The sequence below is a fragment of the Zoogloea sp. LCSB751 genome (genome assembly GCF_002028455.1).
Taxonomy (GTDB): Bacteria; Pseudomonadota; Gammaproteobacteria; order Burkholderiales; family Rhodocyclaceae; genus Zoogloea.
Genome location: NZ_MWUM01000005.1, coordinates 1 through 57,671, shown reverse-complemented (window position 1 = coordinate 57,671; position 57,671 = coordinate 1). Strand labels below are relative to the sequence as shown.

Below are 57,671 nucleotides of genomic sequence, written 5' to 3'. Positions count from 1 at the left end.
GCCTCGGTGCAGCCGGTGGATGGCCACGGCGCGGGCCTGGAGGGGCGCTTCGTGTGGGTGACCTGCGCCAAGCCCGAAGAACTCGCCAAGTCTGCTTCCCGCCTTGCGCAGGAAGGGCACTTCCAGCGCGTCGAGCAGGAAGGCAAGCTGGTTTATCTGGAAATGCCCGATCCCGCCGCGTTGCCGGCGGTGCGGCCTGAACTCGCCATCGCCAACGCCTTGCGCGTCACCGCTGCCTTCGAGACCAGCGGCGACCCCTTCCAGCAGGTCACCGGCAATTTCGACGGTGCCGGCCTGTCCTTCGGGCCACTGCAGGTCAATCTCAAGACCGGCACGCTGCAGGAACTCTTCAAGCGCTTCGCGGTGCGCGACGAGGCGGCCCTCAAGGCCTGTTTCGGCCCCCTGTGGCCGGAGTGGCAGGCCATGCTCAAGCTGCCCAGCCTGGCCAAGCAGGTGGCCTGGGCCGATGCCCTGTCCCGCGGCGGGCGCAAGACCGACTTCGATCCGGCCTGGAAGGCCGCGCTGCAGGCGGTGGGCCGCGTCCCGGCGTTCTACACCGAGACCCTGCAATACGCCTACGACGTGTATGGTCGCAAGCTCATCGCCGCACTGTCGTGGCTGCACGGCCTCAACCCGATCCGCATCGACAACGTGCGCTGCCTCGCTGCTCTGTACGACCTGTGCGTGCAGCAAGGCAGCCTGGACAAGGCGCGTGACGCCATCCGGGCCCGCGTGGACAAGGAGAAACCCACCGACCAGTTCCAGCTCACCCGTATCGCGGTGGAAGAGCGCGGCAAGACCGCGCTGCCCCCGTGGCGGGCCGACTGCGTCAGCCGCCGCCTGTGCATCCTCGACCGGGAGCCGGTGCCGGTCACCCTCAACGGCAAGTCGGCGGAGCGCGTCAATCCCCAGCTCTACCTGCTGCGCAACGCGCCGGTGAGCCGCATCGAGCAATATCTGCTGTAAGCCAGCGGCGGGCGGCGCTGCTTAGTGGTGGTGGCCGCCGCTGTTGAGGCTCTTGATCACGTCCCGCGTCACCTCGCCGAAGATCAGCACCTTGCCGCCCTGGGCCTTGGCGAAGGCGTCCGCCGCTTCACGGCTGGCGAAGGCCGGCAGGTTGGGATCGTTCATCGGGCCGGTGGCCTTCGAGCCGAGCACGAAGAAAGCCTTCTTCGCATCCACCGGCGTCTTGCGCTCGTAATCCGCCACGTAGATCGCGCCGATGTCCGCCGGCTTGTGCTGCTTGTCGAACAACACCATGTTGTTGAGAAAGCGGAACAGATCCACCGGCGAATCGAAATGGCTGGCGCTCTGGTCGTTGAAGACGATCTGCGCCGCCCACTGGGGCGTGCGCGCCGGATACATGCCGCACACCGGGCAGCGTGCAGCGCGCGGGATCGCCTGGGCGGCGAGATCGACGGCGAAGGCCGGTATAGACAGGGCCAGCGCCAGCAGCGGCGCGGCGAGGCGGGCAGGGAACAAGCGGGAAATCATGTATCAGCTCCTGGGGCTTAGGCGGCGGGCCGGCGTTCGAGCAGCGGATCGGCGAGCACCGCATCGAGCACCGCGCGCAGATTGTCCCACGGGGCCGCGCCGCAAACGGTCAGCGGATCGTGCTGCAGAGTGCCGTCGGCACCATGCATATGGTTCGGCCAGGTGGCCAGATCCTGGTGCACCGGCGCGGTGTCGATGCGCAGTTCCGCCTCGCCCCAGGCCCACGCGATGGCATAGGCGTCGGGGGCGGCGATGCGCGCCTCCATCACCACGCCGTTGTCCAGGCGCAGGATCAGCGCATCCAGCTTGATCTCCGGCGGCGATTCCAGATGGGCGCCGAAGTCCTCTTCCACGCGGGCGGCGAGTTCCAGATGCAGGTTCATTGTTCCTGGGCCTCCTTGACGAGGGCGGCCAGCTCGGCGCGCACCTGGTTGTGCAGCCCGTTGAGGATGCGTACCGAAAGGTAGTGTTCATAGCCCGGATGCTCCGGCAGCGCACCGTCCACGATGCAGGCCAGCGCCTGCTCGGCATCGGCGGCCCCCAGGCGCGCCAGCATGTTGTCGCGGGCGGCGCGCACTTCGTACATCAGGCGCGACACGCGCTGAATCTCCAGGGCCCGCTCGGCGGGAATCTTGTCGTAGAAATTGTCCATCGGCCTACATCCTTTGATCGTGCAACGCGCCGCCATCCAGGCGGGCCATTTCGGGGGTGACCTCGGAGAATGCGAGCACCTTGCCGCCCTCGGCGGCGGCAAACTTCTGCGCCCCCTCGCGGGTGCCGAAGGAAGGCAGCGTCGGGCCCATCGCGGCGCGCTTCTTGGAGCCCACCACGTAGAAGGCCGTCTTGGCGTCGATCCAGGCGCCCTTCGGTTCCTCCCAAGTCGTCTTGTCCAGATCCTGCACGTAGATCGCTGCCACCTTGCGGGCCTGTTCCGGCTTCAGATAGATCGAGAACATCTCCATCGTGTCGCAGAAGAACTCCGGCTCCGGCTGGCCGGCGTAGTGGATCTGCGCCTTGGGCCCGGGATAGTCGCCGAGCAGCATGCCGTCGAGGGCGCAATAGGTGTCCTTGCCGAGCTCGGTCGGGGCGACGCTGTTGTCCATTGTCTTGCCGCAGGCCGTCAGCAGGCCGCAGGCCAGCAGCACGGCGGCCAGGCGCGGCAGGGTGCGGAAGGGGGAGGGGCGTTTCATCGTTCGAATCTCCAGATGGCCACCATCAGCGGGCCGGCGATCCACGCCAGCATCACGCCGCCCAGGGTGGCCGGATGGCTGAGGGCTTCGGGGAACACGGTGGCGAGCCCGTACAGCGTGCGCACCTCGTCCAGGCTGAACACGTTGAGCACGCGGAACACGTCTGCCGGGTTGAGCAGCAGCAGGTAGGGAAAGACCGCGCCGCCGTAGTCGCCGGCGGTGACCACCAGCGCGCCGAGGATCAGCAGGTCAAACACCAGCACGAAGAAGAACCAGGTGCCGATGGCCATGCCCGAGGCCCGCGTGCGGTCGCCGGCGAACACCGACAACATCACCGCCAGGCTCAGGAAGGCGAAGCCGAGCAGGATCGCCGAGGCCATGAAGCCGGCGTAGTGGAACAGCGCGTTGAGGTCCAGCTGCGGCGACAGGATCACCCCCACTGCGCCGAAACCGGCGATGGTGGAGAAGGCCAGCGCGCCGGCCAGCCCCGCGTACTTGCCGAGGATCAGCTCCTTGCGGGTGATCGGCAGCGTCAGCAGCAGGTCCAGCGAGCCCCGTTCCCGCTCGCCGACGATGGCGTCGAAGCCGAGGATCAAGGCGATCAGCGGGATCAGGTAGATCACCAGGCTGACCAGCGAGGCGATGGTCACGTCGATGGAGTGGAAACCCACCGTGCCCTGCTGGGCCGCGCCGAAATAGGCGATGACCAGCGCGAACACCGTGAACACCACAGCCACGGCCAGCACCCAGCGGTTGCGGATGCGGTCCCAGAATTCCTTGCCGGCGACGATGCCGATCTGTCTGAAGTCGATGGAGAACATGGTTCAGGTCCGGTAGCCGAAGAACACGTCCTCGAGGGACGGCTCGCGCACGTGGAGGTCGCGCAGCGTTTCGCCGAGGGTGGCGAGGCGGGCGAGGGCGGGCATCTTGGCTTCGCGGGGCAGGCGGATGTGCAGGCTGTGGCCTGAATCGTCGATGCCGTCGATGGCGATGCCTTCGAGCACCCGCGCCACCTGCTCGCGCAGGCCGGCGCCGCCGGCAATCTCCAGCGTCAGCGGCAGGTTCATCGCCTCGCGCAGGGATTGCACCGTGCCGGTCGCGCGGATCGTGCCGCCTTCCATGATCGCCAGGCGATCCACGCGCTCCTGGATCTCGGCGAGGATGTGCGAGGTCAGCACCATCGTCACCCCCTCGTCGCGCAGCTCCCGCAGGATGCGGTAGAAATCGCGGATCGCACCCGGATCGAGGCCGGTGGTCGGCTCGTCGAGGAACAGCAGGCGCGGCGTGCCGAGCAGGGCCTGGGCAAAGCCGAGGCGCTGGCGCATGCCTTTCGAGTATTCCCGCACACGCCGGCCGGCGGCGTGGCCGAGGCCGACCTTCTCCAGCAGCGCAGCGCATTGCCCGCGCGGCACTGCCTTCAGGTCGGCGAAGAAATACAGGGTCTCGATGCCGGTCAGATTGTCGTAGAGGACGACGTTCTCCGGCAGGTAGCCGATCTTGCGGCGCGTGTCCCGAAAGCGCGGCCCGGTCACGGATTCCCCGTCCAGGCGGATCTCGCCGCGGGTCACAGGGATCAGCCCGAGCATCATCTTGAACAGCGTGCTCTTGCCGGCGCCGTTGTGGCCGATCAGGCCGAACAGCTCGCCGGCGGCGATGGAAAGGTCAACCCCCTTCACCGCCTGAATGGACCCAAAGTCCTTGGTCACGCCGCGGGCTTCAACGATAGTGCTTGCCAAGCCAGTTTCTCCAGTCGGAATGTTCGGGGCGCATGCGCGGATTCTTGTCCACGATGCTGGGGGCGCGCAGCAGCGGAAACTGCTGGGCGATCAGGCGCAAAGTCTGGATGGCCGGGCTGGCGAGCAGCAGCTTGACCATCGGATGTCGCCACGACAGGCGATCCACCATGTCGTTGGCCTCGTAGGGCACGTCGCCGTGGCCATCGCCATTGCGGTCCCAGCCCACGTAGTTGCTCCAGTGGTTGCCCACCTTGCCACCCCAGGGTTCATCCTTGGTGGCCACGTACTTGATCTGCTCCCGGTTGGAGATGAAGTCGTTGCCTTCCACCGTGTTGCGCACCGAGCCCGCCCACAGGTGCACGCCCACCTGGTTATCCACCACCAGGTTGTTGCGCAGGGTGTTGTACTCCGCGTCGTAGATGAAAAAGCCGCGCGCATTGCCGGCCACCACGTTGTTCTCCACGACGGAATCCTGGATCGTCCGCAGCATGATGCCGTGGTCCGAATTGCCCCAGGCCTTGTTGTTGCGCACGGTCAGGTTGCGCACCTCCATCAGGGCCAGGCCGCCGCGGTTGAGGTAGCTCTCGTTGTCCTCCCACAGGTTGTAGTGGGAGTTCATGTAGTGGGTGCCGTAGCGGCTGTGGTGCATCTTGTTGCCACGGAAGACGGCGTTGTTGGTGATGTCCACGTAGATCGCATCGCGCACGAAGCTGATGTGGTTGCCGATGATCTGCGCGCCGGCGCTGTTGTAGAGCTGGATGCCGTTGCCGCGCTGGGCCGAGTCCACGTCCCGTTTGCCGGTGATCAGGTTGTATTCCACCCGCACGTTGCGGGCCTTCTCGATCCACAGCCCGAACAGGGTGTAGCTGAAGTCACAATGGGCCACCCGCGCCCGGTCGGCGCCGGGCTGGATGTACACGCCGGCGTTCTGTGCGCCCAGGTCGGCACCGGAGTTGGCAATGATGAAACCCTCGATGCTCACATCGGTGGCCACTACGCGGATGGTGTCGCCACGGCCCTGGCCATCGAGGGTCGGGCGGCCGTCGCCGATCAGCTTCACCGGCTTTTCGATACGCAGGTTTTCCGCGTAGGTGCCGCGGGCCACGTGCACCGTGTCGCCGGCCGCTGCGCGTGTGAGCGCAGCCTGGATCGACTCGCCCGGCTTCACCAGCCAGTCGGCCCCATGGGCCGCCAGCGCCGGCAGGGCCAGCAGGGCGGCAAGGCCACTGCGGACGACGGAACGAAGGATGAAACGAGAAAGCAGCATGAATGGAAGCAGCTGGCGGGAAGTCACTCTGGCCGCCAGTCTGCGGCGGAATGTCGCAGTCGGCCTTGATGTAGGTAAAGTCGGCGGCCGCGCGACTCACTCCCAGCGTTGCCGGTACGAGAAGGTCGGCAGTTGCCAGCCGCGATGAATGGCCAGCAGGCGCAGGGCGAGGCCGCCGGCAAAGCACAGCGTGGTATTGAGGTCGGGGGGCGCGCCGGCGGTACGCAGGGCGAGGAAGAGCAGGCAGACGGCGAGCGAGACACTGGCGTAGAGCTCACGCCGGAAGACCACGGGCACCTGGTTGCACAGCACGTCGCGCAGGATGCCGCCGAAGATGCCGGTGATCATGCCGGCCATGACCACCACGACCGGCGGGTAGTGCAGGGTCAGGGCCACATTGCAGCCGATCAGCGAGAAGGCCACCAGCCCGAGGGCGTCGAGAACCAGGAAGAGGTGCTTGAGGCGGTGCATCATCGGCGCCAGCAGGGTGGTCAGCAGGCCGGCCGAGATGACCAGATAAACGTATTCCGGGTGCTGGGTCCAGCCCACCGGAAAGCGGCCGAGCACGAGGTCGCGCAGGGTGCCGCCACCCAGCGCGGTGACAAAGGCAATCACGGCAACGCCGAAGATGTCCATGTTGCGGCGCCCGGCGGCAAGGGCGCCGGACATCGCCTCGGCGGCAATGGCGACGAGGTAGATGCTCGTCATCAGGTCGAGTCCGGCGAGGAGTTCGAGGAATGGGGGAGGCGAGGGCAGGGCGAGTTCAGGCATCGGGGAGACTCCGGTCAAGGGCGGGCCCGTTCGATGACGGGCCTGCAGCGCCTCTCCCCCTGTCCTTTTACCTGAGAGTTCCGGCGCCGTGCGGCGCCTGCCCCTTCGGTGAGCCGGGCAGCATGCAGCGCATGCTCCGGCTTCTCTCCAGTCGGCAAACAAATCCTGCGGTACGGTGTGCCTGAGCGATTATGGGAGCTTGCGCCTTCGGCGGAGGCCGTGGGCCTCTCTCTCCAGCAGGATGCGGTCGATTATGGTTTTGCCGGCGGCGCGCTGTCAATCGCGCTGGCTGGCCCGGCGTTCGATGTGGCGACCACCATATTGCCGGCGCTGGCTGGCGGTGCGGGGCAACGCTTCTCCGTGCCCGGCTCCAGCGCCGGCAGCAGCAGCGGCCCCATCGATTTCAGGATCTGCACCGGCAGCGCCGAGGTGAAGTGGTAGCGGGCGGCGTCGGGGCCGATGACGTAGGCGGTCAGCGTACCGAAATGGCGGGGGCCCAAATAGAAGACGAAGGTGGCCGTCCGGTTCAGCGCCACGCCGCGCGTTGCGCCGCGGCCGAGCACGATGCGGTTGTCGCCGGTGCCGGTCTTGCCACCAACCCCCAGCGTACTGCCATCGGCGAGCTTGAAGGCGCCGGCCAGGCGCCGTGCCGTACCACCTTCGACAACCTCGGAGAGCGCGCTGCGCAGCGCGGCGGCCACTTCCGGCGCCATCACCCGCTCGCCCTGTTCGCCGTTGCCGGCAAAGTGGGTTTCGTAGGGCGTGCCGGTAGCAAAGTCCAGCTTGTCGATGCGCCGCGTCGGCAGGCGGACGCCATCGTTCTCGATGATGCCCATCAGCTCGGCCAGCGCTGCCGGACGGTCGCCCGAGCTGCCCAGTGCGGTGGCCAGCGAGGGCACGAGATGGCCGAAGGGGTAGCCGACTCGGGCCCAGCGGCGATGGATGTCGAGGAAGGCCTCGACTTCCAGCATCGTGAAGATGCGTGAATCCTGGGCGCCCTTGAAGCGCGTGCGGAACAGCCAGCGATAGACCGCCTGGCGTTCGGCCGTGCTGGCTTTCACCAACTCGTCCCAGCCGGCTTCCGGCTTGGCCGACAGATAGCCGACCAGCCACAGCTCAAGCGGGTGGACGCGGGCCACGTAAGCGCGGTCGGTCAGGTCATAGGCTTCCGGCGCGTTGCGGGTGTACAGCCGGGTGAGGTGCTCGGCGCTCAGCTTGTCGCCTTCCAGGCGCTGCTTCATGAAAGCGCCGAGGTCGTCCTGCGAGGCCTGCGGCGACAGGTAGCGGAAGACCGCGGCGAGGCGATCCGCACCAGGGCGCAGGCCATCCAGGAAGTCGTCCTGGATCTCGGCGGGCTTCTTGCCGCGGTACTTCAGCCAGAAGCGGCGCAGGAAGACCTGCCCCTCCTTGTCGGCGAAGCGGGCCAGGTAGTCCGCGCGGCGCGGGTCGTCGGCCTGCTGCAGCAGCTGCGCGGTACTGCCGGAAATCTGGTACATGGCGTGGCGCACCACGTCACGCATCAGCCGCACGAAGGGCAGGTTGATCGAGCCCTGCAGGGCCTCGCGCACGGTGGGCACGCGGCCGTCGTCTTCCTTGCGGAAGTTGTTGAAGGTGTGCACGCCGCCGCCGGTGAAAAAGCTCTCGCCCGGGCTGGCCGAGTAGCTGCGCGCCAGGGCCGCCTGCAGCATGGCCGGCAGGCTGCGGTCGCTGGCGTGGGCCAGGTAATCGATGGCCCAGCGGGAGATGTTGTCGCGCGGGTCTATCTGTAGTTTGCGCAGTTCGGCCGGCGTCTTCTCGGCGTGCTTCTGGTGCAGTTCGGCAACGATCTCGAGATAGGTGGTCAGCACGCGCAGCTTGGCGGTGGAGCCGAGCTCGAGCTTGCTGCCTTCGTTGATGTCGAGGGGCTGGTCGGTGGTGTCGGTCTGCACGCGCACGCGGTTGCTGCCCGGCGTGCTCTCCACCAGGTTGAAGCTGTAGCGCACGGCGTCGAGCTTGCCGGCTTCGAGCATGCGCTCGCCAATCAAACCCTGCTGGCGGGCGAACTCCGGTTCGACCAAACGCCCGAGGTAGGCGCTAACGCGCTGCTGCAGCGCACCGTCCAGCGTGGTGGACACATCGGCGTCGTAGCGGTCGAGCTCGTACAGCGAAACATTGAGGAGGCCGGCCAGGCGGTTGCGGATGGCCGTCGCCCCCTTGCCGGCATCGGCCGGCAGCAGCGCGGGGTTGGCCACCATGTCGCGGAACTTCAGCGGCTCGGCCAGCGCAGCATCGCGCAGCGCGGGGCCGATCATGCCGTTCTCGGCAAACAGCCGGATGTAGCTCGCCGACAGCTGGCCGAGGTTTTCGCGACCCTTGGGGGCGAGATAGTAGGACGGCCGACGGTGGGCGATCATCAGCGCCACCACCTGGCGCAGCGCACGGCCTTGCGCTGCGAGGCGCGGGCCGCTCTCCTCGGGGGCGGCGAGCAGCGTGTTGACCTCGTTGAAATCCGCAGCGAACCACACCCACAAGCCATCGCCGAGGCCGTTGACCTCGCCGAAGCCGGGCGCCGCCGACAGCGGCACGGTGTTGAGGTAATCGATCAACAGGCCGCGGCGCTGAGGCAGAGTCTGCTCGCCGTCGCGGTAGGCGCGCACGCTGGCCGACACCATCTGGCGCAGCTTCTCGCTGCTGTTCGGCGTGACGCCGTCCGGCGAGTGGCGGAACTTCTCGATCTGGGTGGCCAGGGTGCTGCCGCCCGGCGCATCGAAATCCTCATTGACGAGACGGCCGACCCGGCCGACGACGGCGCGGGCAAAGCGCACCCAATCCACCGCCGGGTTCATCAAGGGGCGCGCTTCGTCGAGCAGATCGCGGTTTTCGATGAAAGTCAGGGCCTGGGCGATGCGCGGTGGCACCGCCGCGAAGTCGGCATAGGCCCGGTACGGATAGCGGAAGCGGTACAGCGTCTCGCTGCGGCAATCGGTGACGGTGAGGCCGGCCGAGGTCTTCTCGCGATAGGGCGGAAAGTAGCCGCGTCGGGTGTAATCGAGCAGCGCGTTGGAGAAGTGCGCCTGCCGCGTCAGCCGGAAGCCGTGCGCTGCAAGGCGGGTGCCGATCTGGGGGAGTTCGCTGTAGCCCATGCGTTCATCGAAGGGGCCGTGGGCCGGCGTGCGGATGGCGTCGCTGCGGCCATCGACCAGCGCATAGTTCAGGTCGGCGGCGTAGCGCGCCAGATAATGCGCCTGCAAGCGCGAAGTCTTGACCTCGTCGGCGACGAGCACGCCACCACCGACAACAATGACCGCCAGCAGCCCGCCGAGGGGCCAGCGCAAGCGGTGCAGCAAGCTTTTGGGCTGGTCTTCTTGCACTTGGGATTCGTCGTCTGACCTCACGGCGCCAGTATAGGGGGATCGCGCGCTAAGCGGCCAGAGGACTGGACTTGAATGTCATCGATCTTCCCGCACTTGTGTTGCGGAACGACGATGGCGCCGGCTCATCCCATCGGAGGACGGCCCTGCAGGCCTGCCTCAGACCGGCAGCACCTCCGCAATCGCCGCCGGCAGGTCTTCCATGCGCTCCACCAGCGGATGCCGGCAATACTTCTGGAACTCCGCTGCCCGCGTAAAACCCCAGGCTACCCCCAGGAAAGCCATGCCCACCGCCGCGGCAGCCTCCGCATCGCGGATCTCGTCGCCCACGTACACCACTTGCTGCGGCTTCAGCCGGCTCGACCACAGCAGCTCCTGCAGCTTGAAACGCTTGCCGAACAGGGACGCGCCGCAATGTACCTGGGCGAACAGCGCCAGCGTCTCGGCCCCCAGCACCGCATGCACCGCCTCGCGGGAATTGGATGTCACCAGCGCCAGCGCCGTGCCCTGGCCGGCAATCGCCCGCAAGGCCTCCGCCGTGCCCGGATAGGGCCGCACCATGTCGATATGCGCCAGCACCCGCTGCCGCATGTCCACCGCAATCGCCGGCACCTTCCAGAACGGAATCCCCAGGTAATCCATCAACTGCCGCCCCGACATCTTGCGCGGCTCTTCTGTTGCATCCGGCGCAATACCCCGAAAACCATGCCGCTTGGCCACCTCGTTGAGGGACACAAGGAAAGCATCGAAGGAATCGGCAAGCGTGCCGTCGAAATCGAAAACCGCGAGGTGCTGCGACATGATGGAGAGAGCCGGAACAGACGAAAGTGAAAGGTGCTCGGTCGATGTTGACGGAGTATGTCAAAAGGATTGCTGGCGCAGACTACGCGAAGCCGCGTGCACGGTAAAGAGTGTGGCGTCCACATACGATGTGGCGGCCCGCTCGTAGAGCAAGGCCGGCGCAACATCGAATGTTGACCGCGCATTCCTCTATACGCACACCGCCACATTCGATACCGCTTTGCCCAAGGTGCCATGTTCACCTGTCAACAAAGCATGTTCACGTCGCAACATCGAATGCGCCGTCGGCAACATTCACAGTGGACGCGACAACATCGAATGTGCACCGTGTAACACAAAATATGCTATTGAGTTAACTTTAATAGGTATTTAACATAAATGAAACAGACCGCGCATTTCCTTTCAAACCACACGCAGGAGGACTCATGGCAAACCCGATGTTCAAACGGCTCCCCAGTCAGGTAACCCTGGCCGACCTCGAAACCTACCGCGCCTTCAAGGCCATCCCCGACTACAAGCCAGCCAACACCGACTACAGCTTCGACGTCGTCACGGCCCTGTTCAACAAGCTGCAGGCCGCCCTCGACGCCGAACTGCACACCCAGAACACCTACGCCGCCGCCCGCGACGCGGCCGTCGCCATCCAGCACGAATTCCACGCCGCCATCCTCGGCGTAAAGAACCAGTTCAAGGCGCAATACGGTGTGGATTCGGACCAGGTCGCGGCGCTGGGCTTGAAGAAGAAGTCGGAACGGAAATCGCGGGCGAGGGTGGTGAAGGAGGCTGCGGAGCAACTGTAACCGGCGGTTGAGTATCCATCACGAGGCCTCAGTGAGGCCTCGTATGAGCTAATCGAAATGGGACAGACGTTTCTGCAGCATTTTCTGCAATTTCACATCCAAGAACTTCCCTTATGCCTTATATCTACTTGAAGACGGATGATCTCGATCAGACAGACTTGGTTGGATCCCATCAATGCGTAGCACTGGTGCAGCACTACGCCAAAGCGCCACATACATCCACCTGGAGGGAGGGGGACAAGGTTAAAGGCAACTTGACCATCAGGAGAGGTACAGCTATTGCTACGTTCGTGAATGGAAAATACGCCAGCAACGCTCATGGAAATCATGCTGCGCTTTACATCAGCCAAGACGTCGGTGGCATTTGGGTTATGGATCAATGGAAGGGTGACCCTAAGAAGCCGAAGGTGTCGAAAAGGTACATTCTCTTCAAAGGTACATGGAAAGATGGTAGCTATGCTGACCCGAGCAATAACGCAGACGCCTTTTCCATCATCCAATGATTAATGCACGTATGCTGTCCTCTACAAAGCTTGCTTTGATCGTTATCGCGCTTTTCAGTGGCATTTCAATGTACCCATCGCATGTGCTCGCTGATGGCCAGACCGTTGAATGCCCTCTCACCATTTCGGCTGAATCGGTGTACATCGCAGACCACAAGGATGGTTGGACGAGCTTTGTTCCTCAACCACTCAGGTTGACAGCGGCAGGCTTCATGCAAGGGGAGCCATCGATGCGGGCAGATCTCAAACCATCGTTTACAAGAAAGACCGCCAGTAGCACCACGCTCGTATGGGCTTTTGAGGGTTCCTATCCTCAGGGAAAGTGGCTCTCCTGTGAGTATGCTAATGGGGTTGTTTCTCTTGCAAAGAGAGTTGCGGACACCACGACGGAGTGTTCCATCACATATAAGAGTGTGAAACAGGGGGCGCAGACTCCTCAGGGGATCGTGTGCCGGTAATGAGTCGGCCCCGAAATATTCGCTCAGCTGCAGTCAGCCATCCCCAGTGGGCCGTGTAGCGCGATTGCCGAGCCTGTGTGCTCAAGCATCGCGATCAGAATTTCGAGCATATAGAGGACTTCAGCACCAGACGGGTGATCAGCGCATCAACCGGCGCAGGTTGTAGCCTGCGGCGGACAGAACCGGATGCAGCACATCCCATTCGGCCCCTTTCAACCATTTGCGCCGTCGTTCCTTAGGTGTCTGATCACGGGGCGACGGCTTGACATTGTTTGAGCGACAAGTCGCGGGCAAGGGCGGGGAAGGTGGAGGAGGCGACGACGTAGACCGCCGTTCGAAGGTCTGAGACGAGGGCGTTACGCAAAGCCCGCAAGGCCCAGCAATCAGCTGGGCCTTGTCACGTCGAGGGGGCGCTGCTGTCAAGAGTGAAGTTCTGCACTACCCAATATGGTCAACTGTCATAGTTTTCATGTGTCATCTCATGGGAGTCTCAATGCATCACAAACTATATGAGTTTGCTGATCAACTGAAGGCGACTGCCAGCCTTCGTGCATAGCGTAGTGCGGTCTTCGGGGGCGGTGCTGAATTGGATGAGGGCGGTGATCTGACTAGTCAGCTCCACTGATGGAAGGGCCGCTTGTCGGCCATTGCGGACCTCGGCCTTGGGTACGGAATCAGGCAGCAATCCGTCCCTCAACTGCCGTATAGCCTAGAGAAAAGTTTGAACAGAAGCTTTCCCATTCTGTGAAAGCAAGCAATCGTCAAAATATCGATTTGCATACTCTTGATACCAGCAGCGGACGGTCAATGATGCGATTTGAGTCAGTCACTAAGATATTTTTGGAAGAAAAGCATGACGCTATTGGCGCAAATTCTTCAATGGTCAAATTCAAGCCTCAAACCCTGGCAACAGGACGCTGCGCGGCGCCTTTTCCAGAACACCTTAGACAATGGAGCCCTCGACGATCTCTATGCGATGCTAAAGAGCAGCGTCGGGCTGGAGGACCCTCAAGGCAGAACACCGGCACCACTCTGCCAAGACCATCTGCCTGTAACGGCCGCCAAGAATGATGCCGCAGTCTTAGTTGCGCTGAAGGACATAAGGAATGTCAACAGGCTAGCCGCCAATCAGAGCCTTAACTTTTCTAAACAGGGCGTCACCGTTATTTATGGAGCTAACGGCGCTGGAAAATCTGGCTACTCTCGGGTGCTGAAGCGAGCCTGCCGGGCACGCGATGTCAGCGAGGATGTGCGACCGAACCTGCTCGACAAAGCTAAGGCCACCGCAATCCCCGAAGCAAGCTTCGACATCGAACTCGGAGCGAAGCCGGCCACCGTCAACTGGAAGAAGAACGGGCATGCCCCAGTCGAACTTGCCACCATTGCGGTATTCGACACGCACTGCGCGCGCTCTTACCTCGACTTGCAGCAGGAAATTGCATACCTGCCTTATGGGCTGGACGTCGTGGAGAACTTGGCACAAATCGTTTTGCCGAAAATCACAGAGAAACTGAACGCGGAGATCGCCGCAACACCAACCACGAAGGAGGCGTTCAGCCATTTGGCGCGACCTACCAAAGTATCCGAGCTTATCGACTCGTTAAGCGAAAATACCAAGATCGCCGACGTAGAGGCACTTGCCCTGATGAGCGAGGAAGAGACCGCACGGATGGGAGAATTGGATAAGACCCTCAGCGAGGCGGATCCGAAAGCAAAGGCGAAAGAGCTGCGACTAGCGATTGGACGCATGAATGCCTTGAAAACGAAGATCGAATCGTCGGCGAACTGGGTCAAGCACGAATCCGTACAGAAGTTCCGGACCATGGACGAAGACGCGGAAAAGGCATTCGCCGCCGAAGCTGAAGCCGCCAATGTCCTGCGTGCTGGAGAGGCGCTACTGCCAGGAACCGGCGATGTGCTGTGGAAGGCGATGTACGAAGCCGCGAAACAGTTCTCTCTGGGGGCAGCTTATCCAGGTCAGGCGTTCCCTCATGTGCCTGAAGGTGGCAAATGCCTGCTATGCCAACAAGACCTTTTAGATGACGGCACGGCCCGCATGAAGCGGTTCGAGGAATACGTCCAGCATAACGTCGCCAAGCTCGGGGCGGACAAACGGTCTGCAAGGGCTACCGCAATAAGCAAGATCGAGGGCGCAGCACTTTCCATCGACTACAAGCCCTACGTTGATGAGCTGAACCACCTCGACCCGAACGTAGTAGCTGAAATCTGCGCGTTCAACAACGCTGTCACCGAGAGGCAGAAATGGATGCTGGCAGCACAAAAAGCCCACGCATGGGACGGAATCCAGGAATTTCCGGCAGATCTTTGCGTAAAGCTGAAGGCGATTGCGGATGCACTCACTTCCCAAGCAGAGGCATACGAGAAGGCAACTGACGACAAGCAGAAACTCCTAATGAAGGCGGAGCTCACGGAACTAAAAGCGCGAGTTGCCCTGCTTCCTCAGAAGGACGCAGTCCTTGCACTTATCGAACGGATGAGGGTCAAGGCCCTGCTCTCGAAGTGCAAGGACGACCTGAAGACAAAGCCCATTTCCGACAAGGCCAAGGAGTTCGCGACCAATGCTGTGACAGCTCCGCTACGACAGGCCTTGAAGGCAGAGTTCGATGCGCTGGGGGTTGCGCATATGGCACCTCGCCTCGACGAAAGCGTTGAGCGCGGCAAGATGAAACATAAATTAGCGTTGGACGTCGTTATTCCGACCCAGATTCGCGACATCCTGAGCGAAGGTGAACAACGTGCAATTGCACTTGGATGCTTCTTAGCCGAGCTCCGAACCGGAGGCCATGGTGGTGGAATCGTATTCGATGATCCCGTTTCTTCCTTGGATCACACCAGGCGACAGAACGTGGCGCGTCGTTTGATTGAAGAGGCCAAAAACAGGCAAGTAATCATCTTCACACACGATACGTCGTTCCTAGGAGAACTTCGCGACCTGATCGATCAAACGGGAATAGACCACGTCATCCATCATCTTGAATGGCACGGCGAGTTTTCTGGCGTGGTCCAAAACGGACTGCCTTGGGAACACAAGAGCTATAAGGACCGCATCGACAAGTTGCAAAAAGCGCAATCAGCGCTAGCGGCTGGTTGGCCGCCGTACCCGAACGGGGAGCAATCGGCAGTCATGCGGCAGCAATACAACTTGATGCGCGCGACAATCGAGCGTGTTATCCAAGACTTGGTGTTCAACGGGGTTGTGGTCAGGTACAGGGATTGGATCAGGGTTACGCCAAACCTTTCCAAGGTTGTCGGCTTTGAACAGGCAGAATGCGATGAAATCGAGCGCCTTTACCAAGTTTGCTGTGACGTGGTTGACGCTCATGATCCGGTGTCCGGCAAGAATTCGCCGGTTCCGACTGCGACCCAATTGGGACTGGACATCGAGGCACTTGTCGCACTTACCGGCGCTATTGAAACTCGCAAGAAGCAAGCGGCCAATGGAAAAAGTTAGTCCTGCGGGTCTCTGCCAGTTTAGTTCAATGGCATGAGGCGGAATGACCCGAATGGCCGCATTTTCATTTTCCAATCGCCGCATATGGATCGATAGCGGACTCTACTTGCCAAGGTCGTAGATGTCCGTTTTGGCTGAGGAGGTGCCCGTCGAACCAGCGACAGCATCTCGGCCATTGCTGGCATTGGTCCCGTGGCTTCACTCAGTCGGCTTTGCTTCCGTAGCCGGGCTTTAGTCACGGAGACTCCGCAATACCGCACAAGTGAGCGGTTGCATTCCCAGATAGTCGTAAAATTACAGAAGCAAATATATCGCGGGATGAAAATCCAGATGCCGTTCAGAACGTCCATTTACGACTATGAGCTTGACCAACTTTTCCGTCGATTCCGCCACCTTATCGGGGAAAGCAACTGGCGCCAACGCGTCAAAAAACTCGAAGAGGAGATTCGCGGAAACAAATTCCTCCGCCATTACCACCTCCAGGAAAACGATATCGCTTATCAGTTTAATTATTGCAGCAACCTGGAACGTCAGTATGGAACGTTGCCAGTTGGCCGAATGGACCTTTCTCCTGTCTATCCCGCGTTGGCATTTGCATCCCATTGCCTGAGCACTATGGATAGGATGGGAGCCGAGAACCGTACCAGGACGATTGGTCGAATTCGGGGGGCTTTTAGAAACCCTGAAGACATGCGAGCCCTTCAGCTCGAGTTTACCGTAGGCTTGCATTTCTCGAAGCTCGGCCATCGGCTGGCATGGCCCGAACTGGAAACCGGCGGGGATACGTACGATTTGCTGGTTGAAGATATCGGACCTACAGGCTTAGAAGTCGAGTGCAAGGCTGTCTCGGAAGAAAAGGGCCGGCAGATCCCTACCCGTTACGCACTTGAATTCTGGAACCTAATGCAGCGCGACCTTATGGCTGCAACGCGTGGGCTGCGTGGAGGCCTTTCGATTGTGATCAAGTTGCCAAGCAAGCTTCCGACCAGCTTTGCTGAGAGGAAGGAACTGGCCAAGCTCGTGGCAAAGACCATCCTGTCTGGGCAAAGCCAGATTTACCCTCAGGCTGACATCTTAATTCGTTATTTTGACGCTCGGCTGCTTGCCGGTATCGACTGGATTAATGCTGGATCGGGCGCGCGAGAATTGATCGAGTCAATCACTGGCACCACAAATCGCCAGGCCATGGTTACTGGGCTAAGGGGCGGAGGTGCCGTAATGTGCGTCATTCAAAGCAGTCAAGATGACTCTCTGTTCGACGCTGTCCAGAAAACTACAAAACGGGCTGCCGTCAAGCAATTGACTGGTAAACGACCTGGATTGATTCTTTTGGAGTTCGGGGGGATGTCGCCGGAGGGAATGGAGTCTCTTGCTGAGCACGACAACGTCCCCAGTAATACCCCGACCGGATTACGCCGGTGGGCGAGCGAATTCCTGTCAAACTGCACCGACCGGGACCATGTTGTAGGCATCGGTTTTCTCAGTAGAGGGACTGTTAGGAGGCCGAGCTCAAACGTTGTCACCAGCAGTGGCTCCGCATATGTGTTTCCAAGACGGGATAGTAACCAGTGGGACGATGCATTCAGTGGGTTGTTCAATCAATAAGCCGAATATGATGAGCAGGTAGGCTGCTAACGGCTTGAGCTTGTGGTTACAAGAGACCTAGCCGTCGGTGTCCGCTCCGTCAGCAAAGAGTCACATTGCTGACGGAGCTTTGCAGGTCCCCCAACGACAGCTCAGGCCGATAAGCAGACGCGCAGCAGGTATCTCACTTCAGCTACATCAGAACCACCACCAGATGGCAGACATCGCTTTCTCGTGCCTGCCATCCCAAACCTCTACACCCGTTCCCTTCCTCCCCGATCATCCTGCCCCGCAAACCTGCGCCCCTCAATCCTCCCCATCAACTCCCTGGCTTCATCCGCGATCATTCCGCAGGCCCACAGGTAGTGTTCCTGGTTTTCTGCATCCATGCGCCGGAATACATCGCCGGCATTGCCACGGGTCATGGCGAGCAGGGCTTGTAGTTGGGCGAGGCGGGCGCTGAGTTGGTCGACGAGGGTGAGCGTGTCCACATTGTCTGCGAGCACATAGAGCGGTGCCGAGGGGGCGGGGAAGTTCATCGGGGCGTTCATGTTGCGGCCCTCTGTGCGCGGTGTGTCGTGTGTGCAGGGTGGGGCGCGGGGTGTTGCAAGGCGATGCATGTGCGCGCTTGGGCGCACGGCCGGGCGTGACGAGTCATGGCGTGTTGCTCCTTGATTGCGGTCTGAATCTCCGCCATCCACTTCTCACGGTGGGCGGCGGAACCGTGCGGGGGTGAGAAACCGGAATCAAGGAACCGGCCAGCCTTGCGGCTGCCCCGCACGGCCCGCCATTGGACAGACGCGACCATGCTCCGACAAGAAAAAGCCGCGTCAAACGCGGCCTTCATCGGCCTTGATTCAATCGGGTTCTCACGCCCGATCACCACTGTTTAGGTGACGTGGTGAGTATCGGCGCGGGCAGGGGAGGGCGTCAAGGGAATGACGGCGTATTTGGATGCAGGGTTTGTGACGGCAGCCGTTTCCGGATACTAAGGCACCAATCCGGCGTCTCGTAGCAAAGGCTCCTCATACACGGAATCTTCTGCTGGATAGCGCAGGCCCGGAAGATTGTGCGCTTTGGCATGCGCCCAAATGATGCTCTCGCCGGCAGGAAGGGTGTCTGGTGCTTGTGCGTACAGCGGATCTTGAAATGCGGTGTTCGCAGAGATGATTGTCCAGCCGTGAGCTGTCAGCGCTGAAACCACCTCCGGCAAGGCTTCGGCATTGATCTGGTTGGTGTGGAGGAGCATGACATGGGCCGGGCTTCTGCCGAGGATTTCGCGGGCGAGACCGTCGTAATAGGCCGCTCGGTCGAGCAGATGGCGGATATAGCGCTGTTTCACGCGTTCCGCCTTGTCGGCATCGCCCGCCTTCAGGTGCGCGGCATAGACGAGGTTGTAGTACCAGTCGCTTGCGTCGATGGATACTGGGGCGCTTTTGTAGCCATTCCGGGCCATCCAGGCCCTCAAACCATCACGCTTGGTCAGGGTGTCGCCTTCCTTCAGATAGGGAAACCGCAGCATCGGCACGAAGCTGGGTAAGTCTCTGACCATCGCGTCCGCGGCCTGGACGTCGGAAATGAACCATTCCAGCGACACTTTCGGATCGGCCAGGCTGCGGTGACTGGCTGTATGGTTCCCGACCAGATGCCCTGCCTGTGCCCATGCCGCCACCAACTCAAGCCCTTCAACACCGCCCATGCGCGCCAGTGAAGGGAACAAGGCGGATTGGATTTTGTGTTCATGCAAGGCGGCCAGCATCTGCGCATTCCACTGCGTCGCCCTGGGCTGCGTAGTGGGATTGAAACCATCATCGAAGGTCAGCGCGAGCGTCTGCGCGGAGCTCCACGGGGCCCATAGGGAGAGAACAAAAACAAGGATGAGTCGGAAGGAGGAGAAATGGGAAAGCATGTTGGTAAGCAAGGCGCGTGATGTTACGGGGAGCTTCGCAGCCTGCCATTCCAATACCTGCGAGCAGGGAGTTTGGTCTGGGTTTCAGGCCCATGGAAGAAACGCTGGCGGACGAAGCCGGTGGCACCGTCAGCGCTTGGCTGAATCGCCCTCACTGCCCTGAGTAACGCGCGCGCCTCGCGCTGAGGCTCAACAGGATGGCCTTACTTCCGTCCGAACTTTTCTGCCAGTGTAGCCAACTTGCGCATGCGTTCCTGCTCGGCTTCAACAGCCTCTGCTGCCGCTTTTTCCGCTCTGCGCTTCTCGGCGCCAAGCTTGAAGCGCTCGCGCAATTGTTGTGCGGCGAGTTCCTGTTGTGCCGGAGTGACCGGGTCCGCAGACGTTCCGTCGATATTGAAGCGATGGGTGGCGTTTTGCAGGGCCTTCAGATACGAGATTGACCGCGTATGCAAGCCTATCGCAGGCTTGAGGAGCTTCTTGTCGAAGTCGGGGCGAATGGCCATTGCTTGCTTGTCTATGCCAATGGCCAGTGGTTTGTTGTCCGCGAACACGGGGAATGCTTCGCGCAGTGCTCTAAGCATGTCTTTTACGGTAAGGAGCTCGGCGGACGCTTTCGGTGCGAGGGACGGTGTGTGGTCTTCCATGGATCAGAGGTACTTGGCTTTCAACGGGATGCGATGGTAGCACTGCGATGCTCGCTGGCTTCAGTCCTCGATCATCCCCATTTCCTTCAACACCTCCTGGGCGGAGCGGAAGGCGTCGATGGCGAGGGGGACGCCGCAATAGACGGTGGCGTGCAGCAGTGTTTCCTGGATTTCCTTCACGCTCGCGCCGTTATTGATGGCGCCGCGCACGTGGCCTTTGAGTTCGGTTGCGCGGCCAAGCGCGGTCAGCATCGACAGCGTCAGCAGGCTGCGGGTTTTCAGGTCGAGTCCGTCGCGGCACCAGGTGGTGCCCCAGGCGTTGCGGGTGACGAACTCCTGGAGGGGCGCGGTGAAGGCATCTGCGTTGGCGAAGGCCTTGTCGACAAAGGCTTCGCCCATCACTTGTTTGCGCTTTTGCAGTCCTTGTTCGAATTGTGCGTCGCGAATCATGCTGGAAACTCCTGATGGAAAAGGGGGGGAGCTTATATGCCTAGAGCCGCCACATTGGCCCGCGCCATGTGCAGTTTCTTGTAGCTGTCGATCAGGCGCTGGTGCCTGTCGAGCCCTTCCAGTTTCAGGTTGGTTGGCGTCAAGCCGAAGAAGCGCACGCTGCCGTCCACCGAGCCCAGCACCGCATCCATCCGCGGGTTGCCAAACATCCGGCGGAAATTGACTTCGTAATCGTCCAGTTCCAGGTCGTCGTCCAGCAGCACTTCCAGCACCACGTTCAAGGCCTGATAGAACAAGCCGCGCTCGACGGTGTTTTCGTTGTATTGCAGGAAGGCTTCCACCCGCTCCTGCGCTGCTTCGAATTGCTTCAGGGCGAGATTGATCAGCAGCTTCAACTCCAGAATCGTCAGCTGTCCCCACGCCGTATTTTCGTCGAACTCGATGCCGATCAAGGTAATGATGTCGGTGTAGTCATCGAGTTCACTGTCTTCCAGGCGTTCAAGCAATGCTTCCAGGCGGGCATCGTCGAGGCGATGCAGGTTCAGGATATCGTCGCGGAACAACAGGGCTTTGTTGGTGTTATCCCAGATCAAGTCTTCTACCGGATAAACTTCAGAATAGTCCGGCACCAGGATGCGACAGGCCGTTGCGCCGAGTTGGTCATATACCGCCATGTATACTTCTTTGCCCATCTCTTCGAGAATGCCGAACAGTGTCGCGGCTTCGTCGATATTGGAGTTTTCTCCGTGGCCGGAAAAATCCCACTCGACAAACTCGTAATCGGCTTTGGCGCTGAAAAAGCGCCATGACACCACGCCGCTGGAATCGATGAAGTGTTCAACGAAGTTATTCGGCTCAGTGACGGCATTGCTTTCAAAGGTGGGCCGGGGCAAATCGTTCAGGCCTTCGAAACTGCGCCCCTGTAGCAGTTCGGTAAGACTGCGCTCCAGCGCCACTTCCAGGCTCGGGTGCGCGCCAAAGGACGCAAATACACCGCCGGTACGTGGATTCATCAGGGTGACGCACATCACTGGAAATTCCCCGCCGAGCGACGCATCCTTTACCAGCACCGGGAAGCCCTGCTTTTCCAGTTCCTCGATGCCGGCCAGAATGCCGGGGTATTGGGCCAGCACTTCGTGCGGCACATCGGGCAGGGCGATCTCGCCTTCCAGAATTTCGCGTTTGACTGCCCGCTCGAAGATTTCCGACAGGCATTGCACCTGTGCTTCGGCCAGCGTATTGCCGGCACTCATGCCGTTGCTGAGGAACAGGTTGTCGATCAGGTTGGACGGGAAATACACCACCTGGCCGTCCGACTGGCGCACATATGGCAGCGAACAGATGCCGCGCTGTATGTTGCCGGAGTTGGTGTCGTACAGATGCGAGCCACGCAATTCACCGTCCGGGTTGTAGATCTCCAGACAGTACTCGTCGAGTATTTCGGCCGGCAGTGCATCTTTAGGGCCGGGCTTGAACCAGCGCTCATCCGGGTAATGGACGAACGCTGCGTTGGCAATGTCTTCTCCCCAGAACTGGTCGTTGTAGAAGTGATTGCAATTCAGCCGTTCGATGTATTCACCGAGTGCCGACGCCAATGCACTTTCCTTGGTCGCGCCCTTGCCATTGGTAAAACACATCGGCGAGTGCGCATCGCGGATATGCAGCGACCACACGTTGGGAACCAGATTGCGCCATGAGGCGATTTCAATCTTGATGCCCAGGCCGGCCAGAACCCCCGCCATATTGGCGATGGTTTGCTCCAGCGGCAGATCCTTGCCCACAATATAGGTACTGGCTTCGGAATCCGCTTTAAGCGTCAGCAAGGCCTGTGCATCGGCGTCCAGATTTTCTACTTCTTCGATGACAAAATCAGGGCCGGTTTGCACGACCTTTTTTACCGTGCAACGGTCGATGGAACGCAAGATGCCCAATCTGTCCTTGGCGGAGATATCGGCCGGCAATTCCACCTGAATCTTCAGAATCTGTTTGTAGCGGTTTTCCGGATCGACGATATTGTTTTGCGACAGGCGGATGTTTTCAGTGGGGATGTTGCGGGTTTCGCAGTACAGCTTCACGAAGTAAGCCGCACACAAAGCCGATGAAGCCAGAAAGTAATCGAACGGACCAGGCGCCGAGCCATCGCCTTTATAGCGGATGGGCTGGTCGGCCACCACCGTGAAGTCATCGAACTTGGCTTCAAGACGAAGCTTGTCGAGAAAATTGACCTTAATTTCCATGGGGGAATCCTGAAATAGCGTTCGAAACGAATTGGCCGCTATTATCGCCGTTTTCCCCGTGTAAAAACCGTGCTTCCCGGCAGCGCGAGGATCCGGGTGCCGGCGCCGACTATTTCTTAAGCCACTTCAGCATGACTTGATACAGCGTATCCGGCGCAACGGGCTTGGAGACGAAGTCGTTCATGCCGGCGGCGAAGCACAGCTGACGGTCCTCCTCGAAGGCATTGGCGGTCATGGCGAGGATGGGGGTGTCGGTGTTGAGGGTGCCTGTGTGGGGGCTGCGTATGGCCTTGGTTGCGTCGACGCCGTTCATGTTGGGCATCTGCATGTCCATCAGGATCAGGGCATAGCGGTTTTGGTGGGCGAGGGCGAGGGCCTTGTTGCCGTCCGGGGCGACGTCCACGTGGAATCCGACATCTTCCAGCATCTCGCGGGACACTTCCTGATTAACCGGTTCGTCTTCGGCCAGCAGTATGCGGGAGCCGGCGTGTTCGTCGAGCAGGCGCTGTTCGGTGGAACGCAGCGCGGGCGCCGGCGATCGGTAGGGGGTGTGTTCATCGGCCTTCGGGAGCCAGGTGGTGAACCAGAAGCGGCTCCCTTGGCCCAGTTCGCTGTCCACCCCGATGTCGCCACCCATCAGCTGGACTAGCCGTTTGCTGATGGCCAGGCCGAGCCCGGTGCCGCCGTACTTGCGGGTCAGCGAGCCGTCGGCCTGTTCGAACGCTGTAAATAGACGCTTCAGATCGTCGGTCGAGATGCCAATGCCGGTGTCGACGATGTCCCAGCGCAGTTGCAGCCGGTCGTCGTCTTCTGCGGCGCACCGGCAACGCAGGGTGATCGTGCCGCGGTCGGTAAATTTGACGGCGTTGCCGCTGAGGTTGAGCAGGATCTGTCCAAGGCGGGTCGGGTCGCCGAGCAGGGCGCGGCGGGCGACCTCTGCAGGCAGATCGATGCGGAAGTCGAGGCCCTTTTCGGTGGCTTTCGGGCCGATCAGGGCCATGAGGTTTTCCACGGTGTCACCGACGCGGAACTCGATACGCTCCAGGATCAGGCGCTCGGCTTCGATCTTGGAGAGATCGAGGATGTCGTTGATGACATGCAGCAGGTGGCGGGAGGCGACGTCGATCTTTTCGATCTGTACGCGCAGTTTCGGCTCCTGGACACGGCGCAGCATGATGTTCGCCATGCCCATGATGGCGTTCATCGGTGTGCGCAGCTCATGGCTCATGTTGGCAAGGAAGGTGCTCTTGGCGCGGCTCGCCGCTTCGGCGAGTTCCTTGGCCTTGTTCAGCTCCTCGGTGCGTTCGGCAACCCGCTGCTCAAGGGCCAGCTCGATCTTCTTCTGTTCGGTGAGGTCGTAATTGACGCCGATCATGCGTACGGGCCGGCCCTGATCATCGAAGCTGGTGTGGGACATTGCCTGGATGTAGCGGACGCTGCCGTCGGGCCAGACGACGCGGAATTGCGGTGCGTATTCCCGCTCGCCGCGCAGGGCGGCCTGGATTTCGTTTTCCGTGTAGGGCCTGTCCTCCGGATGGATGGCGCGGGCCCAGGCTTCGTACGCCTCACCGAAGTCTTCTTCGCGCAGGCCGTAGAGCTGGTACATCACCTTATCCCAGATGAGCCGGTCTTTAGGTATGTCCCAGTCCCAGACCCCGACGATGCCGGCGGAGGCGGCGGCTTCGAGGCGTTCCTTGGCTTCGCTGAGTTGGCTTCGGTTGGTTTCGGCCGCGATGCGGGCGGCTTGAACCTCCAGCAGCGAGTCTTCCAATAGGTTCAGCGCGTGATTGATGTTCGCCAGGTCGTCCGCGTCGTGGGGCGGCATGCGGTCGGTGACGCCCCGCAAGCGATACAGACGGTCGACGATCGTATGCAGCGGGAGAATGAGATCCCGCTTCAATACGCGCCGTGCCAGACAGGCAAGCAGCAGCGTCAGGGTTAAGCCGCCCAAGGCTCCTGCCAGCAGCCAGCGTGCCCGTTCCAGTTGCTGATGGACATAGTCGCCCACCATGCGGTCGGTGCTGTCGACCATCTCGATGATGGAGTCCAGGGCCGGGACGGATTTCTGTGCGTAGGTATCGACGGTCAGTTCGGGCAGATGGCCCTGCCGGGCTGAATCGAGAACGCCATCCATCAGGGGGAGAAAGTCCGCGAAGAAAATCCGGCGGACTTTGTCTTTTGCTGCCTGGAAGGATGGATCGTTCAGGCTGCCGCTAGCGTCTTCGATGTGCTGCCACGACTGTTGGGAGGCGCCACGCAGCAGGGCGGTCTTGCGTTGGATGTGGGCGTCCGGGATGCGATTCGCTGCAAGTTCGCCAGCCAGGAGGGTGGATTCCGAACCGACCGCGTTGCGGAATTGCAGGGCGTGGATGCGCATCGATGCCAGTTGGGTGAAGACGAAATCCGCCTCGGATACCCTCGAAGCGTGGGCGAGCAGGATCTCCAGGTGAGCGACGAGACGGTTGGAGGCTTCCAGCCAGCGCCCCAGCAAGCCGGGATCGCGTTCGGCAAGCGGTAGCGCGAAATTGCGCTCGACTTCTTGACGCAGGATTTTGATCGCAGCCCAGTCGCGGTCGACATCGTCGGCTTCGTGGGGCAGGTGCGTGGCGCTCTCCAGGGCCGTCGCAATGGCGGCATCGCCGTTGGCACGCCGTTCGTCGATGAAAGCGCGGTTGGCATCCGAGATCGGCGCCCTGCCGCGGAGAATCACATTGGTACGGCCGCGCTCGAAGGCAAAATGCTTGACGGCGGCCAGGCTGTGGGTCGCGATGGTGTTGTGCGCTGCGACGTGCATGGCATCGCGCCAACTTCCCAGGCCGAAGTACAGGCCCACCAGCGCCATGGATACGCCGATGGCCGTCAGCAGACTGAATAACAGCGAAATGCGTTTCCGGACGGGAAGCGGTGACGAGGGCTTCATGGCACGAACTGGGTTCTGGCGGGATGGTTGAAGGACGTCAGATCTTGTCCCGTATTGGGCATAAGCATAAGGCATCCTGGCCAGGCTCGATGGCAAGGAACGGTTAAAGGTGTGCTTGGCGCGCTGTGAGGGCCGTGCCGGATGGGGCCATGCCGAACCCCGCTTGCACCGATCGGACGATCGGTCGTCCGCGACCGGAGCGGCCCGCTATCAACGCTCGTCAGTCTGGGGAGGGCTCACCAGCGGCAACGCTGCCAGGGCCAGCACGGCATCGATGACGTGCTGCCGGGCGTGTGGAGCGAGCTCCGTTTCCCTGCCGTTGCCGCGCAGTATCGACAGCCCCTCGATCAGCGCGACGATGAGCACGGCGCGTGCGCGAATTGATGCGGGCGTTGCATCGGGAAAGCCATGGCATACGAGTTCGCACACCCGATCCGTATAGCTTGCGTAGAACGTTCTGAGGGCAGCTTCAGCGGCCTGATTGCGACCGGACATGGCCCATAGCTCCCAAAGCAGTTGGCAGTCGCCATGCTGAAGCTGGCAGTTCAGCATGAAGTCCAGTGCGCCGGCCAGGTCGGTGGGGGCGTCGGCCATCAACACGTCCCATCCTTCGAGGTAGTGGGCCATGACTGCTTCGATCACCACATCGAGGGTCTTGTAGTAGTACTGGACATGGCTGATGCCAACACCGGCTTCGGCGGCGATGGCCCGCATCCGGAAGCCGTGCGCGCCATCGCGCACCAGCACGCGCATCGCTGCCTGCAGGATCAATTCACGCCGTTCCCCACCTCGTGCCGACATCGCGCTTCCTATCGTTAATCATCGCGTGCGTTATTTTAATTGTTCATTTGACCAAATTCATGTTTCAATGTTGGTCAATTGACCAATTAAGGATTTGGCATGAACTCTCAAGCGGTCGTTCTTGTCGGCGGTAGCGGTGTAGTGGGGGCGCAAGTGGCGGCCTTGCTGGCACGGCGCAAACCGGATGTGAAGCTCATCATCGCCAGCCGGCGTCTTGAAGCGGCGCACACCGTCGCCGCGCGCCATGGCGCTGTCGCGATCGCGATGAATGTCGATGCGCCGATTTTGCCGGAGAGGTTTGCGGGGGCCGTCGTTGTGGGATTGGTCAACGATCCCCATGATCGCCTGCTGCATCTCGCCTTGTCGCAAGGCCACGCCTATGTCGATGTGACGCGCTGGACCGAAAGGCTGAAACAGGCACTCGTCAGCACCGCCGCTTACGGGCGTTTGAGGGCTCCGGTGGTCTTTTCGTCGGCCTGGATGGCAGGTACCGCCAGCTTGATTGCGCGCGATGCGGCCAGGACTTTCGCCAGCGTCGAACGTATTGGCATCGACATCCTTTTTGCGATGGCCGATCGGGCGGGGCCGAACTCGGTCGCGTATATGGATCGTCTGTCCGAACCTTTTCACACGGTGGAAAACGGCGCATGGATCAAGCGTAGCGGCTTTCTCGACGGTCATGCTGCCGATTTTGGCGACGTCGGCTGTCGTCAGGTTTACCGTTTCGATACCCCTGATCAAGCGAGCCTGCCTGCCATTACCGGGGCAGCCACCGTGGATGCGCGGATTGGTTTCGATGACCGTAAAGCCACCGCACTGTTGCACCTGCTGGTGCGCAGCGGCGTATGGCGCGTCCTGTCGCGCCCCGTGTTCGACAGCACGCGGCGTGCGCTTCTCTACAATCCTGGACCCGGTGCCGATCATCGCATTCGAATTACGGTAGAGGGTAAGGACGTCGATGGCCGGCCGCGTCGCAAGGAGGTGCAGGTGGTCGATCCGCTGGGGCAAACCCATCTGACTGCGCTTGGCACGGTATTGCAGATCGAGAATCTGTTGGCGCCGGATGGGCCCGCTCCCGGTATTTACCTCGGGGAGGCGCTTGTGGATCCGGCGCATGCCTGCCGACAGCTTCAAGAGGAGGGCGTGCGCATCGTCGACAACCGGGCAAACCAATGTTTGGTGGGTTGTTATGTCGCCTGACGTTCAGTACAGCTGCAGTTTATTAAGGCGTCTCGCTTCAGCCATTTCCCGCGCAGAGTAGCTGTCGACCTCAGCGTACCTGGCAGAGTGGATACCCCATACTTTTCTGCAACGGTGAATTTCACCCATGATATGGGCGTCGAGGGCCGCGTCGCTGAGGAACTCTCGTCGCTCTGCAAGCCGGCGAGGTAGAGACCATCGGTCCCAGAATATTGCCTGCCTGTCATGCACGAGTTCCATCGCTTTTTTGCAGGCGCGGGGAGTTCCGTCAATAAGTCGGTAACTGATGAGGTCGAAGGCCGCTGTACTTAATTCTTCTGCCCAGGCGAGTAATGGATCCGCATCCTCCAATTCGCGCATGCTTTGCAGGGCTTGGCCGATGGGTTGGGATGGGTGGCTTAGAATGGGGCGGACAATGCCTGACAGACTTCTTGTATGCAGTTGCTTAATGCACGCGGTAGCATCGCGGAGTGGGAACCACCGAGAGCCCTGGCCGGCCTGATAACGGAAGGTGCGGGCTGGTTGCTCGTCAGCTCTGTGATAAGGGATAACGTCACAAACCGATATCTTGGCGTCGAGTGCCGCAGGAAAGCTCCCCCAAGGGGTAACGAGTTGCGAGAAAAGCCAAATGGTGTCGCCAATCGCCACCCGCGTAGCAGGCCCTGAAGTAGAGCGGGTAACGTGGTAACTGGGAACTTCAAACCCTTGGTCATCAGGTTGGTTTTCGGCAAACCACTGTGCCGATCTGTCTGCATAGTCAGGCTCTACGACTTTTCTGGGCAGGTAGTGAACATAATGTGCCACAAGAATCAAGCTCCCTGAAATTGCCGATGACGAACGGCATTGTCAGAACTCTTTCTGGAGAAAGAGTTACCACGCGCTTTTGGGGTAGGGAAGAAGTGCGCTCATGGGTGTTTCCGATTTATGTTGCTGCGTTGTGCCAGTTCAATTCCGCGGACCGAGTTGAATTGATCGGCGTCCAGGAGGCTTTGGGCAAATGAAACGCCAGTCATCTCCTGGATGTCGGAAAGGGGATGCATCGTCCTTTCGAATACGGCAGGCACCGCGAACTCGAATTGGACATCGCTGAGATTCTGCTCCAATACGAAGCCGTAGCTCGCAATGCCGATTGCATTCCGTGCGACGATGAGCTTCCAGAAGCGCGAGGGGATGCGGGCTTGCAGCTTGCGGCCGCCTTCACCCACTCCGTGAAAGATCGGGTCGTGAGGATCGAAAACTGGACCGGCAAAGATGCAGAGGCGTTCGTTGGCGGCATCCGCTAACACGTAGTTCTCGAGATCCCCCCAGTTGTCGTCCCCCTGATTGGAGCGGTTGAAGCCGGCCACTTGAGGGGAACAGTTGGTCACGTGGTAGCTGTCGCCGTTTGCGCGCTTCAACTCGTCGTAGGTATTGCCCCAGGCAACGTCGTCGCGCCTGACGATGTGTCCTTTGTCGAACGCTTGGCGGTCTTTGGTGAAGAACACGTCGGGGATCTGGAATGCCGCGTCCAGTCGTGGGTCGAGAAACCACTTCTCCATGTCATTCTTGCCTAGGTTGGAAAGCCCTTTTCGGGTGTAGTCGCGGCCTGGCTCCGGGTTGCGTAGGGTTGGCTCCCTGGTCACATTACTGCCCGTGACCAAGGCAAGCTTTCGGGCCGCATGCATCCGGATCGAAAAGTTCTGGTAGTGAAGGATGTCTTTACCTTCGAGGGTTTTCGCGAGTATCTGGGGATCGGTGGCGCTTGGCATCGGGACCTGCACGGCGGGGAGCCCCGGGGTGTTCAGAAAGAGCGGATCGTATCCCCGGCGCGAACTGTAGTCGGAGTCGTGCTCGGGCTCGCGCAAGGCTTCGAGCTCGTCTCCGGTAATGCTTTCGACGGGGGCTTCCGCTTGGGCGGAGAGCACGCGGTGCGTGCCTACCGAGATACTGATACGTAGTGGGATTTCGATGGTCAGGGTGTTATTCCCGCGTGGTGCGTCCGGTGTGGTGGGCGCTTGTTGCTCGGAGCGATCCGTGGCCGTTTCCTCTCTCTGCCCGGCGTCTGCACGCCGCCACCATGTTGCCCAGTCGGTATCGTCGGGGTGAGGGGTTCCGACGAAGTTGACGCCGGCATCTACGATGCGCTGGTCGCGCGCCAGTTCTGAGGTGGGCACAGCGAAATTTTGTTCCCGATAGCTGCCTCCGAAATGCAGCGCCAGGACAGCCCCGGTGTCGAGGTCGATGAGGCAGGAGCCAGAGTTGCCGCCCAGCGTAGAGCAGTCGTGTGTCGCCGCGTTAACGAGCTTCTGGAAGCTTGCGGTCTTCTTGCCGCCCTGTAGCTCACCGGGTTGAAGGCGCTTCACCCCGTAATTTCCATGGAACAGACCCTGCTGCACGTCACTCGGATTGCGGGGATCGAAAGCCGGATAGCCGATGACCGCGATATCGTGACCTTGAATGTCACGGGCATCGATCAGCGACAGTCCCAATTTCCGGCGGCTATCGAGTCCTTCTACCTGGAGTAGCGCCATGTCCCAGTACGGATGAATCATCACGACCCGCGTCACTTTGAAGATCGTACCGGGTGGCTGATTCAGTTCGCGCAGAAAATCGATGCCGGCCTGTGCGCCCGGCTTGAATGCGAGTGACCGCGTTCCCAAGCCTGCTGCAAAAATTTCCGCGACATGGCGGTTTGTCATCAGAAGGCCTTCGCCCACCAGGAAAGCGGTTCCTCCATAGGGCAGGCGATGTCCCGGAAGCTCGACGCGTCCAATGGAACTCATACATGCTTCCAGCCGGCCTCGAATCCCGTCGTCCGTTGAGAGTTGGGTCCATAGGGGGTGCGTGCTGTTGAACCGGCCGTCGATGACGTCGATGACAGGGCGTATTTCTGCAGAGATGATCGCTTCCAGCCCAAGCAATTCTCCCCGTTCCAGTTCGCGGTCGGACTCGAGTGATTCCAGTGCTTTACGGGCGGCAATATTCGTACCCTCATTCTCTGGGTTTGCCTCCAGCCCCAGTGGACTTTCCTGCGTCAGTTTCGAGCCTATGGTGTGGCGGAGCCCTTCAAGGCCACCGTACTTCCTGGCGACAAGCTCGACGTATTTCTTGAGGCTGGCTGTGTTTTGCTCGTTCATCGGTTTTCCTTCAGTCCTGTGGAGTCACCGGCCAACTGCTGCTGCAATCAGCCAGCGTCAAGTACGGCTCGGATCTTGGCGACGATTGCATGGATGTTGATACCTTCATTCGCCTCGTACGTGCCCGGCTGGCCGTGGAGCTTTCGCATGTCGGACTTTCCGGCGTGGTGAAGGGCGATCAGTCGCCATTGATCGTCGAACACCGGACTGCCAGAGCTTCCGGGTTCCGATGGCGTTCGGTAATGCACCTTTTGCTCGTCCCAATCGAGCAGAAGATTGTCCTGAAGTGAGAACGACAGGCCTCCGCCCTGCGGATGGCCGACAATATAGGCGCGTGGCTGGCTATCCATCCGCGGCAGGCTCGGTGCCAACGGGTAACCGATGGCGCCTTCCACCGGACGGTCGAGTTGCAGGAGCGTGGCGTCGAATTCTCCGATAGGGGACGTGAAGATCGTTTTCTTGATCGTCCAGCTCTTTCCTTCAGCGCCTGGCAAGCCCTCGAAGCTCAATTGCGCCTCCTCAGGCGTAAGTGCAAAGGAGACTTCGGGGTGCGGGCTTATGACATGGCTGTTGGTAAGGAGGTACAACTCATCACCCAGGGAGGGATGAAGGGTCGTGCCCTGGATAAGGAAGCCCGTGCCTACGCCCCGGGATGACATCGGACGGCCGATGCGCGTGACACAGGCGCAACGTGCAAGCCCCGTGCGATACCAGTCGAGGGACTGGAAACGGTCCGTTCCAAATACGCGCTGAAGGTCTGCATGCGCCAATTCCTGCAATTCGCTGCGAACGCCAGCAGCCGTATGCTCAATGGTGCCGCCCTCTCGTTCGAGGATCGAGGCGCGTAGCATGGAGAGGATCGCCTCTTCGTCGGCTCTGAGCTCGGGGTTCTGGCTGCGCGGCAGATTCCATACGTCTTCAAGTTGCCGTAGCGTGCTTGCAAATTCGAAAGCGTCGGCGGCCTGATTCTTGACGTACTGGCGAATCCAGTGCAACCCGTCTTTCGCCTTTCCGAGAGCGATGCTCGCTTCGGCTGCGGTGCCGTAGTCCCACATGCTGGCGGTATCGATCGCATCCTTGGCCTCGACCCGTTCAAGAATTTCCTGCGCGAGCTTGGTCGGCAGAGGGAGCCCGGGTGTAATCAGCGGCACGTGGTCGCGCACGGCGCGATCGGCGACAGCCACCACGTTAATGCCGTGCCAGGCGAAGGCTTCGGGGTTGCGTTGATAAGGTCCGTAATAGGACTTCGCCGCCTCGTCCAGCCACTTCTGGTTCCGCTTGATGCTGGACTGCTTGGCGTTAGTGTATAGCTGTTTGTACGCCCGCCCGAGCAGCCCTCGTGCCTCGGCGTTCTCGCCGGAGTCGGTGCCCTCCGTGCTCTCGACCAGTTGGTCGAGCACGAGCATTGCTGCAGTGAAGTGCCCCTGATCAAGCAGTGCCTGCGCGTAGAGCCTGCGTACGGCATTTGATCCCGCTCCAGTCTGGATGAACGCATCGGCGAGTTTCTCCATTTGCGCGAAGCTGCGCTTCCGACGCAGTGTAGATAGCAGTTTCTTGGCCGGATTTTCGGGGTAGGGCTCTGCGGTCGCGTAAATTCTCTCTAACAGGTCGTCGAATAAGCTTGATGTGGCGGCCTTGTCTTGGAGATCAAATGCGGCGTTCAGTTTCTCCAGATCAGCATTGGGGTCCCAGGCCATGTCCAGCCTCCTTCTCATATATCACTGCGATGACAATGCAGCGTCTACAGTCGCCACTGCGCTTGAGAGTCGTAAGCGGCCGCCTCCGGTTTAACTGACAGATGAACATGGTGATCATGGGGGTTGGCGCCCGTGTAGGCCCTCCAGACCCATGGTTGTACCGTGGAGCTGCAAATGCGGCGGTTCCAGATGATGTATTTGATGCGAGGGTCGCGGCTTGTGCGCAGCGCTTCAGCAATTCGCTCGCCCGTGCAGCCGGACAACGGATCGTGTGTAATATCCATCGCCGTTACGACCCCGAGGCCGCCTGCCTGTACCCAGGGGTTGTGATCTGAATTGCGCGTGGCATGTGCTCCGTCACCGATGGTGCCGTCGCTAAGCCTGCTGCGGTTCGGATAGAGCGAGTCGACCTGCCGTTTGAGTTGCAGCAGTGCATTGGCGACCCGCCACGGCGTGACCGAAGCCTCCAGCCCTTTTGGGTTTGTGGTGCTGCCAGCGCGCTCTTCCTGACTCAACTCGACACTGTCGCATTCGCAGGCCACGGGGTGCTCTTCGGTTGGCGTACCCTCAACTCCATGAATTGCGCTGCGCAATACTATTGCGAACTTTTGTGCGACGCGCGTATAGCCTTCGTCCGTCGGATGCAATTCGTCTGCCCACAGGGGGGGGACGACAGTGCCGCGTACGTCCACGTGGAAGGCAGTGCGGAAAGCGCCGTTAGGATTGTTTCCACCGCACAGGGCACGGATTCGTTCGTTGAGGCGGTCGATCATGAGTCGGACGATGGCACGCTGGAGGCTGGGGTCTCTTATGCCTAGCGTCTCGCGCATGGCACGACCGATCCACTGGTCCTGTTTTGCCCACAAAGGACTCCGTTCGTCGCCGGGAGCACCTCCCGGAATCACATAGTCATAGCCGTGGCAGATCACGGGCAGCCGAGGAAACTCCGCCGCTACGTTGGTGATCACCTGGCGATAGCACGCCTCGATGAAGCGCAGCCTGTCGGCGAGGGCTTCGTTGTCCAGGTACCACGCTGGCGATCTGTCTGCCTCGAAGGGCCGGATGATCTGTGCAATGACGGCCCGTCCCCTCTCATCCTCTCCCACGATGTCGTTGCCGCCACCGGAAAAGAGGAAGGCCCGTACCTGGCCCGCCTGAGCCCGTAGCGCCTGCATGTATTCCGGGTTATCCACGACCATGTTCTGCAGGGTGTCGCCGGCGGCGTCGACGCTCCATATGTTGAATTCGTGAAGAAGGTTGTCGATGACATCCTCAAGGAAAATAGGAAACTGGAACCAGGAATCCCCCTCGGACACGAGCACCAACCGGCCTTCGCCCTGCCGCCGCCTGAATTGTGCCTGGCGGCGCAGCCGACAGAGGCCATTCGCCCAATCCATCATCATGGCACCCTCAAGAGCGTCCCCAGGAGGGGAGACGGTGACGCGGGCGGGGTCGGGGATGACGGCAGGCGCGAATGGACGCGAGACGGCGGGACTGACCGTGAAGTACTGTTTGAGCTTCGAATCCGGTATGTCGGGATCGCGCATCATGCGCTGTAATTCGGCCATCGTGATGGGTGACTCGGCCGCTCCGACCCCCTCCAGCGCAGCATGTGTCTGCAGCTCTTCCAGCAGCAGTTCAGCGGTGCGCAATGCGCGCAGTGCAGGCTGCCCTTCGAGGACGGCGGCTTCGCGGGGGGGCGCGACGGAGAAGCCGGCATCGTTGATTTCCCGATTGAAGATTTCCACGATACGTTTCTTGTCGGCCTGCACCAGATCGGCGCTCAGCCAAACTGCGCGGCGCAGCTGGTCGAAACGTTGGCGTACCTCATCCTCCGGCCTGCCCTCTTCCGCGGCACCACGCACTGCATTCCAGCTGTCGCGGACCTCCGGGATCTTCGCGTAGTCGGACCGCTGTGTCGTTGCCTCGATACCGAGAACCAAGTACGGAAAGCCACTAATGGGCTTGCCATTGCGGTCGAGCAGGCCGAAGTCATTCGGGTCCAGATGCACGCCGTCAAGTGAAGAGGACCCCTTCGGTACGCGCGCAACCACGATGTTTCCGGTCCGAAGCTGGTTATCCGTACGTGCAAAACCGATCTCCAACTGAGCTCCATCGCTCTTGAACAGGAGTTGCGCGCCGCGCTTGATGGGGTCGACGAAAGGCTTGAGCTGACTCAGAAAGGCCACACTGGCCGTGCCGCTTAGGTCGGACAGCAGTTCCAGGTACGGTTTGGCGAGATCGGTTGCAGCTATGCTGAACAAGGCGACCTCCATCGCGAGTTCGCCTCGGTATGGGATGGGACCCAGAAGGGGCTGGTTCACGACGATCAGACGGTCTATGTGCTTCGGATCGAGTGCCTCGAAGGATTTTTCCGGTGAGATCACGCTCACCAACTCCCTTTGTCCGGCAGTGCGATCGGGATAGGCGAAGTGCGCGTGCACGGTCGCGAAGAACTTGGTCGTCCAACGTCGGACGTCGACCAGGCGCGCAGACCGGAGCCACACTCGGACATACTGGGTGTCAGGGGCCACCAGAACTGGTTCATCGTCGTCCGCCACATAGAAATGGGCATAGTCCGTCGAGGGTTCGTTCTTGAGCCGGCCAAGGAGATCGTTCAAGAAGGCCATTGCGTTCTCCTGAGGTTGGGGTCGGGGAGGCTGCATTGGACGAGCTGTTGCTTGACGTTGGAATGACAAGCCCTACTGGCAGACCAGTACGGTCGGCAGCTCAGACGATTGTCGCGACATCAACGATGCACTGTGGTGCCACTGGCCAAGCCAAGCGTTTCTGGATCAAGGTAGTCCTGGAGCCCGGCCTGAACCCGAGGACATATTGCATCGGTATAGCATAGTCCGTTCGGTCTGCAAGGCCTCATGGAGAGAAAGGATCTTCGTTGATAAGCAAGCAACGAAGATCATTGAGATTTGAAGGTTGCGGGCGTCGGGGCACTTGAAGTGGACACCCACAGCAAGAGCCTGCGGCTAGAAGAGCAGCGGCCAGGGATTGATATCCAGTGCGACCAGAACATGCTTTGCGCCCATATTTATTACTGTGCGAACGGCCTTCATCGATTTCTTCTATTGACATGAAGGCTATGCGTTACTAGCGTATGGAGGTACGGGCTGTTCCACTAAAAGAGTTTTCGCGGTGTGATTAACCTCCATCCCGCGGCTTTGCTGAGGAGCAGGGGGTGAGCTATGAATATGACGCTTTTGTCAGTTATCGGCACACGACCGGTGCCAAGGATTGGGTGCGCCAGATTTTTGTGCCGGAGTTGAAGAAATGGCTGTCGAACATACTGCCGACTGAGCCAAGTATATTTCTTGATTCTGAAAGCATTAGAGCTTCGGCAAACTGGAAGGCCAAGCTTGAACATGCTATCAGACGGTCGAAGTGTCTTATTGCCGTATTGAACGGCCCTTATTTTTCCAGTGATTATTGTGTGGCTGAGTGGTTCTCGTTCATCAGTCGGGAACAGATTCTCGGCTATGGCCAGCCCGGCACACCGGAAGGCCTCATCGTTCCGATTCGATTCTTCGATGGCCAGCACTATCATGAGAGTGCCAAAGCGAAACAGTTTCTGGACATGACGCCGTGGGCGCTGACTGGTAGGGCCTTTGTCGAGTCGGCCGAATTTCTGGAGTTTCAAAGAGCCGTTCAGAGTCTCGCCATTCAATTGACTGACGACTCTATCGGGATTATTTCAAATCCGCCAAATTTCCAGGAGTGGCCTGTTTGTTTTCCTGACGCCTCTCCTTCGGTTTCCGGTATGTCACTTCCCAGGATTCGATAGCATGGCCGGGAAAATAATAACCTTTTATTCATACAAGGGCGGTGTGGGGCGTAGTTTCTTGCTGGCGAATGTTGCTGCCTTGTTGGCTCGTTGGGGATATCGAGTATTGTGTATTGATTGGGATCTGGAGGCGCCTGGCCTTGGGCACTATTTTAGATCGTGGATCACTTCTGAGAAGCCCGGGGTTGTCGACTTGGTTACCGATTTCGCGAGCAATCGCAATGCTCCAAATTGGGTTCAATTCTTGGGGCGGGTTCAGATCCCTTCCTTTCAGGCAAAGTTTGATTTCATCTCGGCGGGCACGGGCGGTGATCAGTACTTGGTGCGGGCCCAAGGCATTGACTGGGATAGCCTTTATGGCGAGCATGGTTTCGGAGAGTTCCTGGAGGGGCTACGTTCGACTTGGAAGTCTTTGTATGATTTTGTCCTTGTTGACAGTCGCACAGGGATATCCGATCTCGCAGGCATTTGCACGATTCATCTTCCTGATTTGCTTGTTTTCTTGTTCACGGCGAACAATCAAAGCTTGGAGGGCGCGACGTCAAGTGCTGCACGGATCGTTGAAAGCCGGAACCAACTTCCCTTCGACCGGGAAAAATTGCTCTGTCTGCCCGTTCTCTCCCGATTTGCAGTCGACAAAGAGTATGAGCTCGCTAACGATTGGATGCTTCGTATTGAAACGTCAGTTAGTGATTTCTACACCGATTGGCTTAGCCGCGAGGTGCCAGTGCGCTCCTTGCTTCTCAGTACTCGTATCCCGGAGAATGTGTATTGGACATTTGGCGAACGTCTACCCGTCGTAGAGGATCAGCCAGCCGCCAATGACCCGCTGTCGATCAATCAGCCCATGATGAATATCGCTGCTTTGCTTGCCAGGGACCTTTCCGGCGTGCAGCAGTTGATGTTGAGCCGCGATGCTTATCTGGCAAGTGCGGAACAAAATAGGAGAAAGATCCTGCTGAATATGCGGTCGAGTCAAACAGCTCCTCAAGTCTTTCTTAGCGCGCCGTTCGATGAGGCTGAGTTTGCAGAGTCGTTAGCCAGAGAGCTTGGGGAAAGAGGAGCAGACGTTCAGGGCGACTGGAAGGGTGTCGGTAAACGCGGCGATAACTGGAAGCACGATCTGCTGCGCGAGTTGCGGAATGCCCGCTATTTGATCGTGCTCATCGTCGGAAAATTTGATGATCGACAAGATGCAGCTGTGGAGAGTTTTTTCTCGTTGAGCGTGCGGGGGCGTGACGACGGACGGATTATTCCTGTGCTCTTGAACGAAGAAAGTATGGCCAGCGTTCCATCCATACTGCGGTCACTGACCTTCGTTGATGGGCGGGACAGATCTGTCGAGACTGTTGCATTCAAATGCTCGAGGATTATTTGGGCGGATAGCGATGTCGAGCCGCTCGCTCTCGTGTAGCTTCAGTTGCTGGAAGAGTGTGAGAATTGCATTTCGAAAGTGGTTGGCAGTCAACGTGCAACCGTCTCAGAGTCGAAGGGTGCGCTTTGGGCTAAACGGTGAGTTTGGCGAATTCAAGCCTGCCTACAAAAACAAGGAAGTGTCGGGTTATAGATATAGGCAGCCTTTCTAATTTTTCTGTCACGTATTTGCCATCAAACCCTATCCACCGGTTTAGAAACGTCCTCAAAATGACACCTATCAGATGGGCCTGGATCTTCTGGTGCTATTGATGTTCTGCGCTCATTCCAAAAACCCTATCGCCAACACAGTTTTTTTGATTCATACATGGACATATCCTAGAAATGTATTGAGCGAGGCGCGTTAGCGCGCCTCTTTTTACTCCCGTAACCAGCGAGTCCGCCCATGGGTTCCTTGATCTCTCCGCAAGACTTGCCGACCTGGGTGCCGGGGCGGGTGTTGTCGGCCAGCGACGGACTGGGGTGGAAGGATGTGGGCCATCGGTCCTATCTTTACACAGGGCTCGATGTGGCGATTCCGCCGGTCGATCATTACATGGTCGTCCGGTACCGTACCGGGCAGACGCCGATGGACCGGCGCGTGGAGGGGCGGTGGACGCGGCGGCAGTGTGCGCCGGGGGAGTTCTCCCTGCTGACCCGTTCGGAACCGTCCCACTGGCATTGGACGGAATGCATCGAGGTGTCCCACACCTATCTGTCGGACGCGCTGATGCAGCGGGTGGCGGCGGACATCACCGAGCGGGCGGTGGCCGACATCCGGCTGCACGATGTGCTGCAGGCGCGGGACCCGGTGGTGATGAGCATCGTCGATGCGATTGCTGCCGAGGCGGAGCGGACGGGCTTTGGAGGTAGCCTGTACGTGGAGGCGCTGTCGATCCAGCTGGCGGTGCATCTGTTCCGCCATTACGCGTGCATCCAGTTCCGTGACGAGGTGCCGGCCGGGCCGTTGTCGCCGGCGCGCATGCGGCGTCTGAACGAGTTTCTTGATTCCCACCTGCAAGACAGCATTTCCATCGAGCAGATGGCGGCGACGTTGGGCTTGGGGGTGTGGACTTTCTCGAAGCATTTCCGGGCGACGACAGGGGCTTCGCCTTACGACTACGTGACGCGGCGGCGGCTGGAGCGGGCGGTGCGTCTGCTCACGGCGGGGGAGCTGGCGATCAAGGAAGTGGCTGTGGATTGCGGTTTCTCCGACCAGGCCCACCTGACGCGGGTGATGCGGGCACGGATGGGCACGACGCCGGCGCGTATGCGCAAAGAGGGCGGCAGCGCATAAAAAGGGGCGCAACGGCAATGCCGATGCGCCCGAATGGCGCGTCCTGAAGCAAGGGGCGCCTGCGCTTGCAGCCGGTCAGGGCCGCCTGGGCATCACCTTCCGGAGGTGATCGGTTGCACCAGCAGTTCCTTCAGATGGCCGTCCAGTTCGGCAATGCAGTTGGTGTCGGTGCCGAACAGGGCGAGATGGCCGTCGATGCTGTTGATCGGCCGGAACGCGCTGTTGGGGATGAGCTGCTGCTCGGCCAGGCAATCGGTGGGCGGGAAGAACATGTCGTGGCTGATCGGCATCACGAAGGTTTTGGCCGTGATGCGGCCGAGGGCTTCGGTGAGGTTGCCGCCGGTGTGGCGGCTCACGTCGCCGCGCTGCCATTTCCAGGCCATGCACAGCAGGTTGTTCGGATCCATCGGGCCGAAATAGCCGTTCATGAACTGTTCGACGAAGCTCTGCATGCTGTCGAAGCCGAGCACCCGGTGGCGGCCACAGCGGAAGAACTCGGTGCTCCAGCCCATCACCGTCCATAGCTTGGCGTGCCGCTGCAGGCCGGCGGCCACGTCCGCAGGTGACGTGTAACTGCCATCGCGAAAGCCGGGATCGGTGGTGATGGCGTCCATCAGCGTGTCGGCAAACACGAAGTCATGCTCGGTGTTGCGGGCCGTGCCGGCAATCGGCGCGGCGCGTTCGACCATCTCCGGGTAGCGCACCGCCCATTCGTAGGTCTGCTGGGCGCCCATCGAGCCGCCGACCACCAGCGCCAGCCGTTCGATGCCGAAATGCTGGACGAGCAGCCGGTGTTGGGCGCGCACGTCGTCGCCGATACGCACGCGGGGGAAGCGCGGCCCGGCGATGTCGGCCGGCGCGTTGCTGGGCGACAGGGACAGGCCGCTGCCGATCTGATTGACGACGATGATGAAGTAGCGCTCGGGGTCGAGGGCGTGGCCGGGGCCGATGTAGACCTGCTCCATGATCTTGCTGGTGCCGGAATACCAGGTCGGCACCAGGATGGCGTTGTCCCGCGCGGCGTTGAGGCGGCCGTTGGTGGCGACGGCGAGCGTGCACTCTTCAAGCACGCCGCCTTCTTCGAGTTCGAGGCGGCCGATGTCGATGAGCTTGAAGGGGCCGTGGTTTTCCTGGGTGTAATAGGTGTTCATGATTTTGTCTCCTCCTGGGGGCGATGGCGTGGCTCAGCGCATGGCGAAGCCGGGGTAGCCCTGGCTGGCGAGCTCGTCGCACTGGCGGTTGTAGTTGCCGACACCGCCAATGTAGGAGATCAACCGGCGCGGCTTGCCTTCGACGTTGGAGCCCATGTACCAGGAGTCGGTCTTGACGACGAGGGTGGCGGCGGCGGTTTCGTCATGGTGCTGAACCCAGGCGTCTTCGAAGTCCTGAGTGGCTTCGATGACCTGTTTGCCGTTCTGGCGGGCGTAGGCGATGCAGTCGGTGATCCAGTCCACCTGTTGCTGCAGGCAGGTCGTCATGTTGCACAGGGCGGCGGAGGGGGCGAGGGGCGCGCCGGTGGTGAACAGGTTGGGGTAGCCGTGTACCTGCAGGCCCATGGAGGTGCGGATTTCCTGGCTCCATTGTTCCTTGAGGGAGCGCCCGCCGCGGCCGCGGATGTCGATGCGGCTAAGGGCGCCGGAGCCGGCGTCGAAGCCGAGGGCCAGGATGATCACGTCTACCTCATGTACCGTGCCATCGGCGGTCTGGATGCCTTCCGGAACGATCCGCTCGATGGGCGCCTTGCGGCAGTCCACGCCTTCCACGTTGGGCTGCAGGTAGACCTCCAGGTACTTGTTCTCCAGCGGCACGCGGTGGGTGCCGAAGCCGTAGTCCTGCGGGATCAGCAGCTCGCACAGGTCGGCCCGGTGCTGCAGGCGGTCGCGCATCTTGGCGCGCACGAACTCCGACACTTCCTCGCTGACCGCCTCGTCGAAGAACATCTCGGGGAATGAGGCCAGCCACAGGGCGAGGGAGCCGTCGTTCCAGTTGCGTTCGAGGATGGCGGTGCGTTCTTCGGGCGTCTTCTCGTCCCACGGGCCGGCGTCGAAGTCATAGTCGAAGCCGGCAAAGGTGCTGCGCACGCGCTGTTTGGTTTCATGGAAGCGCTCGCCCCATTTCTGCCAGTCCTGCTCGGAGTATTTGGGGTTCTGCATCGGGATGATGTACTGCGGCGTGCGCACGAAGATCTTCATCGAGCCGACTTCCGGTGCGATGGTCTGGATCACCTGGATGCCGGTGGCGCCGGTGCCGACCACGGCGACCCGCTTGCCCTGCAGATCCACCGGCTCCTTCGGCCACAGGCCGGTGATGAGCACTTCGCCCTTGAAGCTGGATTGGCCCGGGAAGCGGTCGACGATGGGGGCCGACAGCATGCCGCAGCAGGCGAGCAGATACTGGGCGGTCACCGTTTCGCCGGCGGCGGTGGTGATACGCCACAGATCCTCGGCCTCGTCGAAATGGGCCGAGGCGATGCGGGTGCCAAACTGGATGTCCTTCTTCAGGTCGAGTTTGTCGGCCACGTAATTGAGCCAGCGCTCGGTTTCCGGCTGCGCGGGGAAGCGCTCGGACGGTTGCCAGGATTTGTACAACTCTTCGGAGAACCAGTACTGGTAGATCTCCGCCTGGGAATCGAAGCGGGCGCCGGGGTAGCGGTTCCAGTACCAGGTGCCGCCGACGCCGCTGCCGGTTTCATAAGCGCGCACCTTGAGGCCCATCTCGCGCAGGCGATGCAGTTGATACAGGCCGGCGACGCCGGCGCCGATCACCAGCGCGTCGAGATGTTCGGGCTGAGCTTGTTGGGGGGCGGGGTTCTGCGGGGTGTGTTGCGTACTCATGTCTTGTCTCCATTGCCTTATCGTTGTGCGAATGGCCACCGGGCCGCTTGCCGGCCTGGGTGGCGACCCGACGTGCCTCGCTCGGGGCGTGGCTGCTGTCGTGTCGGAGATCAATCTATGAGCGATGGGCCTGGGGTTTCTTGTCGATCCTTGGCGAAGTTTTGAACAAAACGGAGAAAGTGCTATTTGGCGGTGGGCGTAGTCTGCCGGCGGCGGGCCGATCCTGTCTTCGATGCATCCGCACGTAGTGCGGCCTCGAAGGCATGGCGCGCCCACTGCGCGGCCTCGTGAATGTCCTCCAGAACGGATTCCGGGGCCTGGTAGTAGGAGAGGCCGATGGTCTTTCCCTGGCGCACGTACTGGAACTGGCCCAGGCCCAGGGCTGCGAAGTCCGCGACGGTTTGCGCATCGGCCTTCAGGTACAAGGTCTCGTCATGGATCAGGCCGAACATGATGCCGTCGTGAAAGACACCGTAGCCCGAAAACATCCGTTTCAGGCCGATCGGTCCGAAGAGCCGGAAAATGTCGGATAGATGATGTGCGAATTCTCTGGTCATGGTCAATTGTTGCTCCTGATTTCCCTGCTTTGAAGTGACAATTCAGAGGTGGCGATATTTACATATTCATTTTATTCATTCGGGTAATGAATGCACGGTTGTGGTGATTCTCTCCGGAGAATGAACCTGTTTGGTGCAAATGCCAGAAAATTAGGCGTTATTCATGATGTACGGTTGATTCTATATAGCGCTCCTTTCTATTCTTTTGTTGCGATGTGTTTTTTGCTGCACGTCTGACACGCACTGGACTATCTCTCGAAAATCATCCCGTCTATTTCGCCTGGTTTTGTCAGGGGGCGGATTCGTCGAGAGGCGCTGCAGTGGATCGATACGATGAAAGGACTCATATGACCAACACGACGGCTGAGCTCGAAGAGCTCCTCATGCAGCGTTCGCTGACCGACGCGCAGCTTCTGGCTGCGGCGGACAAGGCGGCGGATTTCCGGATTCTGCCGGATGCCACGGTGATCAAGATCGGTGGGCAGAGCCTGATCGATCGCGGCCGCGCGGCGGTCTATCCGCTGGTGGACGAGATCGTTGCAGCCCGCAAGGATCACAAGCTGCTGATCGGCACCGGCGCGGGGACGCGCGCGCGGCATCTGTACTCGATCGCCGCCGGGCTCAATCTGCCGGCCGGCGTGCTGGCGCAGCTCGGTGCGTCGGTGGCCGACCAGAATGCCGCGATGCTGGGGCAACTGCTGGCAAAGCACGGCATCTCGATGGTCGACAGTGCCGGCATGTCGGCAGTGCCGCTGTTCCTGGCCGAGGTGCATGGCGTCGTCTTCAGCGGCATGCCGCCGTACAAGTTGTGGATCCGGCCGGGGGCCGAGGGCGTGATTCCGCCTTATCGCACCGATGCGGGCTGTTTCCTGGTGGCCGAGCAGTTCGGTTGCAAGGCGATGATCTACGTGAAGGACGAGGACGGCCTGTATACCGCCAACCCGAAGACCTCGAAGGATGCCAAGTTCATCCCGAAGATTTCGGTCGATGAAATGAAGGCGGCCGGGCTGCACGACTCCATCCTCGAGTTTCCGGTACTCGATCTGCTGAAGGACGCACGCCATGTCCGCCAGGTGCAGGTCGTTAACGGCCTCGTACCCGGCAATCTGACCCGCGCGCTCGCAGGCGAGCACGTCGGCACCCTCATCACCGCGAGCTGAGAACCACCGCCATGGCTGAAACTACCAATACCATCAAGCACGTTGCCTCGCCGCTGGCGCGTCAGACCCTTCTCGACGGCGATCTGGTCCGTCCCGTCGCGGGTGTTCGCCCGATCCGTCTGCTGCCGTGGCTGCAGGTCGTCAAGATCGGCGGCCGCGCAATCATGGACCGCGGCGCCGAGGCGATCCTGCCGATCGTCGAGGAACTGCGCAAGGTGCTGCCCGAGCACCGCCTGCTGATCCTGACCGGCGCCGGCATCCGCGCCCGCCACCTGTACGGCGTGGGCCTCGATCTGGGCCTGCCGGTCGGCTCGCTGGCGCCGCTGGCGGCCAGCGAGGCCGGCCAGAACGGTCACATTCTGGCATCGCTGCTGGCGCCGGAAGGGGTTTCCTACGTGGAGCATCCGACTATCGCCGGGCAGTTGGCGATCCACCTTGCCGCTGCCCGTGCGGTGGTGGGCAGCGCCTTCCCGCCGTATCACCACCACGAGTTCCCCGGCTCACGCATTCCGCAGCACCGGGCCGACACCGGCGCCTTCCTGCTGGCCGATGCGCTTGGCGCGGCGGGCCTGACGATCGTCGAGGACGTGGATGGCGTTTATACGGCGGATCCGAACGGACCCGATGCGGCCAAGGCTCAACTGCTGCGCGAGACGAGTGCGGCCGAACTCGCCAGCCAGGAAGGCACGCTGCCCTTTGACCGCGCCTTGCCCGATGTGATGGCCAACGCCCGCCATCTGGAGCGCGTGCAGATCGTCAATGGTCTGGTGCCGGGCCGGCTCACCGCTGCGCTGCGCGGCGAGCATGTAGGGACAATTGTCCACACCGGGCTGCGCCCGCTGTAACCACGCGGTTCGAAGCGCTTCCATGGAGGAGCCTTTCCGGTGAAGGCTCCTCTTTTGGCAGTGCCGTTGGGGGCGCTGATTTATCCGGCCTGTTGGCGCTGCCCGGATCAGCGGTCGATCGGGACGAGCACGACCGGTACGTCGGCCTTCATTGTGACCTTGTGGGCCACGGAGCCGAGGATGAGCTCGCCGATGGCGCTGTGGCCGGCAGCGATACCGTCATGGCGTGGAGCTTGGCCTCGAACCTGGTGGCCAGCCCGACCGCGTGGCGGAAGACGGCGGGAGAGCGCGGGGTCAGGTCCGACGCGTAGAGGATCGATTTGATCTGATAAGCCATGTCTGCCTCCTGGACGTTGTTGTGTGTGACGGAGTCTAGAGGCTTATCGGCGCACCGATGTCGTCAGTGGCTGATGTGCGCTATTCGCTTTCGGATATGGACAGACCTCAATGGCATCGAACCTGCTAGATCTCGATATGCAGGGGGAAAACCCCCGGCTTTTTGTCGCAAATCTTTCATGGAGACCTTCATCGTGCCCACATTGGCCGAGAACACGACACATATCGATCTGGCTATCGCCAAGCCCAAGGGCCTGAGCCTGCAGCAGTTGGGGGTGCCGCTGCTGGAAGGCACGGTGATCAAGAAGGGCAAGCTGCCCGAGTTCCTGCAGTTGTTCGAGGACGGCAAGGCCGGGCGCCGCTACCAGAACATCCGTGTCACCGCGGCCAAGGCGCTCGAAGGAGAAGTCGAGACGGCGCGGTGCATCGTGCAGTTCGAGGTGTTCGGCGATGAGAACGTGCCGGTGGCGGACAACAGTGGTTTCGGCATCACCCTGTGTGCCGGCGGTGAGGCGCTGCTGGAGTTGCCCCAGACCGCGGCCTTCCTTCCCTATGCGGCGTGTTGGTATGAAAACCAGTTTTTCTACGAGGTGCCGCCGGGGCTCTTCGACCGCGTGGACGGCCTTCGTTTCACCCTGAAGACGGATCAGGTCCGGCCGCTCTGAAGCACGCTCAACGCCTTTGTGGCAGCGGGCTTCGCGCAGGGCGGGCCCGCCTTTGTCTTACTGGCGCGGTCCGATCCTGGCGGCCAGGGTATCGGCCGCTGCGCCGATGTCCTGTGCCCGTTGGCGCATCAGCGTCAGCATTTCTCCGAGCAGTTGTTCCGGCGCCGCTTCCACGACGCCTTCGCCGATCAGCCAGCAACGAGAGTGCCAGGATGGTAGGCGATGCAGCCCGGCTTCAATGTGGCGACGGTGGCATGCTGGCCTGCCGCGATGCATGCAGCCATTTCTGCAGGATCCGGTAGAAGTCCCCGGGGTTGAAGGGTTTGCAGAGGTAGTCGTTCATCCCCGCGTCCAGGCAGCTCTGCCGGTCTTCGGCAAACGCGTTGGCGGTCAGCGCCACGATGGGCGTGTCCCGGTAGCATTCGAGTTTCCGCAGTGTCCGCGTGGCAGTCAGGCCATCCATGTTCGGCATCTGCATGTCCATCAGGATCAGGTCGTAGTGCATGGCTCGGGCCATCTCGAGCGCCATGTTGCCGTCGTCCGCCACGTCGACCGTCAGCCCGGCATCGCGCAACAGCTCGTGGGTGATTTCCTGGTTGATCAGATCGTCCTCGACCAGCAGAACGTGGGCCTCGCCGAGCGTTGCGGTCGCCAGCGGCGCCGGCGCACGCAAGTGCTGCGCAGCCTGTGGCGGTGGGGCGACATTGCTGTCCGCGTGGGCGCGCGCGAGGCGCAGCGAGAAGGAGAAGCGGCTGCCTGCGCCGACCGTGCTTTCGACCTGCAGGTGGCCGCCCATCAGCTGGATCAGCTGGCGGGTGATGGAAAGCCCCAGACCGGAGCCCCCGTATTTGCGGGTGGTCGAGCCGTCGGCCTGTTCGAAGGGTGAAAACAGGCGGGGAAGCTGCTCGGCGGGGATGCCGATGCCGCTGTCGATGACCGTGAAGCCGACCTGCACGTCCGTCGGGGTCTCCTCCTCGATGGTGACTGAAACCTGCACGGCACCGTGTTCCGTGAATTTGATGCCGTTGCCGATCAGGTTGATCAGCACCTGTTGCAGGCGCAGGGGGTCGAAGACCAGCATCAGCCGTTCGAGTTGCGGGGCCATGGCCAGTTCGAAGCGCAGGGCCTTTTCTGCGGCCTTGTCGGCGAGCACATCTTCGACGGTATGGAGGACGCTGGCCAGATTGCCGGGTGTGGATTCGAGCGTCAGGCGTTCGGCTTCGATCTTCGAGAGATCGAGGATGTCGTTGAGCAGACCGAGCAGGTGGTTGGCGGCCGTGGATATCCGGTCGACCTGGTGGCGCTGGAGCGGGCTCAGGCTGCTGCGGGCGAGGATGTGGGAGAAGCCGATGATGGCATTCATCGGGGTACGGATTTCGTGGCTCATGTTGCTCAGGAAGGTGCTCTTGGCGCGGCTGGCGGTTTCGGCGGCTTCCTTGGCGATGGACAGTGCCGTGGTGCGCTCGCCCACCAGTTCTTCGAGGTGTTCGCGGTGGCGGGTCAGTTCGGCGTTGCGCTGGACTTCGTCGGCGATGTCCTCGACCAGGGACCAGATATAGCGGGCACCGTCCGCGCTCTTGATGATGACGCCGTTCAGGCGGATGGCGGCCAGGCTGCCGTCCTTGCGCCGATATTCCTTCTCGTAGGGTCCGTATTGGCCGGTACGTTCCAGGGACTCCAGTTGCTGCATCTCGGCCGCGCGATATTTGTCTGGCGTCAGTTCCCAGTAGTCGATGGTTTTGAGCTCGGATTCCGGGTAGCCGGAGATGCGCCGGAACGATTCGTTGAATTCGACGAACTGGCCGTTCATGTCGGTCAGGGCAATACCGACCGGCGACATGGTGAACAAGCCGCGGAGCTTTTCGTCGGTTTCCATCACCCGCACCTGGGCCTGGTGCCGTTCGATGGCGGCGCCGATCCAGCGGCTGAGGAGCAGCATGAACTCTTCGTCCCGCTCGTCGAACTCTCGGGTGTAGGGCGTCCGAGAGCTGAAATTGATCGTTCCATAGAGGCGGCCGGCGACGTGGACCGGAGAGCCGATGTAAGCCTCGAGCTTGAAATTCCGATAACAGGGGTGGCTGGCGTGGGGCGAGCTGCCCATGTGGGAAATGGCCAGCACGCCGTCGCCACGGGCCAGCGTGACGGCGCAGTAGGTCCCGGCGTAGCTGAACTCCTGGCCGTCCTGCAGGGTGTCCGGTGGAGAGACCTGGGAGACCACCTTGTAGATGTCGTCGTCGATCCGGCTGATGATGCCGATGTCGAGCCCGAACTGGGTGGTGCCGATGCGCAGCACGGCCCGCAGTTCGTCCTCGAGGGAGTCGTAGTGGATGACGCCCAGTTCGTTGAGGGCCTTCAGCCCGGCCAACTGGCGTTGCCGCGCCTGGTCGCTGGCGCGCCGGTCGTTGATGTCTTCCAGGATCCAGATGCTGTCGTGCTCTGAGGGGGTGCCGGCCAGCGGTCGGCCAGACAGCCTGATCCACAGCGGCGCTCCGTTCCGATGCCGCATCCTGAGCTCGAGGGTGTGCTGTTGCCCGTTGGCCAGCGCGGGATAGGACGTCTTGCCGAGTTCGGCATGGTCGGCGTCGTTCAGATAGAACAGGCGCGTCGGCTGGTTCTCCATCTCCTCGGGGGTGTAGCCGAAGATCTCCCCCATCTTCCGGTTGGCCCACAGGATCTTGCGATCCTTGATCAGGGAAATGCCGACCCCGGTATTGTCCAGAATGCCGGCGAGTTCTTCATGGCGCACGGTGGCATTGAGCAGGTCGATGTTCATGCGCTGTTCGCGCCGCTCCACTTCGATCAGGCTGGCGTGCATGTCGTGGAGCTCCCGCACGAATGTCCGGGGCACGGGAACGGCCTCGCCCTGCTGCAGGGCGCGCGGCGCTTCGGCAAGTTCGGCGATCTGCCTGGTCAGGGTGCGGGCGAGCCACAGGGCGCCCAGGGCGCCGAGGGCCGCACAGCCGAAGCCGGCCAGCAGGAGCTGGTGCAAGGGGGTGTAGAAGGCGGTGTTGAGCGTCTCGATGGGCGCGCCGACGATGACGCGCCAGCCCCAGTCGGATACCTGGGTGACCGTCGTGCTGACCCGCACGCCGTCCAGTGTGAAGGCATCGAAGACGCCCCGTTTGCCTGCTCGCAAGGCCTGCTGCAGCGAAGGAGAGATCTTCTTGCCGATGAATTCGTCCGGTGCCCGCGAGCGGGCCAGCACGAGGCCTTGCTCATCAACGATGACGCCGGTCCAGTCGCCAGGCAAGCGTTGTTCGAAGAGCAGCTGGTTGAAGGATGCGGCTGCGAGATTCATGCGCAGACAGTAGGCGGGCTTGCCGTTCAGGAAAACCGGGACGCTCAGGGCGGTCTCGAAGCGGCCGGAGGAGGGATTCCTCAGGGCGCCGGAGATGACTGGCTTGCCCGTCGACAAGACGCGCTTTACGTCGTCCTGGTTGCCTGCCGCCGCCGCCGGGCTGTCGATGGGCGCCGATGTGGAGAACAGGCTGTGACCGTCCCGCGCGATGAGGGCAATCGATGTCGCATCCGGGTTCAGATCCAGCACCCGTTGGGCATGCCCGTAGATCTCCTTGAGGTCGTCGTTTTGGGCAGAGGCGGAGGTGGCGATCCCGTTGAGCTGTCCGAGGGCCATTTTGAGGCGCTCGTTGGCGGCGCTGGCGGCGGCCTCGGTACGCTGCTGCAGTCCGACCTCCAGGGCCGCATGCCGCGCCCTGTTGATCTCGAAGACCGTGTAGGTGGAGAACAGAAGGAGTGGAATCACGCCGAGGGTGGCCAGCACCAGCAGCCACACCCGCATGCCGAGGCGGGGGAAACGAAATCTATGCATAGTCTTTGTTGCGGCTTCCCTTTCGAGGTGCCCGCTGTTTCCGGTCGTTGCTCCGCCAGCTGGGGTTGTGTGTCATCGATGCGTCGCGAGGTGTTTCAGGCCACAGTCTGCAGGCGGGTGAAGCGGAACGTCGAGCCGGCGCCGGGCAGGCTATGTACCACGATTTCACCGTTCATCAAGTGTGCCAGTTTCCGGCTCAAGGCCAGTCCCAGGCCCGTGCCGCCGTATCTGCGGGTCGATGAGCCGTCGCCCTGTTCGAAAAGGGCGAACAGACCTGCGTTGTCGGCTGCTGGAATACCGATCCCCGTGTCCTGCACATCGCAGCGCAGCGTGAGGGTGTTCGCCGCCTCCCGTTCAGCGGCGTGCGCAATTCGTGGCTGACGTTGGCAATGAACATGTTCTTGGCCCGGTGGGCGCTCTCGGCCGCCTCCTTGGCGATCCGCAGGGCCATCGTGCGGTTGTCGACGAGAGATTCGAGATACTCCCGCTGCTCGGCGATGGCCAGCTTGGCGCGGGTGGGGTGTCGGGTGTGGCGTTCATGGTCTGCTGTCGGTTCGTCTGGTCTGACCGGCTCCCTGCATTATCGCCATGTTGGTGGGGAGTATTGTCGTTTTCGTCACGGCGGCGCATCGATGCGGTGCCCGGTACTTCGGCTTGTCTGATACCGAGTGTGTCGTGCCCGCCACGCCCCTGCCCATAGCCACGGGGATGGTGCAAGAATGCCGCTGTAGACAAAGGGAGGTAGAAGCCATGAGCCACAAGCATCGGAACGTGCTGGAAGCGATCTTCCGCGACCCGCTCAGCAGCAACATCCAGTGGCGTGAAGTGGAGTCGCTGTTGCATCACCTGGGGGCTGAGGTGGAGCCGAATCACGGCGCGCGCTTCCGTATCGTGCTGAACAGGCATGAGTTCTTCATCCATCACCCGCACCACGGCAACGAGTTCACGAAGCAGGAGGTGAAGTACCTGCGCGAGGCGCTGGCTGGAGCGGGCGTCACCCTGTCCGCTTACGACGAGCTGGAGCGCAGGACCTGAGCGGCCTGCCCGCAGCGCGGGCGCTGATTCATGGGTAGAGCAGGAAGGCCGCCCGTCGGGCGAGATAGGCTGCCTGCGCGTCGTGCCAGGCGGCGACGATGGCGGACGGCGGCGTGCCGGCGCGGATCGCGTCGAGGCTGGCCTGGCTGCCCAGGTTGCCGAGGATCCTGTTCAGCGTGAAATGCCGGGGATGGAGGCGGTGCAGGCTCGCCGCGAGGGCGATGCCGAGGGCCGGTGTGTCGATGGCGTCGCGGTCGTCGACGATGACGCGGACGCCGTTGCAGGTTTCGCCGGCGTAGGGGCCTGCCACCGGCTGGAAGCGGGTGGCGCTGAAATGCACGCCGTCCAGGTGCAGGGCCTCCAGTTCGGCGGCGAGTTGTGCTCCGTCAATCCACGGTGCTCCGACAACTTCGAAGGGCGTCGGTGTGCCGCGGCCAACCGAGACTTCGGCGCCCTCAATGAGGCCGACGCCGGGATAGAGCAGCGTGGCGGTGAGGCTCGTCAGGTTGGGCGACGGCGGCAGCCAGGGCAGGCCGGTGTCGTCGTACCACAGGGTGCGGCGGTAGCCCTGCATCGGGATGACCTGCAGCTGTACATCCACGTTGGCCTCGGCGCGGAACAGGCGGGCGAATTCGCCGAGGGTCAGGCCGTGGCGTATCGGCAGTGGCCAGTAGCCGGTGAAGCCGCGGCGCTCCGCGTCGAGCAGCGGGCCTTGCACCCGGTCGGCGCGCAGCGGATTGGGGCGGTCCAGCACGATGACGCGCACGCCCTGGGCGGCGGCGGCTTCCATCAGATAGGCGAGGGTGCTGGCGTAAGTGTAGAAGCGCACGCCGGCATCCTGCAGGTCCACCACCACCGCGTCGAGGCCGTCGAGCATGGCTGCGGTTGGGCGGCGGGCGGCGCCGTACAGGCTGCGTACCGGCAGCCCGCTGAGGCTGTCGATGTCGTCGCCGATACGGCCTTCCCGGTCGGCGGTGAGTCCATGTTCGGGGCTGAACAAGGCGACGAGCGTCACGCCCGGCGCACGGGCGAGGACGTCGATGTCCCGCCGTCCGGCTGCATCCACGCCGCTGCGGTTGGTCAGCAGGCCGACGCGCAGACCACGCAGCGCGGCGAAGGATTCCCCTTCAAGTACATCGATGCCGGTCCGGACCGGCTGTGCGACCGTTTTCGGGATGTAGGGTGCGACCTGGGCGGCCTGTTCGGGGTCGGCGCCGGCGATGCGCTCGGCCGGCAGCGCCGGCAGGGACGAGGCAATGGCATCGATGATGCGGGCGCGCAGCGGCGCGGCATCGCCACCGCCGTTGGGATGCACGCGATTGCTGAGGATCACCACGTAAATGCCCGAGAAGGGGTCGATCCACAGCCCGGTGCCGGTGTAGCCCAGGTGGCTGATCGCGCCGAAGGGCGGCAGGGCCGCCCGGTTGGCTGCGAGCGGAGCCTGCGGACGCCAGCCGAGGCTGCGCGGCGATGCGGCCGGGTAGGTTTGCGGGATGAAGAGGCTCTGGAGCGAGGCGGGTGTCAACAACCTGGGATCGCTGTCGAGCACGGCACGGGCGAAGCTTGCCAGATCGTCTGCGGTGCCGAACAGGCCTGCGCTGCCGGCTACGCCGCCGAGGCGGGCGGCGAGGGGATCATGTACCACGCCGCGCCGCGGGCCGCCGCCATTCCAGGTGGTCGGCGCGATGCGCGGCAGCTGCGTGGCCGGTGGCAGGAAGCCGGTGTCGTGCATGCCGAGGGGGTTGAACAGCCGGCGCCGGCCATATTCGTCGAGTGGCAGGCCCGACACCCGCCGGACCAGCTCGCCGAGCACGATGAAATTGACGTCGCTGTAGAGCGGATCGCCGCCGGCCCGAGCGATGGGTTTGAGGGCGACGATGCGGGCCAAGACATCCTCCGGGCGCATGGCCTGGCGGATGTCGACCCCGGCGGGCAGGCCGGAGGTGTGGGCCAGCAGGTGACGGACCGTGATCGCCTCCTTGCCCTGGGCGGCGAACTGGGGCCAGTAGCGGGCGACCGGTGCATCGAGGGTCAGCAGGCCACGTTCGACGAGTTGCAGCACGGCCGGTGTGGTGGCAATGACCTTGGTCAGGGAGGCCAGGTCGAAGACGGTGTCGACGGTCATCGGCTCGGGCGCCGGCACCAGGGCGCGCTGCCCGAAGGCGTGCCGGTAGACGACCGCGTCGCCCTCGCCAACCAGCACCACCGCACCGGGAATGTGTCTTGAGGCAATTTCCGCTTCGACGATGGGGGCGATGAGCGCGTCGAGATGAGCCTCGTCGAGCCGGCCGGCCGCGGCGGCACTGAACGACAGGCATACCGCAACCAGCAGCCACAGTAGTCCGAGGAGCCCTCCCGTAGGGGCGAATTCATTCGCCCTCAACCGGCTATTCGAAGTCCGTGGGCGAATGAACGGGCCCCTTTCGTCGGGGTGTTGGCGCCGGGAGCACAAAGCGGCTTTCATTTCTTGCCGAGTCCATCCGCGGTGTAGGCGTTGCGTGGGTTCCACAACATCCAGCCGCTGGTGCCCACGTTGTCGGCTGCATCGATCTGCTTGCGGATCTCCGGGCCGCCGAAGGCGCGGTGGTCGAAGGCGTAGTCGCGGAAGCCCTGGATCCATGGGCGTAGCCGTAGCGGAGAGATGCCGGTTCGTGCGATAGCGTGTTTGAGGGTGAGGTGGACGATCTCTTTGGGATTGGCGACCGGGTTGGTGTAGCCGGGAATGCCAAACTTGAAGCCGGACGGGTAGAGCATCGGGGCCAGATAGTCCAGGTGGCTTGCCAGTATCTCGAGCTTCTGGCCAATGAGGGTGTCGTTGGTGTTCCAGAACACGTAGCCGAAGATGTCGGCGCTGAGAAAGACGTTGTACGGGAGCAGGCGGCTGCGTGCCGTCGTCAGAAATCCGGAGATGGCGGCGACGCGGTTTTCTTCGGTGTTGGCGACCGAGAAGTGCAGGCCCGGTGAGTCGGGGAAGCGCACGTAGTCGAACTGGATCTCGTCGAAGCCGAGGCGGGCCGCTTCGACGGCCAGGTCGAGGCTGTAATTCCACGCTTCGCGCCGGGACGGATCGATCCAGGCCAGCTCTTCCCCATCGTGGAAGACGGCGCCGGTGGCCGTCTTGACCGCCCATTCGGGGTGGGCGTTGGCGAGCGGATCGTCCTTGAAGACGACGATGCGGGCGATCAGGTAAACGTTCTTTTCCCTGAGCTGGGCGATCAGTTTGCCCATGTCGGCAACCGTGGTGATCTTTCTCGCACCGATGGTTTCCGCCAGGCTGACGGCGGTGGGATAGGGCACGCCACCGCGGTCGCCTTTCATGTCGATGACCAGGGCGTTGAGTTCGGTCTGTTCGATGAGCTCGAGCGCGGCCTGGCGCAGGCCCTGGTGGCCGACGCCCCAGAAGGACAGGTACAGGGCTTTCGGGCGGATGGCGGCGAGGCGCAGGGGCGGGGCGGATTCCCCGTCGGGCGGTATGACCGATGCACGGCGGTAGCCGATGGCGCGGGCGGCCACGGCGGCGCAGGTGCCGGGAAACGCGTAGCGACCGTCGACGCCCGTGGTGAGGACGTCCTTGCCGCGGGTGACGAGTGCGCCGGCCAGGGGCTTGTCGCTGCTGGCTTCGACGACCTGGCCCGTGCAGGTCTGGGCTTCGGTGGCGATGAGCAGCAGGGCAAGAAAGAGGAGCACGTACTTGGCAACGTTTGTCATGGTTGGGCTCCGTTGGCAGAGCGCTCCCCGGCTTGCAGGCTGTGGATCAAACCGCTGACCCCGCGCCCGTCGACGATCAGGTAGCGCGGCAGGGCGAGAGGGGAATCGCGGGAGGTCGCGTGACGCTCGTCGAGGATGAAGGCGGCTTGGTAGCCGGCTGCTTTGGCGGCTGCCTCCAGCCCGGCGTCGTGGATGCCGAAGGGCCAGGCCAGGTAGTCGGCCTTGACGCCGAGCCGGCTCTGCAGCACCTGGCGGGGCTTGTCGAGCTGTTGGCGGACGAACTGCCGGTAGGCCTCGGCGTCGAGGCGCCGCCGCTCGACGCGGAAGTCCGGGTGCCACCAGGTGTGCGATTGGACGTGCACGCTGCCGGTGGCTAGCAGTTCCTGCAGCTGGGCCCAGTTCATCGCGTAGCTGGCACTGGAAATGGCCGATGGATAGATGAACAGCGTGATGGGCAGGTGCTCCCGACGGATGATCGGCAGCAGATCGGTATACACCGTGCGATGTCCGTCATCGACGGTGATGGCGACGGCCCTGGGCGGCAGCGGCACGCGCCCGGCGAGGCCGTCCACGACCGTGGCGAGGGGGACGATGGTGTAGCCGGCGCGACGAAGCGCAGCCAGTTGGGCGACGAAGACTTCGGTGCGGGTCGTCATACTGTCGGCCACTTGCGGGCCGAAGCGGTGATAAACGAGGATGGCGGCGGACGACGGTGCTGCCCGTGCCGGCCAGCTGAAGAGTACGGCGACAACGATGAGCCCTGCCCGCAGCATCTGCAGGCAAAGACTCACTCTCGATGCGTTCCCTCGGACATCCATTTCGGCGGGCTCTGCCATCGTCAAGTGCTGCCCCAGTCCCGCTCAACACCGTGGGGGCGAATGAATTCACCCCCACGTGGGACACGGACTTCTTCTTTCAGGATAGTCCGATGGCCGCCGGGCTGAGGACGGGGCTGGGGCCGACTGCCAAATCCGGCACGGGGCTTACACGATCAGTACGCCCGCCGTCTTTAGTGCGATGAACAGCACGGCGCCGATCAGCAGGTTCTTGAAGCTCACGTAGCAGATCATGTCCATCACCGTTGCGCGGCGGTACAGGCGGCCCCACCAGGGTCCTTCCTTCACGTAGGGCTTGGCGTCGAGGCGCACCAGCACCTCGAAGACGCTCCAGCCGAACCACCAGCCGATGATGGCGCCGGCCTCCAGGCGGCCGAGGGCGGCCATCACCCAGGCCAGCGTGGCGGCGATGGCTAGCGCGAAGCCGGCGCCCTGGATTGCCTTGCGGGCCGGCTGGCCCTTGCCGGCCCACGGCCACAGGTGGTCGCGGAGTTCGGCGATGAGCCAGGGCAGGCCGTGGGCTTCGCCGTAGGCGGGCTGGCGCAGCTCGTTGCGGTCGGCGATGGTCATGCCGTGGCTCCTTTCTTCTGCGGTTCAGCCGGCACTTGATGGATGGGGATGAAGTAGCCCTTGCCGTTGATCGGCGTCAGCGGCTGGCCGGCCTTGCTGCGGCGTTTGCGTTCCTGGGCCAGCGGCGGGCAGGCGTGGTCGTCGTAGTAGAGCACCATGCAGTCGAGGCACAGCATGCATTCGCGCTGGTCGATGTTGCCCTTGGCGTCAATGGCCTGGGAGCCGCAGCCCTTGGCGCAGGCCTTGCACGAGGTGCATTCGTCCTTGCGCTTGAGGCCGAACCAGCGGAAGGTGGTCGGCATGGCCAGCGCGGCGCCGAGCGGGCACAGGTACTTGCAGAAGGGCCGCTCGATGAAGATCGACAGGCCCAGCAGACCGGCCGCGAACAGGCTGTACGGCCAGCTGCGGTTGGTGATACCGACCAGGAAGGTGGTCTTGAAGGGTTCCACCTCGGCGAGCTTCTCGGCCAGGCCCATGCTGAAGAAGGACACCGCGAGGAGGCCGAAGAAGACCACGTACTTCACCCACTTGAGCTTGTCGTGCAGCGGCTTGGGCAACTGGAACTGGAAGCGCTTGAGGCCGACCAGCCGGCCGAGGCGGAACAGCAGTTCCGACAGGGAGCCGAAGGGGCACAGCCAGCCGCAGAAGAAGCCGCGCCCCCAGATGAAGACGGTGGCGATGATGAAGACCCAGAACACGAAGATCAGCGGGTCGGACAGGAACAGCTCCCACTTCCACTGGAACAGCAGGCTGTGGAACCAGGTGAGCACCTGGGTGATGGACGGCTGGGCCATGGCCGAGAAGCCGACGAAGCCGATGGAGATCACCCAGCCGGTGTACTTGAATGCATTGACCGGCCAGCGGCGCTGGCGGTTGGCGCGCCGGACCAGCTTGTCGCGGCTGGCGTAGGCGGCGGAGAGGGCGAGCAGGAAGACGATGAAGCCGGCGATCTCGACGGCACGCTCCTTCCACACCTTGAGCCAGGTCGGGTCGGGCTTGACCACCACCGGGCGGCCGCCTTCCAGGTACTTGTCGGCCAGCCAGTATTCCTTGTCGAAGTTGGCGAAGGTCTTGGCGGCGGTTTCCTTGTCGATCTTGTTGCCGAGGAAGACAAGCTTCCACGGGTAGGCGGCCGAGAAGCCCTTGCCGCGGATGATGAAGATCGCCGATTCGCTGAAGGCCGGTGCGCCGGCGGCGGCGACGCTCCACAGGTTGACGTAGTCGAGGTCGCGGAAGGTGAAGCTGTCTTTGTCCTGGCGCACCTGCACGCGGTCGTAGATACCACCGCGGACGAAGCCGGAGCCCTTGAAGGAGTCCATGCCGGCGGGCTTGATGATGAAGATGGCGTGCTCGCCGTCCTTCAGGCGGCTCATCAGGCTGGCGTAGCCGTCCTTGCCGAGGATGGCCTGGCCGATGACGGGCTGGTTGAGGTAGCCGAACCACAGGTCCATGTAGGGGCCATCGCCCTTCAGGCCGACTTCCTCGGGCTTGACGGTGAGGCGCTGCACGCTGCCGTCGGCGACTAGGTCGCTCCACGACGGCGTGCCCGTGGCGGGCGGGAACTTGGCCTGCGGGCGGATCACCGGCTTGAGGATGCCGACCTGTTTGGCAACCGTGGTGCCGGAGGTCATCATCACCTGGTTCTGGGCGATGACGGTGACGGTGGCGCCGGTGATCGCATCGAGGCCGATGATGTTCTCGTCGGGGCGCGACTTGCCGATCTCGATGTTGTCGCCGACGAACTTGCCCAGGTACTGGTTGTTGAACTTGATCAGCAGGGATTCGGGAATGCCGAGCAGCAGGATCGGTTCGGAGTGCTTGAGGATCTTCACGCCGACGAACTTGCCGGCGGTGTCCATGCCGATCAGCGTCACCACCGGCTTGCCGGAGTAGGCCGGGGTGTCGGTGATGTCGGTGGACAGCATGACGTAGCCGAGGAGCTTCTTCTGGCCGCCTTCGTCCTTGTAGGCTTCGACGAAGGGCGGCTGGCCCTTGCGTTCCGAGAAACTGGTGGCACCGGGCATGACTTCCGCGCAGGGCGCGTAGTCGCACATCTTCGGCGATGTGCCCAGTTCGGGGGGGAGCTTGACCTCGTAGGTGTCGGCATGGACCGCGCTGGCAAGGACGAGTCCGGCCAGGGCAGGGATGAGGCGGCGCAGGGCGCGCAGGGCGAACATCGGTGACTCCGCTCGATCAGGATGTCGGCAGATTGTGAGGATGTGTGGCGGCGGGCGCCTTAAGCTGGGTCAATTTGTCGCAGAGCCTTGTCCGGCGGACTCTGGGAGGCGGACGGCACACAGATCGAAGGGGGAGTGTCAGGAATTTTGTGTTTGAGGCGCTTCATGCACCTGCTCAGCCATGGTTGAGCAGGCGCGGCGGTCTTCATTTTG

Annotated in this window: 46 protein-coding genes and 1 riboswitch (1 of these 47 running past the window's edge); of the genes, 14 read left to right on the top strand and 32 right to left on the bottom strand. The window is 61.8% G+C overall.

The window, feature by feature from the left end; translation table 11 throughout:
* Positions 1-966, top strand: the 3' portion of a protein-coding gene (locus tag B4920_RS07400) for a hypothetical protein (protein ID WP_079433987.1). 180 nt of this gene lie to the left of the window's left edge; only the last 966 of its 1,146 coding nucleotides appear in the window; its start codon lies beyond the left edge, outside the window; it ends in the stop codon at positions 964-966.
* Positions 967-987: 21 nt separating this feature from the next.
* On the opposite strand, the gene B4920_RS07395 is transcribed toward B4920_RS07400, so the two are convergent.
* The 10 genes from B4920_RS07395 to B4920_RS07350 all read right to left on the bottom strand — a co-directional run bounded on the left by B4920_RS07395 (position 988) and on the right by B4920_RS07350 (position 10,609).
* Positions 988-1,494 carry a nitrous oxide reductase accessory protein NosL gene (locus B4920_RS07395; RefSeq protein WP_079433986.1) on the bottom strand — a complete coding sequence of 169 codons (507 nt, stop codon included), beginning with the start codon at positions 1,492-1,494 and terminating at the stop codon, positions 988-990.
* A gap of 17 nt (positions 1,495-1,511) precedes the next feature.
* Positions 1,512-1,877: a hypothetical protein gene (locus B4920_RS07390; protein ID WP_079433985.1), complete on the bottom strand. Its 366-nt coding sequence runs from the start codon at positions 1,875-1,877 to the stop codon at positions 1,512-1,514.
* The gene (locus B4920_RS07385; protein WP_079433984.1) at positions 1,874-2,146 is read right to left on the bottom strand and encodes a hypothetical protein; all 273 of its coding nucleotides are present in this window, start codon (positions 2,144-2,146) and stop codon (positions 1,874-1,876) included. The genes B4920_RS07390 and B4920_RS07385 overlap by 4 nt, the downstream gene beginning before the upstream one ends.
* Positions 2,147-2,150: 4 nt before the next feature.
* Positions 2,151-2,684: a nitrous oxide reductase accessory protein NosL gene (locus B4920_RS07380; protein WP_079433983.1), complete on the bottom strand. Its 534-nt coding sequence runs from the start codon at positions 2,682-2,684 to the stop codon at positions 2,151-2,153.
* Complete coding sequence (locus B4920_RS07375) at positions 2,681-3,496, bottom strand: ABC transporter permease subunit (protein WP_079434177.1); 816 nt, start codon at positions 3,494-3,496, stop codon at positions 2,681-2,683. The genes B4920_RS07380 and B4920_RS07375 overlap by 4 nt, the downstream gene beginning before the upstream one ends.
* 12 nt (positions 3,497-3,508) lie before the next feature.
* Positions 3,509-4,420 (bottom strand): ABC transporter ATP-binding protein, encoded by a 912-nt coding sequence (locus B4920_RS07370; RefSeq protein WP_254050870.1) that lies wholly within the window; start codon positions 4,418-4,420, stop codon positions 3,509-3,511.
* A complete protein-coding gene (locus B4920_RS07365; protein ID WP_079433982.1) occupies positions 4,401-5,687 on the bottom strand; it encodes a nitrous oxide reductase family maturation protein NosD in 1,287 nt (428 codons plus the stop codon). The genes B4920_RS07370 and B4920_RS07365 overlap by 20 nt, the downstream gene beginning before the upstream one ends.
* Before the next feature lie 96 nt (positions 5,688-5,783).
* Complete coding sequence (locus B4920_RS07360; RefSeq protein WP_216819809.1) at positions 5,784-6,398, bottom strand: trimeric intracellular cation channel family protein; 615 nt, start codon at positions 6,396-6,398, stop codon at positions 5,784-5,786.
* Between the two features lie 218 nt (positions 6,399-6,616).
* Positions 6,617-6,705: riboswitch (glycine riboswitch) on the bottom strand.
* A gap of 4 nt (positions 6,706-6,709) precedes the next feature.
* Positions 6,710-9,808, bottom strand: a complete 3,099-nt coding sequence (locus B4920_RS07355) for a transglycosylase domain-containing protein (protein ID WP_254050869.1) — start codon at positions 9,806-9,808, stop codon at positions 6,710-6,712.
* Between the two features lie 159 nt (positions 9,809-9,967).
* A complete protein-coding gene (locus tag B4920_RS07350) occupies positions 9,968-10,609 on the bottom strand; it encodes an HAD hydrolase-like protein (RefSeq protein WP_079433979.1) in 642 nt (213 codons plus the stop codon).
* Between the two features lie 425 nt (positions 10,610-11,034).
* Between B4920_RS07350 and B4920_RS07345 the strand changes: the two genes are divergently transcribed.
* From B4920_RS07345 to B4920_RS07330, 5 genes are all read left to right on the top strand, one after another.
* Entirely contained in the window at positions 11,035-11,409 is a 375-nt protein-coding gene (locus B4920_RS07345) for a hypothetical protein (RefSeq protein ID WP_079433978.1), read from the top strand.
* 113 nt (positions 11,410-11,522) lie between these two features.
* A complete protein-coding gene (locus B4920_RS07340) occupies positions 11,523-11,912 on the top strand; it encodes a BPSL0067 family protein (RefSeq protein ID WP_079433977.1) in 390 nt (129 codons plus the stop codon).
* The gene (locus B4920_RS30910) at positions 11,909-12,370 is read left to right on the top strand and encodes an STY0301 family protein (RefSeq protein ID WP_368664713.1); all 462 of its coding nucleotides are present in this window, start codon (positions 11,909-11,911) and stop codon (positions 12,368-12,370) included. The genes B4920_RS07340 and B4920_RS30910 overlap by 4 nt, the downstream gene beginning before the upstream one ends.
* A gap of 853 nt (positions 12,371-13,223) precedes the next feature.
* Positions 13,224-15,842 (top strand): AAA family ATPase, encoded by a 2,619-nt coding sequence (locus tag B4920_RS07335; protein ID WP_079433976.1) that lies wholly within the window; start codon positions 13,224-13,226, stop codon positions 15,840-15,842.
* A gap of 318 nt (positions 15,843-16,160) precedes the next feature.
* Positions 16,161-17,447, top strand: coding sequence for a hypothetical protein (locus tag B4920_RS07330; protein WP_139379448.1), 1,287 nt, complete (start codon positions 16,161-16,163; stop codon positions 17,445-17,447).
* A gap of 233 nt (positions 17,448-17,680) precedes the next feature.
* Here the strand turns inward: B4920_RS07330 and B4920_RS07325 are convergent, their stop codons facing one another.
* The 7 genes from B4920_RS07325 to B4920_RS07295 form a co-directional block, all read right to left on the bottom strand.
* Positions 17,681-17,977, bottom strand: coding sequence for a hypothetical protein (locus B4920_RS07325; RefSeq protein ID WP_139379447.1), 297 nt, complete (start codon positions 17,975-17,977; stop codon positions 17,681-17,683).
* A gap of 437 nt (positions 17,978-18,414) precedes the next feature.
* Positions 18,415-19,335: a polysaccharide deacetylase family protein gene (locus B4920_RS07320; RefSeq protein WP_079434175.1), complete on the bottom strand. Its 921-nt coding sequence runs from the start codon at positions 19,333-19,335 to the stop codon at positions 18,415-18,417.
* A gap of 203 nt (positions 19,336-19,538) precedes the next feature.
* Positions 19,539-19,979 carry a ProQ/FINO family protein gene (locus B4920_RS07315; RefSeq protein WP_079433973.1) on the bottom strand — a complete coding sequence of 147 codons (441 nt, stop codon included), beginning with the start codon at positions 19,977-19,979 and terminating at the stop codon, positions 19,539-19,541.
* Between the two features lie 60 nt (positions 19,980-20,039).
* Positions 20,040-20,429 carry a carboxymuconolactone decarboxylase family protein gene (locus B4920_RS07310; protein ID WP_079433972.1) on the bottom strand — a complete coding sequence of 130 codons (390 nt, stop codon included), beginning with the start codon at positions 20,427-20,429 and terminating at the stop codon, positions 20,040-20,042.
* 32 nt (positions 20,430-20,461) lie between these two features.
* Entirely contained in the window at positions 20,462-22,666 is a 2,205-nt protein-coding gene (locus tag B4920_RS07305; protein ID WP_079433971.1) for an OsmC domain/YcaO domain-containing protein, read from the bottom strand.
* A gap of 109 nt (positions 22,667-22,775) precedes the next feature.
* The gene (locus B4920_RS07300) at positions 22,776-25,586 is read right to left on the bottom strand and encodes an ATP-binding protein (RefSeq protein WP_139379446.1); all 2,811 of its coding nucleotides are present in this window, start codon (positions 25,584-25,586) and stop codon (positions 22,776-22,778) included.
* A gap of 210 nt (positions 25,587-25,796) precedes the next feature.
* A complete protein-coding gene (locus B4920_RS07295; protein WP_079433969.1) occupies positions 25,797-26,387 on the bottom strand; it encodes a TetR/AcrR family transcriptional regulator in 591 nt (196 codons plus the stop codon).
* A 99-nt stretch (positions 26,388-26,486) separates the two neighbouring features.
* Here B4920_RS07295 and B4920_RS07290 point away from each other — a divergent pair, with 99 nt between their 5' ends.
* Positions 26,487-27,587 carry a hypothetical protein gene (locus tag B4920_RS07290; protein WP_079433968.1) on the top strand — a complete coding sequence of 367 codons (1,101 nt, stop codon included), beginning with the start codon at positions 26,487-26,489 and terminating at the stop codon, positions 27,585-27,587.
* A gap of 3 nt (positions 27,588-27,590) precedes the next feature.
* Here the strand turns inward: B4920_RS07290 and B4920_RS28705 are convergent, their stop codons facing one another.
* The 4 genes from B4920_RS28705 to B4920_RS29890 all read right to left on the bottom strand — a co-directional run bounded on the left by B4920_RS28705 (position 27,591) and on the right by B4920_RS29890 (position 35,030).
* Positions 27,591-28,391, bottom strand: coding sequence for a hypothetical protein (locus tag B4920_RS28705; RefSeq protein WP_139379445.1), 801 nt, complete (start codon positions 28,389-28,391; stop codon positions 27,591-27,593).
* A 101-nt stretch (positions 28,392-28,492) separates the two neighbouring features.
* Entirely contained in the window at positions 28,493-30,703 is a 2,211-nt protein-coding gene (locus B4920_RS07280; protein WP_079433966.1) for a DNA/RNA non-specific endonuclease, read from the bottom strand.
* 47 nt (positions 30,704-30,750) lie between these two features.
* Positions 30,751-32,400, bottom strand: coding sequence for a serine protease (locus B4920_RS07275; RefSeq protein WP_161493257.1), 1,650 nt, complete (start codon positions 32,398-32,400; stop codon positions 30,751-30,753).
* Positions 32,401-32,444: 44 nt separating this feature from the next.
* On the bottom strand, positions 32,445-35,030 hold the full coding sequence (locus B4920_RS29890; RefSeq protein ID WP_216819790.1) for a hypothetical protein: 2,586 nt from the start codon (positions 35,028-35,030) through the stop codon (positions 32,445-32,447).
* 563 nt (positions 35,031-35,593) lie between these two features.
* On the opposite strand from B4920_RS29890, the gene B4920_RS07265 reads away from it, so the two are divergent.
* From B4920_RS07265 to B4920_RS07255, 3 genes are all read left to right on the top strand, one after another.
* Entirely contained in the window at positions 35,594-36,196 is a 603-nt protein-coding gene (locus B4920_RS07265; RefSeq protein WP_079433964.1) for a toll/interleukin-1 receptor domain-containing protein, read from the top strand.
* Position 36,197: 1 nt separating this feature from the next.
* On the top strand, positions 36,198-37,610 hold the full coding sequence (locus B4920_RS07260) for a toll/interleukin-1 receptor domain-containing protein (RefSeq protein WP_079433963.1): 1,413 nt from the start codon (positions 36,198-36,200) through the stop codon (positions 37,608-37,610).
* A gap of 405 nt (positions 37,611-38,015) precedes the next feature.
* The gene (locus B4920_RS07255; RefSeq protein WP_079433962.1) at positions 38,016-38,906 is read left to right on the top strand and encodes an AraC family transcriptional regulator; all 891 of its coding nucleotides are present in this window, start codon (positions 38,016-38,018) and stop codon (positions 38,904-38,906) included.
* 92 nt (positions 38,907-38,998) lie between these two features.
* On the opposite strand, the gene B4920_RS07250 is transcribed toward B4920_RS07255, so the two are convergent.
* From B4920_RS07250 to B4920_RS07240, 3 genes are all read right to left on the bottom strand, one after another.
* Positions 38,999-40,057 (bottom strand): alpha/beta fold hydrolase, encoded by a 1,059-nt coding sequence (locus B4920_RS07250; RefSeq protein ID WP_079433961.1) that lies wholly within the window; start codon positions 40,055-40,057, stop codon positions 38,999-39,001.
* A gap of 33 nt (positions 40,058-40,090) precedes the next feature.
* Positions 40,091-41,740, bottom strand: coding sequence for an NAD(P)/FAD-dependent oxidoreductase (locus B4920_RS07245; RefSeq protein ID WP_079433960.1), 1,650 nt, complete (start codon positions 41,738-41,740; stop codon positions 40,091-40,093).
* A 182-nt stretch (positions 41,741-41,922) separates the two neighbouring features.
* Positions 41,923-42,297 (bottom strand): TfoX/Sxy family protein, encoded by a 375-nt coding sequence (locus B4920_RS07240; protein WP_079434173.1) that lies wholly within the window; start codon positions 42,295-42,297, stop codon positions 41,923-41,925.
* Between the two features lie 347 nt (positions 42,298-42,644).
* Here B4920_RS07240 and B4920_RS07235 point away from each other — a divergent pair, with 347 nt between their 5' ends.
* Both B4920_RS07235 and B4920_RS07230 read left to right on the top strand, forming a co-directional pair.
* Positions 42,645-43,457 (top strand): uridine kinase, encoded by an 813-nt coding sequence (locus tag B4920_RS07235; RefSeq protein ID WP_079433959.1) that lies wholly within the window; start codon positions 42,645-42,647, stop codon positions 43,455-43,457.
* 11 nt (positions 43,458-43,468) lie between these two features.
* Complete coding sequence (locus B4920_RS07230) at positions 43,469-44,302, top strand: molybdenum storage protein subunit alpha (protein WP_079433958.1); 834 nt, start codon at positions 43,469-43,471, stop codon at positions 44,300-44,302.
* Between the two features lie 148 nt (positions 44,303-44,450).
* Here the strand turns inward: B4920_RS07230 and B4920_RS07225 are convergent, their stop codons facing one another.
* A complete protein-coding gene (locus B4920_RS07225; RefSeq protein WP_254050868.1) occupies positions 44,451-44,639 on the bottom strand; it encodes a universal stress protein in 189 nt (62 codons plus the stop codon).
* 178 nt (positions 44,640-44,817) lie between these two features.
* Here B4920_RS07225 and B4920_RS07220 point away from each other — a divergent pair, with 178 nt between their 5' ends.
* Entirely contained in the window at positions 44,818-45,303 is a 486-nt protein-coding gene (locus B4920_RS07220) for a hypothetical protein (protein WP_079433957.1), read from the top strand.
* 235 nt (positions 45,304-45,538) lie between these two features.
* Here the strand turns inward: B4920_RS07220 and B4920_RS07215 are convergent, their stop codons facing one another.
* Positions 45,539-49,132, bottom strand: a complete 3,594-nt coding sequence (locus tag B4920_RS07215) for an ATP-binding protein (RefSeq protein WP_079433956.1) — start codon at positions 49,130-49,132, stop codon at positions 45,539-45,541.
* A 95-nt stretch (positions 49,133-49,227) separates the two neighbouring features.
* On the bottom strand, positions 49,228-49,461 hold the full coding sequence (locus B4920_RS30375; RefSeq protein ID WP_256376083.1) for an ATP-binding protein: 234 nt from the start codon (positions 49,459-49,461) through the stop codon (positions 49,228-49,230).
* Positions 49,462-49,882: 421 nt separating this feature from the next.
* Here B4920_RS30375 and B4920_RS07205 point away from each other — a divergent pair, with 421 nt between their 5' ends.
* A complete protein-coding gene (locus B4920_RS07205; protein ID WP_079433954.1) occupies positions 49,883-50,167 on the top strand; it encodes a type II toxin-antitoxin system HicA family toxin in 285 nt (94 codons plus the stop codon).
* A gap of 28 nt (positions 50,168-50,195) precedes the next feature.
* Here B4920_RS07205 and B4920_RS07200 read toward each other — a convergent pair whose 3' ends face one another.
* The 5 genes from B4920_RS07200 to B4920_RS07180 all read right to left on the bottom strand — a co-directional run bounded on the left by B4920_RS07200 (position 50,196) and on the right by B4920_RS07180 (position 57,458).
* Positions 50,196-52,550: an exo-beta-N-acetylmuramidase NamZ domain-containing protein gene (locus B4920_RS07200; protein ID WP_254050866.1), complete on the bottom strand. Its 2,355-nt coding sequence runs from the start codon at positions 52,548-52,550 to the stop codon at positions 50,196-50,198.
* Positions 52,551-52,627: 77 nt separating this feature from the next.
* The gene (locus B4920_RS07195; RefSeq protein WP_079433952.1) at positions 52,628-53,875 is read right to left on the bottom strand and encodes a putative glycoside hydrolase; all 1,248 of its coding nucleotides are present in this window, start codon (positions 53,873-53,875) and stop codon (positions 52,628-52,630) included.
* A complete protein-coding gene (locus tag B4920_RS07190) occupies positions 53,872-54,666 on the bottom strand; it encodes a polysaccharide deacetylase family protein (RefSeq protein ID WP_254050865.1) in 795 nt (264 codons plus the stop codon). The genes B4920_RS07195 and B4920_RS07190 overlap by 4 nt, the downstream gene beginning before the upstream one ends.
* Before the next feature lie 192 nt (positions 54,667-54,858).
* Positions 54,859-55,281: a transcription regulator gene (locus B4920_RS07185; RefSeq protein ID WP_079433951.1), complete on the bottom strand. Its 423-nt coding sequence runs from the start codon at positions 55,279-55,281 to the stop codon at positions 54,859-54,861.
* A complete protein-coding gene (locus tag B4920_RS07180; RefSeq protein WP_079433950.1) occupies positions 55,278-57,458 on the bottom strand; it encodes a NosR/NirI family protein in 2,181 nt (726 codons plus the stop codon). The genes B4920_RS07185 and B4920_RS07180 overlap by 4 nt, the downstream gene beginning before the upstream one ends.
* Positions 57,459-57,671: the final 213 nt, after the last annotated feature.

Excerpts from the sequence above, each read along its gene's own strand:
- B4920_RS07395 (WP_079433986.1), bottom strand. The coding sequence starts at position 1,494 with ATGATTTCCCGCTTGTTCCCTGCCCGCCTCGCCGCGCCGCTGCTGGCG.
- B4920_RS07390 (WP_079433985.1), bottom strand. The coding sequence starts at position 1,877 with ATGAACCTGCATCTGGAACTCGCCGCCCGCGTGGAAGAGGACTTCGGC.
- B4920_RS07385 (WP_079433984.1), bottom strand. The coding sequence starts at position 2,146 with ATGGACAATTTCTACGACAAGATTCCCGCCGAGCGGGCCCTGGAGATT.
- B4920_RS07380 (WP_079433983.1), bottom strand. The coding sequence starts at position 2,684 with ATGAAACGCCCCTCCCCCTTCCGCACCCTGCCGCGCCTGGCCGCCGTG.
- B4920_RS07365 (WP_079433982.1), bottom strand. The coding sequence starts at position 5,687 with ATGCTGCTTTCTCGTTTCATCCTTCGTTCCGTCGTCCGCAGTGGCCTT.
- B4920_RS07350 (WP_079433979.1), bottom strand. The coding sequence starts at position 10,609 with ATGTCGCAGCACCTCGCGGTTTTCGATTTCGACGGCACGCTTGCCGAT.
- B4920_RS07345 (WP_079433978.1), top strand. The coding sequence starts at position 11,035 with ATGGCAAACCCGATGTTCAAACGGCTCCCCAGTCAGGTAACCCTGGCC.
- B4920_RS07340 (WP_079433977.1), top strand. The coding sequence starts at position 11,523 with ATGCCTTATATCTACTTGAAGACGGATGATCTCGATCAGACAGACTTG.
- B4920_RS30910 (WP_368664713.1), top strand. The coding sequence starts at position 11,909 with ATGATTAATGCACGTATGCTGTCCTCTACAAAGCTTGCTTTGATCGTT.
- B4920_RS07335 (WP_079433976.1), top strand. The coding sequence starts at position 13,224 with ATGACGCTATTGGCGCAAATTCTTCAATGGTCAAATTCAAGCCTCAAA.
- B4920_RS07330 (WP_139379448.1), top strand. The coding sequence starts at position 16,161 with ATGAAAATCCAGATGCCGTTCAGAACGTCCATTTACGACTATGAGCTT.
- B4920_RS07325 (WP_139379447.1), bottom strand. The coding sequence starts at position 17,977 with ATGAACGCCCCGATGAACTTCCCCGCCCCCTCGGCACCGCTCTATGTG.
- B4920_RS07320 (WP_079434175.1), bottom strand. The coding sequence starts at position 19,335 with ATGCTTTCCCATTTCTCCTCCTTCCGACTCATCCTTGTTTTTGTTCTC.
- B4920_RS07315 (WP_079433973.1), bottom strand. The coding sequence starts at position 19,979 with ATGGAAGACCACACACCGTCCCTCGCACCGAAAGCGTCCGCCGAGCTC.
- B4920_RS07310 (WP_079433972.1), bottom strand. The coding sequence starts at position 20,429 with ATGATTCGCGACGCACAATTCGAACAAGGACTGCAAAAGCGCAAACAA.
- B4920_RS07305 (WP_079433971.1), bottom strand. The coding sequence starts at position 22,666 with ATGGAAATTAAGGTCAATTTTCTCGACAAGCTTCGTCTTGAAGCCAAG.
- B4920_RS07300 (WP_139379446.1), bottom strand. The coding sequence starts at position 25,586 with ATGAAGCCCTCGTCACCGCTTCCCGTCCGGAAACGCATTTCGCTGTTA.
- B4920_RS07295 (WP_079433969.1), bottom strand. The coding sequence starts at position 26,387 with ATGTCGGCACGAGGTGGGGAACGGCGTGAATTGATCCTGCAGGCAGCG.
- B4920_RS07290 (WP_079433968.1), top strand. The coding sequence starts at position 26,487 with ATGAACTCTCAAGCGGTCGTTCTTGTCGGCGGTAGCGGTGTAGTGGGG.
- B4920_RS07280 (WP_079433966.1), bottom strand. The coding sequence starts at position 30,703 with ATGAACGAGCAAAACACAGCCAGCCTCAAGAAATACGTCGAGCTTGTC.
- B4920_RS07275 (WP_161493257.1), bottom strand. The coding sequence starts at position 32,400 with ATGGCCTGGGACCCCAATGCTGATCTGGAGAAACTGAACGCCGCATTT.
- B4920_RS29890 (WP_216819790.1), bottom strand. The coding sequence starts at position 35,030 with ATGGCCTTCTTGAACGATCTCCTTGGCCGGCTCAAGAACGAACCCTCG.
- B4920_RS07260 (WP_079433963.1), top strand. The coding sequence starts at position 36,198 with ATGGCCGGGAAAATAATAACCTTTTATTCATACAAGGGCGGTGTGGGG.
- B4920_RS07255 (WP_079433962.1), top strand. The coding sequence starts at position 38,016 with ATGGGTTCCTTGATCTCTCCGCAAGACTTGCCGACCTGGGTGCCGGGG.
- B4920_RS07250 (WP_079433961.1), bottom strand. The coding sequence starts at position 40,057 with ATGAACACCTATTACACCCAGGAAAACCACGGCCCCTTCAAGCTCATC.
- B4920_RS07245 (WP_079433960.1), bottom strand. The coding sequence starts at position 41,740 with ATGAGTACGCAACACACCCCGCAGAACCCCGCCCCCCAACAAGCTCAG.
- B4920_RS07240 (WP_079434173.1), bottom strand. The coding sequence starts at position 42,297 with ATGACCAGAGAATTCGCACATCATCTATCCGACATTTTCCGGCTCTTC.
- B4920_RS07235 (WP_079433959.1), top strand. The coding sequence starts at position 42,645 with ATGACCAACACGACGGCTGAGCTCGAAGAGCTCCTCATGCAGCGTTCG.
- B4920_RS07230 (WP_079433958.1), top strand. The coding sequence starts at position 43,469 with ATGGCTGAAACTACCAATACCATCAAGCACGTTGCCTCGCCGCTGGCG.
- B4920_RS07225 (WP_254050868.1), bottom strand. The coding sequence starts at position 44,639 with ATGGCTTATCAGATCAAATCGATCCTCTACGCGTCGGACCTGACCCCG.
- B4920_RS07220 (WP_079433957.1), top strand. The coding sequence starts at position 44,818 with ATGGAGACCTTCATCGTGCCCACATTGGCCGAGAACACGACACATATC.
- B4920_RS07215 (WP_079433956.1), bottom strand. The coding sequence starts at position 49,132 with ATGCATAGATTTCGTTTCCCCCGCCTCGGCATGCGGGTGTGGCTGCTG.
- B4920_RS07205 (WP_079433954.1), top strand. The coding sequence starts at position 49,883 with ATGAGCCACAAGCATCGGAACGTGCTGGAAGCGATCTTCCGCGACCCG.
- B4920_RS07195 (WP_079433952.1), bottom strand. The coding sequence starts at position 53,875 with ATGACAAACGTTGCCAAGTACGTGCTCCTCTTTCTTGCCCTGCTGCTC.
- B4920_RS07185 (WP_079433951.1), bottom strand. The coding sequence starts at position 55,281 with ATGACCATCGCCGACCGCAACGAGCTGCGCCAGCCCGCCTACGGCGAA.
- B4920_RS07180 (WP_079433950.1), bottom strand. The coding sequence starts at position 57,458 with ATGTTCGCCCTGCGCGCCCTGCGCCGCCTCATCCCTGCCCTGGCCGGA.